The 57,671-nt window shown below is 47.0% G+C and carries 43 protein-coding genes (1 of these 43 running past the window's edge); 27 read left to right on the forward strand and 16 right to left on the reverse strand.

What is annotated here, in order from left to right:
• Positions 1 to 416 precede the first annotated feature (416 nt).
• Positions 417 to 788: a hypothetical protein gene (locus I6E38_RS02260; RefSeq protein ID WP_118163905.1), complete on the reverse strand. Its 372-nt coding sequence runs from the start codon at positions 786 to 788 to the stop codon at positions 417 to 419.
• The gene (locus I6E38_RS02265) at positions 785 to 2,008 is read right to left on the reverse strand and encodes a site-specific integrase (RefSeq protein WP_235392466.1); all 1,224 of its coding nucleotides are present in this window, start codon (positions 2,006 to 2,008) and stop codon (positions 785 to 787) included. Before I6E38_RS02265 ends, I6E38_RS02260 begins: the two co-directional genes overlap by 4 nt.
• A gap of 932 nt (positions 2,009 to 2,940) precedes the next feature.
• On the opposite strand from I6E38_RS02265, the gene nth reads away from it, so the two are divergent.
• Together nth and I6E38_RS02275 are read left to right on the forward strand one after the other, a co-directional pair.
• Entirely contained in the window at positions 2,941 to 3,591 is a 651-nt protein-coding gene (nth, locus tag I6E38_RS02270; RefSeq protein WP_235392467.1) for an endonuclease III, read from the forward strand.
• 21 nt (positions 3,592 to 3,612) lie between these two features.
• Positions 3,613 to 5,175, forward strand: coding sequence for a ComEC/Rec2 family competence protein (locus I6E38_RS02275; RefSeq protein ID WP_235392468.1), 1,563 nt, complete (start codon positions 3,613 to 3,615; stop codon positions 5,173 to 5,175).
• Here the strand turns inward: I6E38_RS02275 and I6E38_RS02280 are convergent.
• The 3 genes from I6E38_RS02280 to I6E38_RS02290 all read right to left on the reverse strand — a co-directional run bounded on the left by I6E38_RS02280 (position 5,118) and on the right by I6E38_RS02290 (position 9,790).
• Positions 5,118 to 6,881, reverse strand: a complete 1,764-nt coding sequence (locus tag I6E38_RS02280; protein WP_235392469.1) for a di-heme oxidoredictase family protein — start codon at positions 6,879 to 6,881, stop codon at positions 5,118 to 5,120. The genes I6E38_RS02275 and I6E38_RS02280 overlap by 58 nt on opposite strands.
• A gap of 90 nt (positions 6,882 to 6,971) precedes the next feature.
• Entirely contained in the window at positions 6,972 to 8,321 is a 1,350-nt protein-coding gene (locus tag I6E38_RS02285; RefSeq protein WP_235392470.1) for an imelysin family protein, read from the reverse strand.
• A gap of 173 nt (positions 8,322 to 8,494) precedes the next feature.
• On the reverse strand, positions 8,495 to 9,790 hold the full coding sequence (locus I6E38_RS02290) for a hypothetical protein (RefSeq protein ID WP_235392471.1): 1,296 nt from the start codon (positions 9,788 to 9,790) through the stop codon (positions 8,495 to 8,497).
• A 246-nt stretch (positions 9,791 to 10,036) separates the two neighbouring features.
• On the opposite strand from I6E38_RS02290, the gene I6E38_RS02295 reads away from it, so the two are divergent.
• The 4 genes from I6E38_RS02295 (at position 10,037) to I6E38_RS02310 (ending at position 14,505) form a co-directional block, all read left to right on the forward strand.
• Complete coding sequence (locus I6E38_RS02295) at positions 10,037 to 10,993, forward strand: LuxR C-terminal-related transcriptional regulator (RefSeq protein ID WP_235392472.1); 957 nt, start codon at positions 10,037 to 10,039, stop codon at positions 10,991 to 10,993.
• Positions 10,994 to 11,256: 263 nt separating this feature from the next.
• Complete coding sequence (gene nrdD / locus I6E38_RS02300; RefSeq protein WP_262912307.1) at positions 11,257 to 13,362, forward strand: anaerobic ribonucleoside-triphosphate reductase; 2,106 nt, start codon at positions 11,257 to 11,259, stop codon at positions 13,360 to 13,362.
• A 46-nt stretch (positions 13,363 to 13,408) separates the two neighbouring features.
• Entirely contained in the window at positions 13,409 to 13,876 is a 468-nt protein-coding gene (gene nrdG, locus I6E38_RS02305) for an anaerobic ribonucleoside-triphosphate reductase activating protein (protein ID WP_235392473.1), read from the forward strand.
• A complete protein-coding gene (locus I6E38_RS02310; RefSeq protein ID WP_235392474.1) occupies positions 13,876 to 14,505 on the forward strand; it encodes a helix-turn-helix transcriptional regulator in 630 nt (209 codons plus the stop codon). The genes nrdG and I6E38_RS02310 overlap by 1 nt, the downstream gene beginning before the upstream one ends.
• Here the strand turns inward: I6E38_RS02310 and I6E38_RS02315 are convergent.
• From I6E38_RS02315 to pheS, 3 genes are all read right to left on the reverse strand, one after another.
• The gene (locus tag I6E38_RS02315; protein ID WP_235392475.1) at positions 14,486 to 15,808 is read right to left on the reverse strand and encodes a DEAD/DEAH box helicase; all 1,323 of its coding nucleotides are present in this window, start codon (positions 15,806 to 15,808) and stop codon (positions 14,486 to 14,488) included. The two genes, I6E38_RS02310 and I6E38_RS02315, sit on opposite strands and share 20 nt — an antisense overlap.
• Before the next feature lie 54 nt (positions 15,809 to 15,862).
• Positions 15,863 to 17,134 carry a cardiolipin synthase gene (gene cls, locus I6E38_RS02320; RefSeq protein ID WP_235392476.1) on the reverse strand — a complete coding sequence of 424 codons (1,272 nt, stop codon included), beginning with the start codon at positions 17,132 to 17,134 and terminating at the stop codon, positions 15,863 to 15,865.
• A gap of 201 nt (positions 17,135 to 17,335) precedes the next feature.
• A complete protein-coding gene (pheS, locus tag I6E38_RS02325) occupies positions 17,336 to 18,373 on the reverse strand; it encodes a phenylalanine--tRNA ligase subunit alpha (RefSeq protein WP_235392477.1) in 1,038 nt (345 codons plus the stop codon).
• Positions 18,374 to 18,506: 133 nt separating this feature from the next.
• Here pheS and I6E38_RS02330 point away from each other — a divergent pair, with 133 nt between their 5' ends.
• The 11 genes from I6E38_RS02330 to I6E38_RS02380 all read left to right on the forward strand — a co-directional run bounded on the left by I6E38_RS02330 (position 18,507) and on the right by I6E38_RS02380 (position 32,154).
• On the forward strand, positions 18,507 to 19,358 hold the full coding sequence (locus I6E38_RS02330) for a DUF4348 domain-containing protein (protein ID WP_235392478.1): 852 nt from the start codon (positions 18,507 to 18,509) through the stop codon (positions 19,356 to 19,358).
• Entirely contained in the window at positions 19,358 to 20,389 is a 1,032-nt protein-coding gene (gene murB / locus I6E38_RS02335) for a UDP-N-acetylmuramate dehydrogenase (RefSeq protein WP_235392479.1), read from the forward strand. Before I6E38_RS02330 ends, murB begins: the two co-directional genes overlap by 1 nt.
• Positions 20,390 to 20,504: 115 nt before the next feature.
• Entirely contained in the window at positions 20,505 to 21,329 is an 825-nt protein-coding gene (locus I6E38_RS02340; RefSeq protein WP_235392480.1) for an MBL fold metallo-hydrolase, read from the forward strand.
• Positions 21,330 to 21,508: 179 nt separating this feature from the next.
• A complete protein-coding gene (locus tag I6E38_RS02345) occupies positions 21,509 to 21,994 on the forward strand; it encodes an SPOR domain-containing protein (RefSeq protein ID WP_235392481.1) in 486 nt (161 codons plus the stop codon).
• A 5-nt stretch (positions 21,995 to 21,999) separates the two neighbouring features.
• A complete protein-coding gene (gene ruvX, locus I6E38_RS02350; RefSeq protein WP_235392482.1) occupies positions 22,000 to 22,416 on the forward strand; it encodes a Holliday junction resolvase RuvX in 417 nt (138 codons plus the stop codon).
• A gap of 167 nt (positions 22,417 to 22,583) precedes the next feature.
• Positions 22,584 to 23,147: a peptide deformylase gene (gene def / locus I6E38_RS02355; RefSeq protein WP_235392483.1), complete on the forward strand. Its 564-nt coding sequence runs from the start codon at positions 22,584 to 22,586 to the stop codon at positions 23,145 to 23,147.
• A 127-nt stretch (positions 23,148 to 23,274) separates the two neighbouring features.
• Positions 23,275 to 25,254: a tetratricopeptide repeat protein gene (locus I6E38_RS02360; protein ID WP_235392537.1), complete on the forward strand. Its 1,980-nt coding sequence runs from the start codon at positions 23,275 to 23,277 to the stop codon at positions 25,252 to 25,254.
• 18 nt (positions 25,255 to 25,272) lie between these two features.
• On the forward strand, positions 25,273 to 26,760 hold the full coding sequence (locus I6E38_RS02365; RefSeq protein ID WP_455070381.1) for a glycoside hydrolase family 10-like protein: 1,488 nt from the start codon (positions 25,273 to 25,275) through the stop codon (positions 26,758 to 26,760).
• Positions 26,761 to 27,047: 287 nt separating this feature from the next.
• The gene (locus tag I6E38_RS02370) at positions 27,048 to 27,386 is read left to right on the forward strand and encodes a PadR family transcriptional regulator (RefSeq protein ID WP_235392484.1); all 339 of its coding nucleotides are present in this window, start codon (positions 27,048 to 27,050) and stop codon (positions 27,384 to 27,386) included.
• A gap of 21 nt (positions 27,387 to 27,407) precedes the next feature.
• Entirely contained in the window at positions 27,408 to 29,276 is a 1,869-nt protein-coding gene (locus I6E38_RS02375; protein WP_235392485.1) for a PspC domain-containing protein, read from the forward strand.
• Between the two features lie 25 nt (positions 29,277 to 29,301).
• On the forward strand, positions 29,302 to 32,154 hold the full coding sequence (locus tag I6E38_RS02380; protein WP_235392486.1) for an outer membrane beta-barrel protein: 2,853 nt from the start codon (positions 29,302 to 29,304) through the stop codon (positions 32,152 to 32,154).
• A gap of 69 nt (positions 32,155 to 32,223) precedes the next feature.
• Here I6E38_RS02380 and I6E38_RS02385 read toward each other — a convergent pair whose 3' ends face one another.
• The 3 genes from I6E38_RS02385 to I6E38_RS02395 all read right to left on the reverse strand — a co-directional run bounded on the left by I6E38_RS02385 (position 32,224) and on the right by I6E38_RS02395 (position 39,804).
• Positions 32,224 to 34,305, reverse strand: coding sequence for a DUF262 domain-containing protein (locus I6E38_RS02385; RefSeq protein WP_235392487.1), 2,082 nt, complete (start codon positions 34,303 to 34,305; stop codon positions 32,224 to 32,226).
• 56 nt (positions 34,306 to 34,361) lie between these two features.
• Positions 34,362 to 38,261: an N-6 DNA methylase gene (locus I6E38_RS02390; protein ID WP_235392488.1), complete on the reverse strand. Its 3,900-nt coding sequence runs from the start codon at positions 38,259 to 38,261 to the stop codon at positions 34,362 to 34,364.
• An 88-nt stretch (positions 38,262 to 38,349) separates the two neighbouring features.
• The gene (locus I6E38_RS02395) at positions 38,350 to 39,804 is read right to left on the reverse strand and encodes an ATP-binding protein (protein WP_235392489.1); all 1,455 of its coding nucleotides are present in this window, start codon (positions 39,802 to 39,804) and stop codon (positions 38,350 to 38,352) included.
• Positions 39,805 to 40,135: 331 nt separating this feature from the next.
• Between I6E38_RS02395 and I6E38_RS02400 the strand changes: the two genes are divergently transcribed.
• Together I6E38_RS02400 and I6E38_RS02405 are read left to right on the forward strand one after the other, a co-directional pair.
• Positions 40,136 to 41,275, forward strand: a complete 1,140-nt coding sequence (locus tag I6E38_RS02400; protein ID WP_235392490.1) for an MFS transporter — start codon at positions 40,136 to 40,138, stop codon at positions 41,273 to 41,275.
• A 542-nt stretch (positions 41,276 to 41,817) separates the two neighbouring features.
• On the forward strand, positions 41,818 to 42,999 hold the full coding sequence (locus I6E38_RS02405) for an ATP-binding protein (protein WP_235392491.1): 1,182 nt from the start codon (positions 41,818 to 41,820) through the stop codon (positions 42,997 to 42,999).
• Positions 43,000 to 43,083: 84 nt separating this feature from the next.
• Here the strand turns inward: I6E38_RS02405 and I6E38_RS02410 are convergent, their stop codons facing one another.
• The 3 genes from I6E38_RS02410 to I6E38_RS02420 all read right to left on the reverse strand — a co-directional run bounded on the left by I6E38_RS02410 (position 43,084) and on the right by I6E38_RS02420 (position 47,026).
• The gene (locus I6E38_RS02410) at positions 43,084 to 45,306 is read right to left on the reverse strand and encodes a GH92 family glycosyl hydrolase (RefSeq protein WP_235392492.1); all 2,223 of its coding nucleotides are present in this window, start codon (positions 45,304 to 45,306) and stop codon (positions 43,084 to 43,086) included.
• A gap of 136 nt (positions 45,307 to 45,442) precedes the next feature.
• A complete protein-coding gene (locus I6E38_RS02415; RefSeq protein ID WP_235392493.1) occupies positions 45,443 to 46,051 on the reverse strand; it encodes a phosphatase PAP2 family protein in 609 nt (202 codons plus the stop codon).
• Between the two features lie 117 nt (positions 46,052 to 46,168).
• Positions 46,169 to 47,026, reverse strand: a complete 858-nt coding sequence (locus I6E38_RS02420; protein WP_235392494.1) for a patatin-like phospholipase family protein — start codon at positions 47,024 to 47,026, stop codon at positions 46,169 to 46,171.
• A gap of 172 nt (positions 47,027 to 47,198) precedes the next feature.
• On the opposite strand from I6E38_RS02420, the gene I6E38_RS02425 reads away from it, so the two are divergent.
• Complete coding sequence (locus I6E38_RS02425) at positions 47,199 to 48,602, forward strand: aminopeptidase P family protein (RefSeq protein WP_235392495.1); 1,404 nt, start codon at positions 47,199 to 47,201, stop codon at positions 48,600 to 48,602.
• A 61-nt stretch (positions 48,603 to 48,663) separates the two neighbouring features.
• Complete coding sequence (locus tag I6E38_RS02430) at positions 48,664 to 49,893, forward strand: C1 family peptidase (protein ID WP_235392496.1); 1,230 nt, start codon at positions 48,664 to 48,666, stop codon at positions 49,891 to 49,893.
• A 205-nt stretch (positions 49,894 to 50,098) separates the two neighbouring features.
• Here the strand turns inward: I6E38_RS02430 and I6E38_RS02435 are convergent, their stop codons facing one another.
• The gene (locus I6E38_RS02435; RefSeq protein ID WP_235392497.1) at positions 50,099 to 50,809 is read right to left on the reverse strand and encodes an alpha/beta hydrolase-fold protein; all 711 of its coding nucleotides are present in this window, start codon (positions 50,807 to 50,809) and stop codon (positions 50,099 to 50,101) included.
• A gap of 188 nt (positions 50,810 to 50,997) precedes the next feature.
• On the opposite strand from I6E38_RS02435, the gene I6E38_RS02440 reads away from it, so the two are divergent.
• Genes I6E38_RS02440 through I6E38_RS02450 form a run of 3 tightly spaced genes read left to right on the forward strand, consistent with a single transcriptional unit; the run spans position 50,998 to position 52,725 of the window.
• Positions 50,998 to 51,732 (forward strand): DUF6249 domain-containing protein, encoded by a 735-nt coding sequence (locus I6E38_RS02440; protein WP_235392498.1) that lies wholly within the window; start codon positions 50,998 to 51,000, stop codon positions 51,730 to 51,732.
• Positions 51,733 to 52,272: an RNA polymerase sigma factor gene (locus tag I6E38_RS02445; RefSeq protein ID WP_235392499.1), complete on the forward strand. Its 540-nt coding sequence runs from the start codon at positions 51,733 to 51,735 to the stop codon at positions 52,270 to 52,272.
• A gap of 21 nt (positions 52,273 to 52,293) precedes the next feature.
• Entirely contained in the window at positions 52,294 to 52,725 is a 432-nt protein-coding gene (locus I6E38_RS02450; RefSeq protein WP_235392500.1) for a DUF5056 domain-containing protein, read from the forward strand.
• On the opposite strand, the gene porE is transcribed toward I6E38_RS02450, so the two are convergent.
• Positions 52,722 to 54,773, reverse strand: coding sequence for a PorE family type IX secretion system protein (porE, locus tag I6E38_RS02455; RefSeq protein ID WP_235392539.1), 2,052 nt, complete (start codon positions 54,771 to 54,773; stop codon positions 52,722 to 52,724). The two genes, I6E38_RS02450 and porE, sit on opposite strands and share 4 nt — an antisense overlap.
• A gap of 231 nt (positions 54,774 to 55,004) precedes the next feature.
• Between porE and I6E38_RS02460 the strand changes: the two genes are divergently transcribed.
• The 3 genes from I6E38_RS02460 to I6E38_RS02470 form a co-directional block, all read left to right on the forward strand.
• Positions 55,005 to 55,253, forward strand: a complete 249-nt coding sequence (locus I6E38_RS02460; RefSeq protein WP_235392501.1) for a hypothetical protein — start codon at positions 55,005 to 55,007, stop codon at positions 55,251 to 55,253.
• Positions 55,228 to 56,778, forward strand: coding sequence for a RapZ C-terminal domain-containing protein (locus I6E38_RS02465; RefSeq protein ID WP_235392502.1), 1,551 nt, complete (start codon positions 55,228 to 55,230; stop codon positions 56,776 to 56,778). The genes I6E38_RS02460 and I6E38_RS02465 overlap by 26 nt, the downstream gene beginning before the upstream one ends.
• 137 nt (positions 56,779 to 56,915) lie before the next feature.
• Positions 56,916 to 57,671 carry the 5' portion of a nucleotidyltransferase family protein gene (locus I6E38_RS02470; RefSeq protein ID WP_235392503.1) on the forward strand. It continues 57 nt past the right edge of the window, so the window shows 756 of its 813 coding nt (coding positions 1–756); the start codon lies at positions 56,916 to 56,918; the stop codon falls past the right edge of the window.

Consider the following 57,671-nt stretch of genomic DNA (forward strand, 5'->3'; position numbering starts at 1 on the left):
AAGAAAGATAGTTCACCTTAACACCCATTAACCAAATATCCTAACTTGATTCCTGGGTGCAAAGGTAAAAGAAAACACTGCGGTGGTTCGCCCAAGTGGCTGGAGGCGCAAAGCCTCCAAGGAACGACTCGTTTTTCGCTATGTCCAAAGGATGAAACAAATAAATCCCGAAGAATGGGGGACATAGAATACCATTCCTCGGGATGAACAAAAATGTATTCCTGCATGTCATACGTTTTTATATGTCATACGATAAATATGTAAAACGTATGACATCAATGTATATATGCTTACACTATTCTTTGCATGGATACTTCTTTATCAAATTACAAGCACATTTCTATACGACAGTGAATCAGTGCGTCAATAAGTCAATACGACAGCGAATCATCGAAGCGTCAAAAAAGCGACCATTCTCAACTAAAGGAATTAGTCCCTCCATAGAGTTGCAAGACAATGTTTGTTTTCTCTTTTGCTCCGTACAATCTCTTGATGATGGCATCACGAAGTTGTGCCGCACCATTAGAGTTTAGACGGAAGCAAATGGCAACAACCATAGGGAATCCATACAACGTTTGCCAAATACCCTTGGAAAGTTCTTCCCTTCGTTGGACTTCCGACATAGACAACATACCTTCTTTATATATAGCTCGTATCACAGCATTGAGTTTCGGGGCAGTGATATAAAGCATATCAATCAACTCACTCTCACTCATCCACAAGTCCTCCAAGTTGGACGGAATGGAAAGCCTTCCATTGCCATCCACGGTGATTACAGTCCGTTTCATGCCATCCCTCCCATTGCAGGCAAATACCCCTTGATTCGACTTTCAAAGACAGATATGTCATGGTCAAGTTTTGTGCTTGTCACCTTGGCGTATATCTGTGTTGTGGTGATATTCGTGTGACCAAGAATCTTGCTCACGCTCTCTATCGGCATACCATACTCCAAGGCTAAAACTGCCCAACTATGACGTGAGACATGAAATGATACATGCTTCTTTATACCACACATTGCAGCAACTTTCTTGATGCGCTTGTTAATGCTGTCAAGATTGCCGATATTGAACAAGTGGTTGTCTTTTCTGAAAGACTTGTATCTCTCAACAATCTGCATGGGAATATCCATCAGCTTGATTTGGAACGGTACGCCTGTCTTCTGACGCTTGGACACTATCCAAGGAGCACCGTTTACCATGCTGATGTTATCTTCCGTCAAGTTCTTGATGTCGATGAAAGCTATACCTGTCCAACTGCCAAAGATAAAAAGGTCTCTCGCAAATGCCATGTAGGGGTCTTCCAACTTTATCTCAGTCATGGCGGTAAGCTCGTCCAAGGTCAAGAACTCACGTTCCTTGTGGTCTGGATCAACGTGGTACATGGCAAACGGATTTCTCGGTATCTTGCCGTTGTAGTGTGCCGCCGTGACGATATGTTTCAGAGGTATGGAGTAAATCCAAATGGAGGACTGCGCAAGCCCTACCACATTTTTCAAGTAAAGGCAATAGTCACGGATAAACTCCTCGGTAAGCTCATTCATGGACATATCGCTGCGCTTGTACTGATACTTGATGAACTCGGCAACGTACTTTCTCACCACAAGATACTTGTTGTAAGTGTTCTTGGCTCTGTCCTTGCCTACACGTTTGGCAAAGGCTGCGTTCTCCTTGTCGAAAGCTCTGAGCAAGGTCTCGTATTCGGTGCCTATGCCTTGATAGGCGTTTCTCACCATTTCAGCAGTAACGAACGCCTCACGGTCGGAAAGTCGCTGGTAATGCTTGGCGATTTGAGCCTTGATGTTGTCAAGCGCAAAGTTCACCTCCTTGGCTTCCTTGCTCTTGCCTATGGCTCTGTTGCCCTTGGCATCCCATATAGCCTTGGTCACGCTCTGCTTGCAACTAAACTGTGCGATAGTTCCGTTGATAGTCACTCGTCCCATGATAGGGACAATTCCATTTCTCTCCTTGCTTCCATTTACATAGAAGACTGTCTTGAAAGTGCATCTCATAATCTTTACTTTTTTGTTCGGTGCAAAATTAAATTATGAGAGCTGCATGGCAAAATCTAAACTTACGCAGAATGTGGAAATTTGAACCGTCACCGTTAAAAATGCTTATTAGGGCGTTTCTGCGAGGTAATGATTTGAAAGCGTTTCTATTTCTCAAATCTGCGTTTTTCGCATTTCCTCGTCTGTGCCACTTAAAGCCAACGACTGCCACAATCACTTGAAACTCAAAACAAATGCTCTATTTTGCTATTTTTTGCCTTTTTAGGCGTTCTTTTTGCACAGAACCACATCTGTTTAAATTTTTACCTCATTCTCATTGTCCTCATCTGTTTTTTAATGCAGATGAGGACAATATCGTTTTGGGGATGTGTATATCCATATTGTGAGCAGTTCACGCTAGTAAGGTAGCAATAACGAAGCGGTAACGTTAGCAATGGTGAATCTGTGAATAGGTCAAGATGAAATTTGAGCCCAGCTCACTTGCTTTAAATCAATTAAAACGTAGAAAAATGAATGTTTTTGATTGATTGTTTGCGCAAACAGCGAAATCTTCATACCTTTGCATCGTCAAAAGGTTAATAGATTGTTTAGGTTAGTAGTAATAGATTTAGGTTTTTAGTTATTAGGTTTAAGGTAAATTGAACGATTGTTTAACAGGTAACTATGAGGGCTCGTGAGAATCTTCATTAATTACGAAAATTTTTTTAGTTAAACATAATGCTGCGGCACAACTCGTTGAGAGCTGTGCCGCAGTAGTTTTATATATCTGGCAATAAGTTGTATTATAGCTTCTTTAGGCTATGCTTGAACGTTGATGTTTGATTTTTTATCGTGTCTTTAATCCGACAGCTATCAGAAAACCATTTGACTTTTGTTGATTGTCGGTATTTTTGTTGTAACTTTGTTATTGGTATTAAACAATACATTAAGTTATGACAAAGAAGGAACTATATACGCGTGTACTCTCTTATTTTCGCGAACTTCATCCCGAGGTGACCACCGAGCTTGAGTTTGGTTCGGTGTTTCAGTTGCTTGTGGCTGTGGTGCTCAGTGCACAGTGTACTGACAAGCGTGTCAATCAGGTTACGCCCGAATTGTTTGCGCATTATCCTGATGCACAGGCTATGGCTGAGGCTGATGAGTCTGAAATTTATGAATATGTAAAGAGCGTGAGTTATCCCAATGCCAAGGCGCGCCACCTTGTTGAACTTGCGCGTATGCTTGTCAGCGAATATGGAGGTGAGGTGCCAAATGACTTTGATGCGTTGTTGCGCCTGCCGGGGGTGGGACGCAAGACTGCCAATGTGATGCAGGCTGTAGCTTTCGGTCAGTCGGCAATGCCTGTGGATACGCATGTGTATAGGGTAAGTCATCGTTTGGGACTGGTGCCGAGTACTGCCGATACTCCGCTGAAGGTAGAGAAGATGCTGGTAAAGCATATTCCTGCCAAAGACCTGGCACGTGCTCATCATTGGCTGTTGCTGCACGGACGCTATGTTTGCACATCGCGCAAGCCACATTGCGACAAATGTGAACTGAGCGACATCTGCCCTAAAAAGATAGAGAACTCGAAACTGCAATAATCCTAATACACTACCTAACCTATGAACACCCAGATGTATCCGTTTCTACGCATTGCCATAGTGCTGGTTGCCGGCATTATGACAGGAGATGTGCTGTATGGGCACGTGTCGGTAAGACTGGTGCTTTGGATACTTGTGGCATTGGTGTGCGCCACTGTTGTGGTGTATAAGAAGGCGGATGGTAAGAAGTTGACCACATTGCTGCTGATGCTTGACGTTTTTGTGCTGGGTATATGGAATGTAGGTAGGGTGGAGCAGCGGTTGGATGTGCCTATCAATAGGAGTGCGGAGATGTATGACGCTGTTGTTGCGGAACGGCCCGTTGTTGGGCAGCGTACTATAAGGTGTGTGCTGGCTGTGGCTGAAGGGCGACTTGCCGGACAACGTATAATTGCTTTCTTTCAAAAGGATAGTGCCATTGGCGATGTGCAGCGGCTGGCTGTGGGCGATGGTGTGCGGGTTGTGTCGCGGCTGAAGCCCATAACCAATAGTCGGCGACTGCAGAACGGTCATTTCGACTATGTGCGTTATCAGCATATACATGGTGTTGTAGCGCGTACATATATTAATAAAGACAGTTGGAAGAGAAGCAGAGTGAGTATGCGCAGGCTTGGCGTAATGCAGCGCGTGCTTATAGGGATGCGTTCGGCTCGTGACAGGTTGCTGTCGCATAATGAAAAGCATAATATGTCGGAATCGGCTTATGCTGTAGTTGCGGCAATGACAATGGGCGATCGCAGTGGGCTGACGCGAGAGTTGCGCCAATCGTATGCTGCTTCGGGCGCATCGCATGTGCTTGCCCTTTCTGGTTTACATCTTGGTGTGATATACGGTTTGCTCTCGCTGATATTTGTTCATCGGCGCATGCGTGTGTTGGGACAGGTGCTTGCCATGGTAGCAATTTGGGCTTACGCTGCTCTTGTCGGTATGCCGCCGAGTGTGTTACGTTCGGCAACAATGCTCACCATTTTTGCATTCGTTGTTTTGACGGGTCGCCGACAGGTGTCGCTCAATACACTTGCCTTTGCTGCTGTGGTGCAGTTGGTGGTCAGTCCGTTGAGTCTTTGGGATGTCGGATTCCAGATGTCGTTTCTTGCTGTGCTTGGCATCGTGATGCTCAATATGCGATTGGGCAATTTGGCAACTCCCGTATGGCTCAGTCGCTGGCGCGTGATAGGGTGGGTGTGGTCGCTTGTAAAGGTATCGTTGGCGGCACAGATAGCCGTAGCTCCGTTGTCGATGTACTACTTCGGTACATTTCCGTGTTATTTTCTGCTGACCAATCTTGTTGCTATACCGTTGGCAACGATTATTGTATATACCTCAATAGTGATGTATGCTTTAGGTTTTTGTGCGTGGATGCAAGGTGTGGTGGCAACATTTGTGGGATGGATGGCAACGCTGATGAACACGTCGCTTGGATTTATAGCCTCCCTGCCAGGCGCCTGTATGTATGGCATACATATAAACGCGAGGCAGGTGTGGCTGATGTATGCGCTACTGCTGGTAGCGTATTTAATGTCGTATTATATTGAACGCAGGAACATAACAACTGAGTCGCGGTCGGCTTTGGACAAGTTGTAGAACTTCAATGCAGCGTTGTAGGCATGCGAGTTCTTTGAGTAAGCGTGCCACATGATGGCTTCTATCTCGTTGCGAGCACGACAGTCGTGCAGACGTTCTGTACCCGAACCGTTGACACCGGCAAGTCCGCGACCCCACAATGGTGTAGTGCGGCACCATGAACCATGAATGTCGTTGATCATGTAGAGTTTGTGCTGCATCATGTCCGAGTAAGGATAGATAGTCTGGTTGGCGTAGCGTGGCAACTTCTTGTCGGCAATCATATTTGGAGTCCAGTAGTTGTCGGAGCCTGTCTTCCATGACGGGCGGTGGCAGCTGGCGCAACCAATCTCGTTAAACACCTTCTTGCCCTGCTGAACGCGAGCGTCGTTGAGGTTGCGTGCACGTGGAATGGCCAAGCCACGATGCCATACCATAAAGTCGTAGAACTTGTCAGCCGACATCTCCGGCTTAAAGTTGTGCCACTCGTTGTCAAACTGGTTAGTACTCGGCTTAAGTAGATTCTCAACCTTTGTAGCTATCTCATCGTCGCTGCTTGCCCAGAACGGCGACGTCGGGTCTTTCTTTATCTTCTCTATCACCTCCTTGTCGGCAGCCATTGCTGCTGCCCAAGCATTAGTAGTGTAAAGCTTTGGGCGGTCGGGGCGTGTCACGTTTGTAATGTTCCAGATGGCATTGGCTCCAGGTCCGTCCTGAAGTGTGGCACGTGTCAAGGCATATGTGAAACGCTTAACCATCTTCTTGCCTTCCTCGCCATTGGCATACTTACCTGCATCTATTGTTGCTGTATACCATGCGCCGGCGGCAAAGTCGTTGGCATTGGCATCCCAGAAGTTGGGGTTTACATATTCGCTTACATCTGATACTTTAGCAATGTTCTTGTAGTAGTTGGCTGTTGATGCATATTGTGCCTTGAGGTCGTCCTCGGTAATGGCATCGATCAGACCTGTTCCCATTATGCCGATTGTCGACTCCACACGCACAGCCACAGCCTTGTTGCCTGTGTCATAAGGATTAGGACTTGTGCGGAAGGCTGAGCGAGGTATTGTAATCTCAGGATAGATGAGCGAATACTTCTCACCATCGGGGAACTGCATAGGCAATCCGCTCTCCATTGCTGTCACCTCATGCCATTGCATATTTATCTGACTCTCATCTATTGGCGCCTTAAATGGTTCTGTAGCTTGTGTCTGTGGCATACCAGTCACTTCAGCCACAAAACCACCATCGTTGCTGTTGGCTCCGTCTGTAGGATGATATACGGCGAGCAGATAGCCGTTGCCGTTGCCATACTGTGTGGTGTAAGAGTCCATACGTCTGCCATGTCCGTAGTTAGGATGGCAGTCGAGACATGAACGGCGTACTGAAGCAGGACCAAGACCACCAAAGCCTGACGCTGCTGATGTAAACTGACGCTCGAAGAACTTCTCGCCAGCGTTGAAGTTGTCAATCAGTCCCTGCTGCTCTACGGCAGGAGTCTCGTCTTCATAACAACCAGAAGTTACATTGTCGGTTGTGCCAAGCTCACCGCCAGGATACCATTCCTCCTTAGAGAAGTTGCCTACTGCCTGACCTACATACTTAGCGTCAGACTCAATTGGGTCTTCGCCATTTCCGCCAGGTGTAGGATCATCGTCAGAACATGATACCATTGAAAGCGACAAGCACATAGCCAGCGATCCGAAGAGGTAAATTTTCTTATTCATAATGTATTTAGATAATTTTGTTGTTCAAACGTAATAGGTGGGTATGACATTACCTGCCATACCCACGCAAGTATTTAATACTGATGTGTGTTAGATAGCGTCCTGCAAGTTAATCCATGAACCGGCTTTGTTAATCTCCTCGTCGAGAGCAGATACTGCATCAATGCAATCCTTAACGCGCTGTGCACCCGGCTCCTCAACAAACGATTTGCCGCTGTTCTTGGCTGTTTCAAGAGCCTGGATGGCAGCATTGAGGGCATTGACAAGGTTGTTATAGCCTGAGTAGTTCATCTTCTTCAGAAGGCTCAACATAGAATTCTCTACAGGTGTTGTGGCTTTGATGTCGCGTGTGCCATAGAGAGAGTTCTTGATTGAATAGATGTTGTCCTGATAGTCGATGAACGAACGGTGGCTGTAGGGTGACTCGATATAGTCGATAGACTCCTTCTCGCCATCCTCTGTTGTGCCACCTTGACCGGTAGCAACACGATAAGCCTGACCCAACTTCTGGTCGGCTACCTCAGCACAGATGTTTGAGCAACCGCCTACGAAAATCTGATTCATAGTACCCTGCCATGAGGTATAGCCTGTTGTTGACGACGGAGAAAGCAAGTTTTGGCCAAAGCACATTGTACCATTTGAAGCAAGACCATTGTAGCGGAGTGTGCTGAACACGTAGCTACCCTCGCCGCTGAGGATTGCCTTTGTCTCGTTGCTTGCTGCGCTACCCATCCATGTGAACTCAAGAAGAGCTGTGATGTTGCGAACGTCGCCGGCAACAGCCTGAAGGAAGGCAAGCTCGTCTATACCCCTTACTGATGTCACGCCCTCGTCGGTATCATTAGCCTTGAGAGCCTCAACAGTACGATGTGCACCATTGCGGAAGAGCACGAACTCCATACCATGGAAACCAAGTACCGACTGGAACTCTGTGTTGTGCTCAGAAACAAACTTGGCAGGGTTCTCGCTCTTGAAACCTGCGATAAGGGTCTCGTTCTTGAGTGCTTTCTCAAGTTCGTCACGGTCGAGTGGCCATGAGTCGATATGTGGGTCAAGCTGGTTGTCTGTTGCCGAACCGAAGAGGAATGCCTCGCTGCGCTCCCACTCCTGACGTGTGTTCTTGAATGCCTCACATGCTGCATTAATTTCGTCCTGTGTCATGGTGCCTGCCTCAGCCGACTTGTAGAGGGTCTGTGCTGCACTATAGAGTGTGCGTGCGTTAGAGGCAAGAGCCTGGTATGTAGGATAAACAACTGCCTGCACGTAGTTCTTTGCCACCTTCTGCATCTCCTTGTCTGAGCTGCTTACTGATGTTGTAGCCTGACCAACCTCAGGAAGGTTGAACTCCTCGTCGCCACCATTGTCGCTGCTACAAGCTGTAAATCCAATTGTCATGGCTCCAAGCAGGAACGCCATCACGAAATTCTGAATCTTTTTCATCTTTTTTACTATTAAATTATTTGATTGGTTTATTTGTTTTCGTCCGTAATAGAAGATTTTTTGCGGATGTGTGTCAATTGATGCGGGCCCTCGTTTCATACGGTGCGAGCCTTCGTATCGTTTGGCGCGAGCCCTCGTATCAATTGTCATGTGTCGCCCAGAGGACTTGTCTGTTATAGAAATTGTCCTTGATAAGCCACGCCGATGTTAATAGCAGGCTCGTCGTTGTATTGCGATTTGAACTTGCGGTAGCTGTATTCAGCCTTTACGCAGACCTGCGGCAGGGGGTAATAGTTGAGGCCACCGGCGAAAATCTTCTTGCTTGTATATTCTTTCGAACTGCCAATGCATGAGTTGTAATACTCAAAATGACCGAACACATAAAGCTTCTGTCTGTCGGCGCGCAACTTTGCAATCTGCGAGAAGATGTCGTAGCCAACCTCAATGCTTGTGGCTATTGCATGTGAACCGAACACCTGGTTGCTTTCGTACGGCTTTACATACTGTGTGCCAGGTTTGCGTATTGCGCTGATGGTTTTAGCATCACTCACATATCCATAGTCGGCATTGCCACGTGCCACCCAATTGTGGGCATTGTAGGTGAAGTCGAATGCTCCAAGATAGATGTTGCCTTTGATGTTCTTGTTTTTGCCGGTCTCCATATCGTGAGGAACGGCGTTGTGCATAGACTGTCCGTAGTAGCCGCTAATGCCAAGTCGTAAGCCTGGTATGGTATAGTTGTCGATACGTGCCGAGAAGCCGTACTTGTTGGCTGTTTCAAATTCAAACGGCTTTGTTGTGCCCGGCTTTATCCACTGGTCGCGTGAGAACTGCCATGCATCCAGACCTGCAACCATCTGTGCTTCGTAACGGAAATCGCCTATATGACCCCACAACGACACACCGGTCTGATGCCATGTACATGGTAGGATGGTGTTCTCGCCCTCAGGACGGTAGACTGTGAAGAAGTTGAGTGGCTCGTGATAAGCGTTGGTAAGGCCGAACGGCACTACGATATGGCCGGCACGAACGTTGAGGAAACGTCCGAATGATTTCTGAATCCAGAACTGCTCAAGTTCTACTTCGCCACCGCGTTCCTGTTCCTGCTCAAACTCAATAGCCTCTTCTGCTTCGTATTCTATTGCCGAACCGGTACCGCCATGCTCGAATTCAATCTCAGTTCCGAGTGTCCAACCCTTGCCGAAGTTGTAACCGAGATATATAACGGCATGAGGTATATCGAAACGTCCGTGGCTTGGATCGTTCTTGCGACTGCTTGCCGAACTGTAGCGGTTGCCTGAGTCGCTATAGAAATTACGGCTGAATGCAGCTTCACCATAACCGCCGACGCTGAGGCGATTGCCCTTGGCATGCTGCATAACACTGTCGGCTGCTACTGTCTGTGCCTGAATGGCAAGCGGAGAACACATTGCTGCAGCGCAAGCCATAGTAACGATAGTCGTCTTCATAATTCTCTTGTTTTTTAATGATTTTTTGCGAATGCAAAGGTATTATGAATAAAAAAGGTGAGCAATACCTAAATTTTGGTAAATAAAAAATTCAAAATACCTACATATAGTGATTGTCTGTTTCGTCGTTTTTTTGTTATTTTGCACCTGTTATATAATATATAATGTATAGCATGGCTGTTTTACAATAATCGTACAGCCATAATTTTTAGGTAAAAAAGATACACAGGTAATAATCAGACAAACATGAAGCAACAGAAAATGTATGAGCCCGAGGACAAGATGATTTCTCTTATCAGGGACAACTACAACCTTCTGCAGAGCCTTGGCAGCTTCGGCATCAGCCTCGGTTTTGGCGATAAGACAGTAAGTCAGGTGTGCGAGGAACAGCATGTAGACACATATACATTCCTTGCGGTGGTGAACTTTACAATTAATGGTTACCGCGATTTTGATGATGCATCGCGATTGTCGATGCCAACTCTGTTGCAGTATCTTAAGGCGAGCCATGCCTATTATATTGACTTCCAGTTGCCGTTCATACGCAAGGAACTTGCAGAAGCGCTTGATGAGAATGACAATCTGGCACGTCTCATAATGAAACTGTATGACGAATATGCGCGTTCCATAACCACACACATGCGCCATGAGGAGCGAGTGGTCTATCCTTATGTTGAGGCTCTGCTTGAAGGCAAGCCGGTTGGCGACTTCGAGATTGACATGTATTCGAAGCATCATAGTCAGGAGGGCAACAAACTGCGTGAGTTGAAGAGCATCATCATCAAATATCTGCCCAGCGACGGATTGCACAACAACCAGCTTTCGGCCACATTATATGATATATATAATAATGAGGAATGGCTTGCGTTGCATGCCCAGGTAGAGGAACAGATATTCATTCCTGCTGTGCGACGTCTTGAGCATAAGTCGAAACAGAGTGATGTGACGGCTAAAATTTCAGATATGATCAGTCGAAACCAAGAAGGCTCGGAGGCTCTTGGCGAACGCGAGAAGGACGTAATCGTTGCCCTTGTGCAGGGAATGACCAACAAGGAAATAGCCGACCATCTGTGCATATCGGTGAATACGGTCATAACACATCGGCGTAACATTGCACGTAAGTTGCAGATACACAGCCCGGCAGGGCTGACCATTTATGCAATAGTTAATAACTTGGTAGATATCTCGTCGGTGAAGTTGTAAAATTGTGGGAAAATTAACAAGATTTAAGGCGGAAAATTTTTCCGCTTTTTTTATTGTTTGTGTATATAGGTATCGTTTTTTTGTAGTATCTTTGCAGTCGTTTCCAAGACATCAAACGAATAACTTTTGCATTTCAAAACTGAAGAAAGTTTTCTAAAACGGATAACTTTTAGCTTTCGAAAATCTCAAAAGTTTTCCAAAATGGTAAACATTTGCAATCACTGTGACTTGAAAAATTTGACTTTAAAAAACTAAATATAACAATGAAGGATTTTATAATAACCAAGCGCGACGGATCGCAAGACCGTTTCTCTTTAGACAAGATAATGAACGCTATAATCAAGGCGTTTCAGTCGGTGGATGAGCCAGTTGATTTGAGTGCTATCTCAAAGATACTCAGTCACTTAACTATAAGTGAGGGTATCACTGTAGAGGATATTCAGAATCAGGTGGAAGAGGCTCTTATGCGCGAGAATTATTATAAAGTCGCCAAGTCGTTTATGCTCTATCGTCAGCGTCACAATGAAGACCGCGAGACTCTCGAAAAGTTGAAATTCTTGACAGATTATTGCAAAGCTTCGAATGCCGCTACTGGTTCAAAGTTTGACGCAAATGCAAACGTTGAGCATAAAAACATTGCCACTCTTATCGGCGAATTGCCTAAGTCGGGCTTCATTCGTCTGAATCGTCGCATGCTTATCGACCGCATCAAACTGATGTACGGAAAAGACCTCGCCAATGAGTATATCGACAAGCTCACACATCACTTTATTTATAAGAACGACGAGACATCGCTGGCCAACTATTGTGCTTCAATTACGATGTATCCATGGCTTGTAAATGGTACGGGTCCTATCGGTGGCAACTCTACAGCGCCGACAAACATCAAGTCGTTCTGTGGCGGATTCGTCAATATGGTGTTCATGGTATCGAGCATGCTGAGTGGTGCTTGCGCTACACCTGAGTTCCTTATGTACTTCAACTACTTCATAGGTAAGGAGTATGGTCTTGACTACTGGAAGGAGCCGGACCGTGTTGTTGACCTCTCACTCAAGCAGCGTACTGTCGACAAGGTGATAACCGACTGCTTCGAGCAGATTGTTTACTCAATCAATCAGCCTACTGGTGCACGCAATTATCAAGCTGTGTTCTGGAATGTGGCTTATTATGACAAACCATACTTTGAAAGTCTCTTTGGCGAATTTGTATTCCCAGACGGCTCAAGACCTGATTGGGCAGGACTTTCATGGTTGCAGAAGCGCTTCATGAAGTGGTTTAACAAGGAGCGTACCAAGGCTGTGCTCACATTCCCGGTTGAGACAATGGCGTTGCTTACCAAGGATGGCGATGTGATTGATAAGGAGTGGGGCGACTTTACAGCCGAGATGTACTCTGAGGGACACTCGTTCTTCACATATATGAGTGACAATGCTGACTCGCTGAGCTCATGCTGCCGCTTGCGCAACGAGATTCAGGACAACGGCTTCAGCTACACACTCGGTGCCGGTGGCGTGTCTACTGGTTCGAAGAGCGTGCTCACCATCAACCTCAACCGTTGCATACAGTATGCTGTAAAGAACGGTCTTGACTATGCCGAATACCTTTCGGAGGTTATCGATCTCTGCCATAAGGTGCAGCTGGCATACAACGAGAACCTCAAGGATTTGCAGAAGCAGGGTATGTTGCCGCTGTTTGATGCCGGCTACATCAATATGAGCCGTCAGTATCTCACAATCGGTGTGAACGGACTTGTTGAAGCCGCAGAGTTCATGGGACTTAAGATCAACGACAATCCCGACTATCTGCACTTTGTACAGAAGGTGTTGGGACTCGTAGAGAAGTACAATAAGCAGTATCGTTCGAAGGAGGTTATGTTCAACTGCGAGATGATTCCAGCCGAGAATGTGGGCGTTAAGCATGCCAAGTGGGACCGTGAGGACGGCTATTTCGTACCGCGCGACTGCTACAACAGCTACTTCTATGTAGTAGAGGACGACTCGCTCAACATCGTTGACAAGTTCAAGTTGCACGGAGCTCCATACATCGAGCACCTCACAGGTGGTTCGGCTCTGCATATGAACCTTGAGGAGCATCTCTCGCAGCCGCAGTATCGTCAGCTGCTGCGTATCGCTGCCAAGGAAGGATGCAACTACTTTACATTCAACATTCCTAACACTATCTGCAACGATTGCGGACATATTGACAAGCGATATCTCAAGGAGTGCCCCGTTTGCCACAGCAAGAACATCGACTACATGACACGTATCATCGGCTATCTGAAGCGTGTGAGCAACTTCTCACAGGCTCGCCAGGAAGAGGCAAAGCGTCGCTATTATGCCGAGGTGGACAAGGAGTTGAGTGAGGCTTAAATTTTGAAGTAAATAAAAAAACATCCCTTTAAAAAATATATAGACAATGCTGAATTATCTGAATACTGGAATTGTTTTCCAGGAGATACCCGATGAGGTGACGTTATCAATCAACATCACCGGGTGTCCGTGCCGCTGTCCCGGGTGTCACAGTCAATATCTGTGGGAGAATATCGGTCAACCGCTTACGCCGATGGTTCTCGACCAGTTTATGAAGCAGTATGGTGGCGAGATAACTTGCGTCTGCTTCATGGGCGGCGATGCCGACCCTAAATATGTAAGCCAGCTTGCTCAGTATCTGCATCGTGAGCATGATAATCTGAAGGTGGCGTGGTATAGCGGCCGACAGCAGTTTCCGAAGAGCATACGCAAGCGCGACTTCGACTACATCAAGCTCGGTCCGTACATCGAGCATCTTGGCTGTCTGAAGGAACGTACCACCAATCAGCGTCTATACAAGCGTGCTGTGGGCGATGATTTCACTGATATTACATCACGTTTTTGGAAGAAATAATGACAAACGAAATCTGTAAAAAGCCAAGTATAGCAATCGTCGACCCCAACACACTCGCTGTGTTGGGGTTGACTCATTTATTGCAGTCGGTAATGCCTGTGATTGAAATCGACGCGTACGCATCGTTTGCCGAACTTGAGGCAAACCATCCCGAACGCTATTTTCATTACTTTGCCGATATGCGCATAGTGCTTGCCCATATGGCTTTCTTTCAGACGATGCGCCATAAGACTATCGTTCTTGCAAGCTCTGCTGTCGACGATGCGTCGGCTCTCGGTTCGTTCCATACAATCTGTACCAATCAGCCCGAGAAGCAATTGCTTCGCTCCATCCTGATGCTCGAACAGCATGCTCATGCCAATGGACGTAATCTGCCGCCAGTGGCACATGTTCATAATGAGAACACTACGTTGTTGTCGTCGCGCGAGATAGAGGTGATGTCGCTTGTGGTGAAGGGGTATATAAACAAAGAAATCGCCGACCTACTCAATTTGAGTCTGCCGACGATTGTGTCGCATCGTAAGAACCTTATGTCGAAGCTTGGCCTTCGCAGTGTTTCTGCTCTTACGATTTATGCCGTTATGCACGGATATGTTGATGTGAATGACATCAAAACGCTTTCTCTATAATAGTGCGCACTCCCTTGATTTTGGCGCCTTTTGATATCTTTACTATGCGGTCGGCCGTCTTGCGTTCTACGGCCACATAGGCATAGCGCTCGTAAACGTCGATGCGTCCTATATCACTGCCTTCCACTCCGCATGTCTTGCACAGATAGCCAAGGATATCGCCCTTCGATATCTTGTCTTTCTTTCCTTTGCCTATATATATAGTAGCCATGCGCGGCAACGGCACGCGTTTCTTGCTGTTGTCGTCGAGCTTGTATTCCTCGGTCTTCTCTTTTACGTATTCGGGCAGATGCTCCTCAGGACCGATTAGCATGAATGCACGTCCGGTGGCGTCCCAGCGTCCGGTACGTCCTACACGGTGGATGTATTCGTCTTCGCCCACGGGCAGGTTGTAATGGACAACGTTTGCTATGTCCGGAATGTCGAGTCCGCGTGCTGCGAGGTCGGTGCCGACGAGAATGTTGGCTGAGCCGTTGGCAAAGCGGTATATGGCTTCTTCACGTTCGCGTTGCTCCTTGCCTCCATGGAAGTCGCTGACAACGTATCCATCGTTGCGCAGGAACTGGCTTACGCGTTCCACTCCGTCACGATAGTTCATGAATACGATAGTCTGCTGATTGCCGAAGCTGCGCAGCAATGTATCGAGAGTGCCGAGCTTGTCGCGTTCAGGACATTGCACGGTGTACAGACCTATGCGGTCGGGTGTCTGCTCTTCGTCGGTGAGGTGGTTGATGTTGATGGTGCGCTGCATGCGAACGAACGAAGGCATCTCATCGGAGTCGGTAGCTGAGAGCAGTATTCGGCGCTCAATGTTGGGCAGGCTTTCCAGAGCTTTCTGCATTTCGGCACGGAATCCCATGCGCAGACACTTGTCAAACTCGTCGAGTACGAGCCAGCGCACGCTGTCGGCATTGATGTTGAGCTTGTCGATATGGTCGTTGAGTCGACCCGGAGTGGCGAACACTATCTGTGGCTTGGTGCGCATTATCAGTCGATGCTCGTCCATTGTGGCACGACCGCCGTACAGGCAAGCCGAGCGCAGACCGCTGCCCATGCTCTGGAAAACCTCGTGCGACTGCAGAGCCAACTCTCTGCCCGGCACAATCACTACCGCCTGCACCTCGTCGCTGCTTGCATTGAGGCGCGAAGCGATGGGCAACAGATAGGCAAGAGTCTTGCCGCTGCCGGTAGGTGCCAGCACCACAACGTCTTTGTCGGAGTGTAGAATGGCGTCGGATGTTTCTTCCTGCATCGCATTAAGGCTGTCGATGCGTAGCTTTTGAAGTATGTTTTCTATGTTCATTGTCTTGTTTTAAGTTGTTATTGAATGTTAGTATGCCACCGCTGAAGGGTGGATTTACAGCACCGGTGCCAACAGGTGGGCAAACCATCCTACGAATTTCTGCCACGGTGTGCGGAACTTCTTCCACTTGTTTGGAGTGAGCAGGAAGCTCTTCGTCTTGTCGCGGTCGAACATCTTGGACAGTTGTGCGGTGGTGCAGCGGTCGATAATAACGGCATTCTCTTCGTAGTCGAAGCGCAGGCTGCGTGAGTTGAGGTTGGCGCTGCCCACGGTGCAGAAGCGTCCGTCCACCATGATAATCTTTGTGTGATGAAAGCCAGGTTCGTATATGTATACGTTTACGCCATGTTTCATCAGCTTGTGAACGTTGTAGAACACGCAGTCGGGCGTGAGCGGGATGTCGCTGTGTGCCGAAACCATCACTTCTACCTTCACGCCTCGCTTTACAGCCTGTCGAAGGGCCTTCTTCAGCTTGTGGTTGAGGGTGAGATATGGGTTGACAAGCTTTATGCTGTCCTGGGCATCGTTGATGGCATTGGTGTAGAACGTTCGTATAATCTTGTTCGACGTACGCGGTTCACGATTGATAATGCCAACGGTCTTATGACCAGCTGTGCAGCAAGTGTCGGGCTTAAGGCCTTTGAAGTAATCCCCGCCATGTGTGCCACGGAAATATTTTGCGCCATGTATGTTCTGTTTGGCAGTTTTGTTCCAGATTCTGAGGAATATGGCTTGCAGTGTGTTGACTTCGTCGCCATCAATGCGGCAGTGCATATCGCGCCATTCGCCCACCTGCTTAGTGCCGTTGATGTAGTAGTCGGCCACATTCATTCCGCCCGTATAGGCTATCTGTCCGTCGATGACCACAATCTTGCGGTGGTCGCGGTGTAACACGTGGTTGACCCACGGGAAGCGTACTGGGTCGAATTCGAATATCTCGATACCGCGCGAGCGTATGCTCTTGAGGTGACGTTTGAGCAGCGGTTGGTTGTTGGAGTCGTTGCCGAATCCGTCGAACAGTGCGCGCACTTCAACTCCTTCCTTTGCCTTCTCGGCGAGGATGTCGAACAGGAGCGATGCTATTGAGTCGTTGCGAAAGTTGAAGTATTCCAGATGGACGCTGCTACGCGCCTGACGTATGGCCTGAAACATATCGTCAAATTTCTCCTGGCCGCTCATCAGTAGTGTGACGCTGTTGTTGTGTGAGAACTTCACGCCCTCTTCTTCCAACTGGTTTACTATGAGCGAATCGCTTGTCTGGGCCGACACCTCAGCAATTATGCACAGGCAAGCGATAAAAGCAATTATAATTGATTTAACTCTCATTACTTATATATAATATTTTTACAAAGGTACTATAATTTTTTTGTACCTATGTGTTGGTAGTCCATAAAACATATAATATTGGAGATTTGAAACACTTTTTTACAGCTTGTCTGTGATTTATAATAAACAAAAACGTCCTACCCGGATTCGGGCAGGACGTTTGGTTCTCTCTCAAATAATTTGAATCTTTTATGCTGAATATTATTCGGCTGATACGAATTCATCGAGGAATCGTGTGTCGTTCTCCGAGAACATACGGAGGTCGGCAACGCGATACTTCAAGTTGGTGATGCGCTCGATGCCAAGACCGAATGCATAGCCGGTGTAAACCTTGCTGTCGATGCCGCAAGCCTCAAGTACGTTGGGGTCTACCATACCGCAACCGAGGATTTCAACCCATCCTGTGTGCTTGCAGAATCCGCAACCCTTGCCGCCACAGATGTGGCATGATATGTCCATTTCGGCACTTGGCTCGGTGAAGGGGAAGTAGCTGGGGCGCAGACGAATCTTGGTGTCCGGACCGAAAAGCTCGCGGGCGAAGGTGAGGAGCACCTGTTTGAGGTCGGTGAACGAAACGTTCTTGTCGACATACAGACCCTCCAACTGGTGGAAGAAGCAGTGAGCGCGTGCCGAGATTGCCTCGTTGCGATATACACGACCCGGGCAGATAACGCGGATAGGTGGCTGCTGATGCTCCATGATGCGGCTCTGGTCGTTGGAAGTGTGCGAGCGCAGAAGGATGTTCTTTGTTACGTCGTTGGGGCTCTGCTCGATGAAGAATGTATCCTGCATATCGCGAGCGGGATGGTCGGCAGCGAAGTTGAGCTTGGTGAACACGTGCAAGTCATCGTCAATCTCAGGTCCTTCGGCCAGTGTGAAGCCCATGCGCTGGAATATGTCGATAATCTGGTTCTTTACGATGTTGAGCGGGTGGCGTGTACCGAGCTGTATGGGGTAAGCCGAACGGGTAAGGTCGAAGTCGTCGGCCGACTCTTCTGCCACTTCGTTCTGCTCTTTCAGCTCGTTGATTTTTTGCATTGCGAGCTGCTTGAGCTCGTTGATTTTCATTCCGACAGCCTTTTTCTGGTCGGCAGCTACGTTGCGGAAGTTAGCCATGAGGGCTGTAATCTCGCCTTTTTTGCTTAGATATTTCAGTCTGAGCTGTTCAATCTCCTCGGCATTGTTAGCCTGAAGATTGCCCACTTCCTTAAGAAGTTGGTCTATCTTTTCTAAAATCATATATTTGTATTTTGTATTTTGCTTTGAAATTCAGTGCAAAGGTAATATTTTTTGACATAATAAAGAACTATATCGAAATAAAGTTGTACTTTTGCCGAAAATTTGAGGGATATAATTAAGTCCACAATGTAGTATGAAAAAAGGTGTTTTGATTATTGTGTGTGCCATTGGGGCATGCATGATTTGTTTTTCTTCGGCAGGTTGTTCAGACAAAAAGCCTGCGGTAGTGGCTGATTCGGACAGTGTTCAGACGGACAGTCTTGAAGCGATAACCGACACTCTGGATCAGATTATAGCCGAGGCTCCAATGCCCAAGGCAGCCGACGAGCTGTTCGACGACTTCTTCTTCAACTTTGCGGCCAATCGTAAGTTGCAGATGAAGCGTATAGTGTTCCCGTTGCCTGTTGTCAATGGTTCTGACACCACATTTGTGCCAAAGAAGCGTTGGAAGATGGAGCATTTCTTTATGCATCAGGATTTTTATACGCTTATTTTTGATAATCTGCGTCAGATGAATGTAGTTAAGGACACTACCATTGGCCATGTAGTTGTAGAGCGCATCAATCTGCCGCGCCGTCATGTGCGTCAGTATGTGTTTGATCGAATGAGCGGCCAATGGATGATGACAACAGTAGTCAACACAACTATGCACAATAATCAGAATGCATCGTTCCTGTCGTTCTATCATAAGTTTGTCAACGACACGACATTCCAGGTGGCAAGTATAAACGACCCGCTTGAGTTCACAGGTCCTAATCCCGACGACGACTTCGGAAGCATGGAAGGTATTCTGGCGCCCGAGCAGTGGTTGTCGTTTGCTCCTGAACTACCTAATTCCACAATATATAACATTCTGTACGGTCAGAAATATTCTGAAAGCAACCAGAAGATATTTGTCATTCGCGGCATAGCCAACGGTCTGGAAACAGAACTGACATTCCGCCGCAAAGGTGGACATTGGAAACTAATGAAACTAATAATGTAATGAAGGATATACTTGATTGCAGCCTTTTGGCGCACAACACGTTTGGCATTGATGCTCGATGCCGTCGCTTTCTTGAGTTTGAAACCGTTGACGAGGCTCGTCAGGTGGCTGGTATACTCGCCCAATCGGATATGCCGTTTATTATCGTGGGCGAGGGTAGTAATCTGCTTCTCACTCGCGACTATGAAGGCATTGTGGTTCATTCGGCTATATGCGACAAGGCTATGGTTATGGCTGACGCTTGCGCTGAATCGGCAGACGACGTGTTTGTAAGCTATGGTTCGGGCGTGACGTGGGATGATGTTGTGGCTGAGAGTGTGTCAAACGGATGGCATGGAGCCGAGAATCTGTCGCTCATTCCGGGCGAGGTGGGAGCCAGTGCCGTTCAGAACATAGGTGCTTATGGAGCCGAGGCCAAGGATTTGATATTCGATGTGGAGGCAGTGGAGATAGCTACAGGCAATGTGGTGCGTATGTTCAATGCCGACTGTCAGTATGCTTATCGTCAGAGCCGCTTCAAGCACGAGTGGAAGAATAAGTATCTCATTACGCATGTTACATATCGCTTCTCACGCACATTTACTCCCGATCTTGACTATGGCAACATTCGCCATTCGCTTGAAGCCAAGGGCATAGTAACGCCTACAGCCGAAGAGTTGCGCCATACCATCATTGAGATACGCCAGGCCAAACTGCCCGACCCGAAGGTGATGGGCAATGCCGGCAGTTTCTTTATGAACCCCGTTGTTGGCCGTGACGTATACGAGCGTCTTGCCGCACAATACGAGGGAATGCCGCATTATGTAGTTGACAACGAGCATATCAAGATACCAGCAGGATGGATGATAGAACAGTGCGGATGGAAGGGCCGCTCGCTCGGTAGGGCAGGTGTGCACGACCGTCAGGCTCTTGTACTGGTGAATCGTGGTGGGGCTACAGGCAGCGAAGTGGTGACGCTTTACGAGCAGATAATAAAGGACGTGAAGGCAAAGTTCGGTATTGAAATACACCCTGAAGTGAACGTCATATAAAGGAATGGTGAAAAGGGAAAAGTGAAAAATCAATGTGCCTGCATGCGCTGTGCTTTTCCCTTTTTCCCTTTGTGTTGCAATAGGATTTCTAATTCTTCATTCTTTAGTTATTTTCATGGATACTTCCCTTTCTTCCCTTCATTCTTCACTCTTTACTCTTCACTCTTCACTCAAGGTCACTCTCTTGGGTACGGGTACTTCGGGTGGTGTTCCGTCGCTGGGCTGTCAGTGTGACGTATGTCGCAGCAGCGACCCTCGCGACCGTCGTCTGCGTTGCGTGGCCCTTGTTGAATCGGCTACCACACGTGTGCTCGTTGATTGCGGTCCCGACATACGCCAGCAGCTAATGCCGTTGCCATTCAAGCCGTTCGACGCAATCCTGCTGACCCATATCCATTATGATCATGTTGGTGGCATCGACGATTTGCGCCCGTTCTCGGTTTTCGGTCCAATCCGACTGTATGGAGACCAAAAGACATGTCAGCATGTGCGCAACATCATGCCTTATTGCTTCGGCGAACATCTTTATCCTGGTGTGCCAAAGCTCGAACTGCACGAGATAGCGCCTCATGAGCCGCTGCATGTGGGCGACCTGACCATTGTGCCTATACAGGTGATGCACGGCAAGATGCCCATACTCGGTTTTCGTATAGGCTCGTTTGCATATATCACCGACATGAAGACCATTGCCGATACCGAATTGCCGTATCTCGAAGGAGTGGAAACTCTTGTTGTCAACGCTCTGCGATTTGAAAAAGACCACCACTCACACCAGTTGGTTGACGATGCCGTACGGTTTGCACATCGCATCGGTGCTAAGCAAACATACATTACACATGTGTGCCATCATATCGGACTCTATACCGATGCTCAGAAGCGTATGCCTGAAGGGGTGACACTGGCTTACGACGGAGAAGTGATAACAGTGGATGCAGAATAACGAGAGCACCTTTAGGCAAAAGGACACTTTTAACAATCTTTATGTGCCATTCGGAACGTATATTATAATATATTTTGTAATTTCGCAGCTAAATGGCATGGAACACCATTTAAAATGGTGGCAAAATATGGTGCTGTAATATAGAACATTAAAAACAAAATTCTAATAACTACATTGGTATGAAGAAATCATTGGTTTTGTGCGTAGGTATCTGCGTGGCATTGTCTTTCACAAGTTGCAAGTCGAATGAGAGTGCCTATAAGAAAATGTACGATAAGGCTCAGGCCAAGCATGAGCAGCCTGCAGCTCCGGTTCAGGAGCAGGCTCCGGTAGTAGCTCCTCTCGTTGAGAAACCTGCTACTCAGACTACAGTTCTTGACAACTCAGACAATGTGTCTGTACGTTCAGAGGACTTCACTCTTATTAGCGGTTCGGGTTTGAGCAATTTCAGTGTGGTTGTAGGTTCGTTCTCAGTTAAGGCTAACGCTGAGGGACTTCAGAGCCAGCTCAAGAATGCAGGCAAGAACGCCCAGATTGTGTACAACGCAGAGCGCGGACTCTATCGTGTTGTTGCTGCAACATTCGCTACAAAGACTGAAGCTGCAAGCTCACGCGACCAGCTCATCGGTCAGTATCCTGGCGCTTGGTTGCTATATAAGAAATAAAAAAAGTGTCTCGAATACTTTCCATTGACTACGGCAAGAAGCGTACAGGCTTGGCCGTTACCGACCCGTTGCAGATAGTGCCGGGTGGATTGGCCACAGTGGCAACGTCCGACCTTATGAAATATCTTAAGGACTATGTGTCGCGTGAGCCGGTAGAGCGTATTGTCATAGGCGAACCACGCCAACTTAATGGCGAGCCAAGCGAGAACTTGGCGCGTGTCAAGCAGTTTGTGGCGCAGTGGCGCAAGCAGATGCCCAATATTCCCATCGAGTTTTTCGATGAGCGTTTCACATCTGTGCTTGCCCATAAAGCCATAATCGATAGCGGCATAGGCCGAAAGGCACGCCAGAACAAGGCGTTGGTAGACGAGATAAGTGCGACGATAATTCTGCAGGACTATCTGCGGTCGAAAGGATTATAAATCCTTACAATAAAAGCATAAAAAAGGAGGCTATGACTTTTCGCCATGGTCTCCTTTTTTGTGCTTTAATTTTTCAATGGTATCAATTTTTTTATAATTATGTCACCTAATCTAAAATATTTCTTAAATAAATTTTTCGGTTAGTTTATAATTAGTACTTTTGCATTATGATACTACCAATATACACTTACGGTCAGCCTGTGCTTCGCAAGGAGGCTCAGGACATTACCCCCGAATATCCCGAGCTTTCAGCTCTCGTGGACAATATGTTTGAAACACTCACAGCCAGCGACGGCATCGGTTTGGCAGCTCCGCAGATAGGTCTCGACATTCGTCTTGTCGTCATCGACCTTGATGTTCTGAGCGATGACATGCCAGAGTATAAGGACTTCCGCCATGTCTATATCAATCCATACATCCTCGAATACGACGAGGATTCGAAGAAGGAGACAATGGAGGAGGGTTGCCTCTCTTTGCCCGGAATTCACGAGAGTGTGACACGTCCTACACGTATACATGTGAAATATCAGGACGAGAACTTTGTAGAGCACGACGAGTGGGTGGAAGGTTATCTTGCCCGCGTAATGCAGCATGAGTTTGATCATCTTGGCGGCAAGATGTTCATCGACCGCATCTCGCCCATGCGCCGACAGATGGTGCGAGGCAAGTTGAAGAATCTGCTGCTCGGACGCTTCCGCTGTGCTTACCGCACCAAGGCCCCTAAGAAATAAAAAGGCCCCAACGATACATATGGGGCATACCAACAATAATCGTATGACCATTTCACAAATAATGAAATATCTGTTGCATCAATGCAATGTCCGCTCCATAACGCCATACCCTTGGCGCTATGGAGTGATGCTTGTTGCAATAATGGTGTTAGTGCTCACGCCCCAGCGCACCTCAGCCCAATATAATACCGACCGCCTTATGGTGTCGGGACGCAGTGCGCTGTACTATGAAGACTACGTGCTGTCGATACAGTATTTCAATCAGGTGCTCACGGCAAAGCCATATCTCTACGAGCCTTGGTTTTTTCGAGGCCTTGCCAAGTTCTATCTCGACGATTTCGGAGGTGCCGAGTCGGACGTGACGCACGCCATCGGACTCAACCCTTATATATATAATATGTATGAGCTGCGCGGACTATGTCGCATTCGACAGAAGCACTATGCGCAGGCCATAACCGACTACGATGCAGCCATACGCCTCAATCCGCAGAACCAAAGCGCATGGTACAACCGTGCACTATGCCGTGTGGAAGACAAGGACTACAGTCGTGCCCAGCTCGACCTCGACACCGTCATCGTGAAGTGGAAGAAGTTTGCACCAGCCTATTCGCTCAAGGCGCAGGTGTATCTAGCGCAAAAGGATACTACCAAAGCCGACCACTGGCTCGACCGCAGTCTGGAAGTTGACCCCTACGATGCTGACGCATGGAACACACGTGCCATGATATCGCTGTCGAGAAGCAAGTGGCGTGATGCCGATACGTATCTGAGCAAGTCGATACATCTGAAGCCTAAGAATGCAGGCAACTACGTCAATCGAGCCTTGGCACGTTACAACGTTAACAATCTGCGTGGTGCTATGGCCGACTATGATACGGCGCTCGATCTCGACCCTGACAATTTCCTTGCTCATTATAATCGTGGACTGCTGCGTATGCAGCTGGGCGACGACAACCGAGCCATCACCGACTTCGACTACGTGATACGTATGGAGCCCGACAACGTTCTGGCTATATACAACCGTGCCATACTGCTCGACAAGACGGGCAATCTGCGTGCTGCCATTCGCGACTATACACGCATGATCGACGAATATCCCAACTTCTGGACGGGTCTGTCGGCACGCGCCAACTGCTATCGCCGCCTCGGCATGACAGCTAAGGCAGAGATGGACGAGTTCCGTATCATGAAGGCGCAGATGGACAAGCGTCTTGGCATTCAGCCACGATGGAGCAACAGCAAGCGTAAGCAGATGCGCCGACGCAGCGAAATCGACCCCAACAAGTACAACCAGATTGTCGTTGCCGACGAGAACAACGCCGAGCATGAATACAAGAGCGAGTATCGCGGACGTGTGCAGAACCGTGCAACGGGTCTCGACGCCCAGCCGATGTATCATCTGTCGTTTGCTCCGATGGCCAACGATGTGCACACATATCATGCCTTCGCGCAAAAGGTGGAATCCTTCAACAGTGCTCATCCGCAGCCACGTCTATATGTAGTGTGTGGTACGGTGCCGATGGACGAAGTGGCTTCACGACGCATGCTGCAACGTGTCGATTCGCTCACAACTGTTGTTGGCACAACGAAAGGTCAGCAGAAGCTTGCCGCTGCACTTGTGCAGAGAGCTGTGGCAGAGACGGTAGTACAGAACTACGAGGGTGCCATCTCCGACCTTGAGGCCAGTCTGGATCTTGACTCTACATCTGTCGTTGCGCTTTGGCAGCGAGCCTATTGCCAGACAATGATGAACGAGTTTGACACGCAGTCACGTAATGCTAAGGCCGACGCTACATCAGCATCGCTGAAGTCTGCACGTATAATGTCAGATCTTGGTTTGGCAATACAGGCCGACAAGGACAATCAGTATCTGTACTACAACCGTGGTTGTGTATATATGGCCGAACGCGACTATACGCATGCCATCGACGATTTCACACGAGCCATAAACATCGACCACAGTCTGGCTGAGGCCTACTACAATCGTGGATTGGCACGTGTCCAGAACGGACTGAAGAGCGAGGGAATTGCCGACCTTAGCAAGGCTGGCGAACTCGGACTATACAAAGCATACAGCGTAATCAAAAAAATATCTAAATCAATCTAAATGAGAACAAAAATCCTTATGATGGTGCTGATGATAATCGGTACCGCAATTTATGCTAATGCCGACACGTACAATCCACGCAAACGAGAGTTTCGCGGAGCTTGGATTCAGTGTGTAAATGGTCAGTTCATCGGTATGTCGACGCAGAAGATGCAGCAGACGCTCAGCTATCAGCTCGACGAGTTGCAGAAGGATGGTGTCAATGCCATTTTCTTCCAAGTGCGCGCCGAGTGCGACGCGCTGTACAAGAGCGACATCGAACCGTGGAGCCGATTCCTCACCGGCAAGCAGGGACAGGCCCCTTCGCCTATGTGGGACCCCCTGCAGTGGATGATTGACGAGTGTCATCGCCGTGGTATGGAACTGCACGCATGGATCAATCCCTATCGTGCCAAGACCAAGACGACAAGAGCATTGCACCTTAGCCATAGATTGATGAAGTTCCCGAGCAGCGTGTTTGCCTACGAAGGACAGTTCATTCTCAATCCCGGACAGCCGCGCAACCGCGAGTATATCATTAGCGTTGTCAATGACATCGTGACCCGATATGACATCGACGGCATCCATATGGACGACTATTTCTATCCGTATCCGGTGGCAGGAAAAGAGATACCTGACGACCGCGACTTCAAGCAGTACAACAATGGCATTACCGACCGTGCCGAATGGCGTCGCGACAATGTGAATATGTTTGTCAAGGAGTGTAGCGAGAGCATACACAAAATCAAGCCTTGGGTAAAGTTCGGCATATCACCGTTTGGCATCTACCGCAACAAGCGTGCTGGTGTTGAGGTAGGTAGTAATACCAATGGTACGCAGAACTACGACGACCTTTATGCCGACATACTGCTGTGGGTCAACAACGGATGGGTTGACTATACCGTGCCACAGCTCTACTGGGAAATAGGTCACAAGGCAGCCGACTATCAGACACTCATCGGTTGGTGGAACCGCTACGCATCTAAGCGTCCGTTGTTCATTGGCGAGGATGTGGAGCGTACTGTAAAGGCTGCTGATTTGAACAATCCTAACATCAATCAGATGCCTGCCAAGTTTGCACTGCATCAGCAGCAGCAGAATGTTCAGGGCACAGTATTGTGGTATGCCAAGGCAGCTGTTGACAATATAGGCAACTATGGCACAATGCTGCGCACCAACTATTGGCGCTATCCGGCCTTGCAGCCGCGTATGCCGTTCATCGACTCTAAGGCTCCTAAGAAGCCAAAGAAGCTTGCTGTTATATGGACAGCCGACGGTCCGGTATTGTTCTGGACCAATCCTAAGGCAAAGAAGTGGGGCGATGAGGTTAAGAAATCTGTAGTCTATCGTTTTAAGAAGGGCGAAAAGATAAATCTTGAAGACCCGTCGAAGATCGTAGGCATCACACCCGAAACGATGCTCCGTCTGCCATACGAAGGCGGCAAGCAGAAGTATACTTACATCGTTACGTCGCTCGACCGTTTAAGCAACGAAAGTAAGGGTGCGAAAAAGAAAATCAGCCTTTAACAATTAAGAGAAGAATTTTTATAGCATAGCATAGCGCTATGAAAAGTGCAAAAGTATTTTATTATGTTGCTTTTGCCCTTTTCATAGCGCTTTTTTTGTATGTAATTAAAGTAAGTTCGCTATCTTTTTTGTTTTTTCTTAAGTCTATTACTAATGTAAAACTGCAAACAAAGGTTAAATACAGGCTTAATATTGTTAGTTTTACAGTACTATGTATTGCATAGTACTTAGATTATGCATACATTTGCAATCGGAAACATATACTAACGCATTTAAAACCGAAAGCAATGAATATAGACAACGCTAAATCACAGATGCGTAAGGGAATGCTTGAGTATTGCATAATGCTATTGCTGCGCCATCGTGCAGCCTATGCCAGCGATATCATAGCCAACCTGAAGGAGGCGGAGCTGATAGTGGTGGAGGGAACGCTCTATCCGCTTCTGACACGTCTTAAGAAGGACGGCTTGCTTGGCTATGAGTGGCAGGAGTCAACTCAAGGTCCTCCGCGCAAATACTATTCCCTTACACCCGAAGGTGAGGCTACGCTTAGCGAACTCGACAAGGCGTGGCTGGAAATAGCCCACACCGTAAACGTATTAAAGAACATAAAACCGAATGAATAACCCTGAAATCTGAATGAAATTATGAAGAAGAACATCAACATAAACCTCTTCGGTACGCTCTATGCCATCGACGAGGACGCTTGCACACTTCTTGAGAACTATCTCGACAACATGCGCAGCTATTTTGCCAAGCGCGATGGAGGCGACGAGATATTCGACGACATTGAGCATCGTGTGGCAGAACATCTGTGGAGCTTGAAGGAGAATGGCATGACTGCCATCGACATCGACACCGTGAAGCAGATTATCAGCAGCATAGGCAATCCCGACGAAATGGAGAGTGAGGTGGAAGAAGTTGCTGATTCTAAGATAGAAGAAACTTCTGACGCAGAAGCTGATAGCGAGGACAAGGAGCAAAGCGAAGGAGAAGACCAAGGCGAAGGAGAATGCAAAGACAACGGCCAAAGCGAAGGCAAAGCTCAAAGCGAAAGCAATTCCAATGCTTCCAACGATACCTACACCAATGCCAAGGCAGAAGCCATTGGCGGAAAATGGACTGACCGTGTTCTGCATCACGTGAGCACCCATCGTTTCTATCGTGACGGTAAGGACAAGATAGGTGGAGGAGTTATCTCCGGATTGTGTCATTATTGTGGTGGTGGCGACATCGTTGTATGGCGAGTAGGCATAGTACTCTTTCTTATGGCGGCATTTGCCCTCAATCAGACATTGCCCTATTGTTTCATCAGTCCTTTGTTAGTTTTTCTTTTCTTTGTGCCAATAATCATCTATATAGTGCTGTGGCTTGTGGCTCCCGTGGCACGAACAACCGAGGAGCGACTAAGCATGACGGGCAAGGAGGTTACTCCCGAGTCGATAAGCAAGGCTATTATTGCTGAGGCAGAGGAGCAGGTGAAGCCAACCATAAAACGTGGCAAGGGTGGCGGCATATTGTCTGGAATATCAGAGATTGTGAAGTTTAGCATAAAGGCAGTTGCTCTTATTAGCTTCTCTGTGTTGATAGCCTTTGCCTTGGCTTATTTCATCTTCTCGATAGCCTATGTCGTGATAGGTGAGCCCTTCATACGACTCTTCACCAACGACAACATTACCCTGAGCGTTATGGCCTCTATACCTTACATGAAGTTCTATATAGTAGTGTCGGCGTTGTGTTGTTTCATAGCAGCTTTGTTTCCGTTGCTCCTTATCGTACGTTCCTTTAAGTCGGAACCCAAGCCAACGCGGACAGGCATTATAGCTATGCTTTCGGGCATTTGGGTTGTGGCTGTGACGTTAGGCTTCATTATGTTTGTGATGATAGGCATACAGATGCAAAAAAAAAGTAGAGAATACAATAGGTTAGAAAACACGCACAATGGCATCTATATGAACCGCAACAACTGGGAATTGACTTCGCAGAATGGCTGGGACATAGAAGTAGCCAAGAACTTTGGTGAGACCATTTATGGTTGGTCGGATGCTGACCCTTTGTGTATGGATATGAATCCTATTCGCATCAGGGCAGACAAGAGCAACCTGCCTATAGAGTTTGCCATGAGCCGCAAGGAGGCAAAGGAAGAGGGTGACTATATGCTTGAGTGTCTTTCGAGCTGTTCGGTTGTTGATGCCACGCTGAGCGTGTGGAGCGAGGGCAAGTGTCTCTCGGTATTGCGTCTCGACGGTTATGGCTCTGCCTCTAATATTCCACTCAAAGGATTGTTGTGGGAGGAAAGCCGCAAGATACCATTATTATGCCAGCAAAACGACAGTACCACATGGGTTGACGATGTTGTACGCAATGACGCATGGCGTTATCTCTCAACCGCTCCATTCCGTCATAAAGGTGGAATACTGGAGTATCGTCTGCGCATAGGTCAGCACGATGTCAAGGACATTGTGACCAATGGAGGATATGTGAAGATGGTGCATGAGGGCTTAAGAAAACAATAGAAACATCATCTAATCTTTCTTCCGTATGAAGACAAAGCGTATTTTACCGTTATTGCTTCTCCTCCTCTTCAATGTGATAGGGGGAGCGGCACAAAACACCAAAACCGACAAGCCCAAGCGTACTGTAATGTTGTTGCAGTATGTCAAGGACTCGTTCACGGGTGTTGAGCTTAAGGCTCACGTCACATTGATGCGCCAGGACAGTACGGTGGTCGACACAATCACCTGCAAAGGATGGCAACGCGACTATAGAGCGCGCTTCGAGGTTGAGGCTAAGCCTGCAAAATATATTGTCAAGGCAGAGTGTGAGGGTTATGCCACCAACTGTCAAGACTACGAGGTTAAGCGCATAGCACGCAACCGCGGCTTCAGAATGCCCGACCTAAACCTGAAGAAACTCGCCCAGAGCGATATACATAAAGAGGTGGACTTGGATGGAGTGGTAGTGACTGGCACCAAGGTGAAGTTCACCTATCGTGGCGACACACTCGTGTATAATGCCAGCGCATTCAATGTGCCCGACGGTTCTATGCTCGACGCCCTCGTACGGCAGTTGCCTGGAGCCGAGATTAAGAGCAATGGCGACATCTATGTTAACGGCAAGAAGATAGACTACCTCACGCTCAACGGCAAGGACTTCTTCAAGGGCAACAACAAGATAATGCTCGACAATCTGCCTCACTATACGGTGCAGAACCTTAAGGTATACAACAAGTCGACAGAGAAAAGCCGACTTGTAGGCAAGGAAGTGGAGAAGAAAGACTACGTTATGGACGTGGAGCTGAAGCGTGAGTACAACCGTGGATACATATCGAATGCCGAAGTGGCAGGAGGCACACGCCAACGCTACATGGCGCGTCTCTTCGGACTTTACTACGACGACCACACCCGTTTCTCCGTCTTTGGCAATGTAAACAACGTCAATGAGAATCGCAGTCCAGGAAGAGAAGGCGACTGGAGTCCGTCGAACAGTCCGCAAGGTCAGACCGTCACCAAGCAGGTGGGCACGAGTCTTAGCACACAGAACAAGGCAGGCAGCTTGCGCGAGCAATTCGATGCCATAGCTTCATGGAACGATGTTACAGACATCACACGCTCTTCAAGTGAACAGTTTGCCTCGGCAGGCAACATCTTCAACCGTTCCAGCTCAACCTCCGTGCAGAAGGAGTTTCGCCTGAATGCCAACAACAAGATAACTTACACCGATGAGAGTACGTTTTATCTACAGTCGTCAACATCGTTCAACTATGGCGACGGTACCAACAACTCCTCTTCAGAGCGTGCCATATTCGATTCGGAAGGCAATATGGCTGCGGATTCTCCCACCAACCGCTCGCAGACAATAAGTCTCACAAAGTTCCGCACAACATCAGTCAACGAGAGCTTTATGTTTGGATTTAATTTGCCCTGGGGCGACAGGCTCGGCTTCAATCTGAACGGCAGCTACACATCCAACAAGCCTCAGGACCGTTTCAGCCTTTCTAACAACGAGTATCTGCGCGAGAACAAGAACGATCTGCGTCGTGTCTATGCCGACAGCCACAACAAATCCTACAACTATGGTGCATCAGCCAATTACTCCGTTGAGCTGAACAATTGGACGGTAAGTTTGAGCCAGAAATATAACCAGAACATGATTTCTACCAACCTGCTCAACTATCGTCTTGAGCGTCTTGGCGGCTTATACAACCGTTTCGACCAGCAGCAGCTCGACCGCTTGCCATCAACTCGCGACTCCCTGCTCCTTGCTCTCGACATGCAGAATAGCAAGACATACCGCTTGCTGACACGTCAGTATAAAGGTGAGCCTACTCTGCTGTACAACCATAGCAACACTTACTTCTCGTTGAGTCTGCCCTACCGTCTTGTGCGCGAGCGCATCAACTACAGCTGTGCCTCGGTCGACACAACGGCTGTTCGCCGCAAGTGGCTTGTGGAGCCTTCGCTGTTTTTCAACAAATGGAACGATAAGCTTGAATTAAATGCCAGCTATAGCCTTAACTGTAGCCAACCCAGCATGGAGTCGCTTATGCCTATCGATAACGACATCAATCCGCTTGCACGCCGCGTCAACAACCCTAATCTGAAGACATCCGTCACGCATAACATCAATAGTTATGTTAACTTCATCTTCAAGAACAAGAGCATTCTGTCAATTGCGCTCAACGGCTCGGTATATACCGACATGATAGGCACGCGCACCACCTATAATACGCAAACAGGTGCTTACGCCTATATGAGCGACAACGTGCATTCGGGCAACTGGACCCTCAATCCCTATGTTGTCTATTCTGGCAAACTCGACAAGAAGGGACTGTTCGCTATAGAGACACGTCTCTCGCTCGACTACACCAAGAGTACCGACTTCGACATAGCCTACGATGTCGACATCAACAAAGCAGCCTCCGTATTAAGCCGTGTCTACACTTCAACACTTCGCGACTATCTGAAGCTGTCGTTCCAAAAGGGCGACTTGAGCCTGGCTCTCGTTGCCGATGCACAATGGCGCAACTCTACAAGCAACCGCGACAACTTCCAGACGCTTAACGCCTACGACTACAACTACGGCATGACGCTTTCCTATAAGTTGCCGCTCGGCATACAGCTTGCCACCGACCTCAAGCAATACTCTCGCCGCGGCTATGGCGATAAGTCGATGAACACCGACGATCTCGTATGGAACGCTTCGCTCACACGCTCCTTCTGCAAGGGCCGTCTCACCCTTACAGCCGAAGGCTTCGACATCCTCCACCAATTGTCCAACACCACATATACGGTGAATGCACAGGGACGCACAGAAGTATGGCGTAACACTATACCTAATTATGTGATGATGCACGTGGCGTATAAACTGACGAAAACCCCTAAGAAGAAATAGCCATAAAAAATGCGGCACAACTCTTAATGAGCTGTGCCGCAGTAAACAATATCTACTTTCTATAAAAAATCATTCCTCGTCTTCTCCTTCCAGTTCTGAACGAAATTCAAAAATGAGTTCTGAGGCAGAAATATTGCATTCTTCGAACATTCCACGAAGTATGCTTATCTTGCTAGCTGTGCTATTATCAGTCCATGCATACATTCCTTGTGCAAGTTCGCGTTTCCAACCATCTTGTGTAGTTGAGAAACCGTATTTTTCGTTTGCACAAAGCCATTCTATGGTTGAACGTTTTTCTATCAGTATATGTCCGCATACTTGAATGAGCATTTCCTTCCATGTATTGACTGTATATCTAATTCCATGAAGTATATACGCCTGAAGCTTCTTGCCTGTGAATTCATAATCCTCATCGTCAAGTGATGCAGATTCCGCCTCACGGCTCAACGGTTCAAATGATGTTGTAGGCATAGGCCAAAGCCGCATAAACACATCCTGTAGCTCTTTCTGACGTGCTTTTAGTTCCGTTTCAGTCCATTGTTCGCACGATTTCACAGAGTTGTTCAACCGAAACGCACTGTCTTTGAAACCTTTCTCCATGTCTCTTTTCTCAATAAAGGTAAGATTGCTATATTGAGAATTATATCCAGTGAGGGTAAGGTTTGCCAGCGTATGCAGATATTGCTCATGAATTCTTTCCCAATCATCGCCCAACGCGGTTTTCCACTTGTCAGACAATGTTTGTGGCATGATATGCTCAATCGTGATATTCTTCTCGGTCAGTTCTTTCACCACATCATGACGTTCGTTATTGTCTTGGTTCTCCATGCGCTCAAGTATAAACATACGAGCATTGACAGGCATCTTATATACTTGGCGTGTCTTGAAATCGCCCTTCACCTCCTCGTCTGATGGAAACACCGAAGAACGCCCCTTCTTTAGCAGAACGTATTTCAGCACGTCAATATATGAAGGTGCAGTCTCGTCACTCGATCTGTTGACGTGATTCAACACATCTCTGTGAAGTGTGGCAAAAACCTTATTCAAAGCATTAGATGGAAGATTGCAAATGATTCTGCGAGCCCAGTAGGCTTCAATGACATCAAGAACTTGGTAGATTTCTGTTTCTGCCAATCCTACTTTAGTTGCATAGTCGAAGAATGCCATAAAGAAAGGATAAGCAATAGTAGAATCCAACGTCCGAAGCTGATTCAACTTTCTATTTAGCTTGGCTGTACCTACTTCAGCATTGTCTACTTGGCTGTAAATCTTGGCATAGTGATGCATATCTTCCAAGAGTGTAGCCCTATCAATGTTTGCAGTCTCTGCATACTCTTTGAATATGAAGTAGATTTTATCAATACGACCTATTTTACCTTGCTTCATGGTCAGGTAATCACGCACAAAAGATGATGGGTCGTATTTGGTAAATTCTTCTATTGGATTCCAGAATCGAGTATAAAGATTATCCTGCTCTGCAGGTGCGAGTGACATCAAGAGATAGTTGCGTATCTTGTCTGCTTCGCTTAGGTCAAGACCTGTAGAGTTCAGACTCTCGAATATCAACTGTGGGTCATCATCTTCGTCAAGACGAATGTTGATGACTTCGAGTTTCTTTATTGTCTCAAAGAGCTCGTCGAGGGTTAAACCAGCACGAATTATCTTGTCATAGAAGAAATCATAATTGCGAGTCACGTTCGACTCCTTGATATATTGTTCTTTTGGTTTATACAGTAACGCATCAAATGCCTGCATATCTTTCTTGATGGGCTTAAGTTTCACCTTACGCTCATCCTCCTGATATTCATCCACAAGATAGCGCTTGAAGATTTTCTCAACAAGTTTTGCATCAGTAGCCTCTATCTGTCCTGCCTTCTTTGCGTTGACCATAGCTATCAGCAGCAACGAAACGGTTGTGATTCGCTGCTGACCATCAATGATGAATCTGTCTTCTGTTCCCGACTGAATGCTTGATACGATACTGCCAAAGAAGTGACTCTTACGGTCACTGTTATGTAGCTTCATCAAATCTTGGAACAACTGCTCACAGTTTTCCTCCTTCCAGTCATAGTTGCGCTGATACAGAGGTATGATGAATCGCTTGTCCGATCCATCAAAGAATTTTATTAGGGGTTGTGCATCGCCTTTCATAAAAATCTAATTTAATCATTCGAACACTAACAGCATATCATGTTTTGCTAATATTGCTATTTTAAGTACTTATCCAATATTGCCTGCTTGTGTTCTTTACATTCTTCCATTTGAATCTTCAATTTTTCTATCTTATCTTCAATCTCAATGATTTTTGAAACAGTTGCTTTCTGAATATCAATTGACGGTACTCGAATAGATAGCGCTTTAATGCGCTCTGTTGAAGCACGGTTAGCACGTGAGAATCGTTCATGCTCACCAGCTTTTAGTAGAGGATAGACAAGATATTTAGATAGAACTATTGTTTCATCAAGCACTTTTATTACACCACAATGGTCTGTTGGGTGGAAAGGTCTGTTTGCTGACAAATAGTTTACCATCCAATCTCCATCTATTCCCCATAGGACAGAAGGTTTAGAGAAATCCGTCAGCAACGACGAGTCTGTCTTTCCAAACGGCTCGAATACATTAGCACTGAAAACCTCGAATTTACCATCCTTCTTTAACTCGCTTCTAAGGACACGACGACCTATTTGAAGATCGAATACCTGCTCATTGTCGAGACGAAGGTCGATAGTTGCTTTAGAATCTGCCTCAACGAGAATTTTTCTTAACTTTTCTTTCAACCTATTCATCTCATCAATACTATTCTGATATAGTTCTTCAACTTTAGAGCACTCTGAAACGATACTATTAATAACATTAACAGGTGCATCAGGTATTGGCAATTGCTGATAAAAGTATTCAGGAACTCTGCGATGTCCACTTGCTCCAGTCATATTTGACGCCGCAATTTTTCTGATTTCATTGCGATTAATCCATTCAAGCAGATATTTTGCTCTTATCTCATCCGTTGTTCTAAGAACATGAAATTCTGTACTTCCAAGCCCTAATCCATTTGTAAGTCCATGTGCCAATGCACACTTTCCATTCTCCATGCAAGGGGTGATTTTTGCAATTAGTACGTCGTTTTCCTTAAAGTTCGTGTATCCACCTGATAGTTCTCCTATAGTTTTGTCAACCATATTTTCAATACAACCTAATCCGAGTGAAGACATCTCTATAAAGGAAACAATTTTGTCATGAGGTAATTTCGAAAACTCCTCCCTAGACGGATTGATTTCTTTACAGAATTTCTTCAATGGAATGACTTCGTATTTACTCTCAACTGCAACCTTCAATGAAATACTTGTTTTTAATTCTTTATTAAAAGCTGTTCTTGAAAATTCTATCATATCTACCAACTTTGCAGTTGTTGCGAAATCTGCAATACTATCTGGTATTCCGTATTCTTCACCCAAGAAATTCTGTCTGATTAAATAATTGATCTTTTCAGGATCATCATAATCTCCAGGTTTGAAAAGACAGGTATTTATAGACTCAATTCCCGAGATTTGTTGCATAGTATCATCCTCTGCCTCATTTCCTTCATCATCTTCAGAGTCGGATGTGGTAGCTACATTTAAATACTTGATGCCTTCACTACCTTTACGATTCACCCATTCGTAACCCAAGAACTTTTTCATTTCTGTATTAGACGATGGAGACTTAACAATCAGAACAGGATTGTTTGTCTGTACAGCCAACATAAAGAAATACATCTTTTCTTGCTCTATAGCCTTTACAAATGCATAGAACGCCTTATCTGCCTCTTTTTTCTTATCCTCTGAAGATAAAGATCTAAAAGTGGCAGTTCTTGTTTTTGCTACATATTTTGTGCGAATGATTTTTGCTTCATCACACACGTCCTTCATTGCATTACGTGAAGTTCCGAAAAACGAATTATGGTAAGTCTGTATTACCTCTGAGTCAAGGAAAGATTCTGATATTGTACCCTTCAAGAACTCCTGATAATCCTCTAAAGAATAACCAAGATGTTCACAGTATTTCTCCATCAATTCTGTATCCTGATAAACCTCATCTCCGTTCTCACTCAGATTGAACCAGCACTCTACACGACTTGCGAAATGTTCTGCGTCAGGAGTATTTGTCTCCTTGCGACGAAGAAACATAACGACGGTGTTTGTACCTGTCTTGCCAAATGTTCCAGAACCCAACTCGACAAGAGATACAATATGGAAATTTTCAAGGATTATTTCGCGTGCTTTGGCATAAATACCGCCTTTGTTCAAGACAGATACAGGCAACACAATACCTGCAACACCTCCTGCTTTCATTAACTGGGCTGCACGTTCCATAAAGAATGTCTCAATCGCCTTGTTCTTGGCCAAATTGATATTGTTGTTGAAAAGTTTATATCTCTTTCTGTCTTTCTCGTTAAGCGTTTCGAGAAATCCAGATACTGAATATGGCGGATTGGCAATAAGTACACTATATTTGCCTTCTTCAACATTTTGATGTGTTTGTAATGCGTCAGAATAGACTATCTGAGTTTCATCGTGACCATACATAAACGCTGAAACCTTTGACACTTTCGACAGACGATATTCTTTTTCAATACCCGTTATACGCGAATAGTAGTCCTGTAATGGCAAATCAGGACGGTGTTTCTTCACAAATTCCTTGATACGGTCGGCATATTCTGTAAGGAAATGGCCCGCACCACATGCGTAATCTATGGCGTAGGGTACGTCTTGACTATCCTTTACTAACTGTTCCAATGGTAGAGATGTTACGATAAAACGCACAATAGGCATAGGAGTGAAGAATTGTCCTTCACTCTGCTTTACACCTTTTGTGAGAAACCCTTCAAACAAATCACCAAGGAATTGGTGTGTATCAGAATCTTTCAGACGAATATCTTGTAGCATAAGAATAACCTTTCTGAGAATGGCGGCATTCTGCTGGAAAAGTTTCCTGTTGTGAACGCTAATAAAGGAAAAATCGTTGTCAGAGAAGAACTTTAATGCACGAAAATAATCTTTGATTGTTTTACGTGTCGCATCTGGGTCATTCTTGAAACGACGGAAAGCTTTGTCTATCTCAGCATCTTCAATATAAGTAACCTCTTCTCCGAGGAACTTTTTCATACCATCACGATAAAGACGCTGAAGGCGATCCTGCAATTGAAAATCGTCATCGTATGCTGCACCTTTCCAATAGAAATGAAGATTGTCTGGATTATTTGTCTCGTCAACGACCTTGGCAAGGAACAGATTTACCAATTTATCAAAGGCGTTCTCATGTGCTCCAACATTATGCTGACGCAATATGTTGGAAAACTCGCTATACTTCTTTTTAATTGTATCGTTATTAACTTTCCTCAAATCAGCAATCGTATATTTATCTTTGCCAATATGGTAAGGTTGCACAGCATCCTCAAATAATCCAATACGAGCATAGTCGCACTGGTAAGTCTCATGCCATACGCGATATAACTGCTTGTTGTTTGAAGCCTTCTCGTACGAAAGGGCTTCTTCATCGTTCTCAAGCATTTTCTTGTTGTCCTGAACATTCAGTAAGTAATAATCAGGCTCAACCTTGTCATCAACAAGATCAGATGTATAGAGGCAAAGGAATTTTGTGGATTTTTCTTGCTGGAAGTAACTGAATAACTGAGCACCATCTTCAAGAGTATCATTCCATGCTCCTTGGAATTCATCTGCTTTTTTGCACTCAATAATAAGCAGAGAGTCTTTATCTTCGTCAGTACCAATAACTTTGCCTTCGCCGTATGTTCGCACCCAAATATCGGCATAGCCGCTTTTGCTACTATGTCCTAATTTCCATCGTGGCTCAAGTTCTATGTGTTCTGCACGATATCCTTTAGTTAATAAGCGATCTACACACTCTAGAACAACGAAATTCTCTGGTTCTGCGAAGTTGCTCGTTGTTTCTCGCCCTACGGTAATATTTGCCTCATTATAAAATATGTGTTCGTGAGCAACATCTATCTTCAATGTCACACCAACTTCATATTGTTTTGTATATATATTCTCTTCTTGTGAAAAGCCAAGAAGAGTGAGCAGTTTTTTTATGTCAGATTTTTGAATCATATTGTAAGATTTCTCAAAGTTTTAAAATAAAGAATGACGGTAAGAATGTTGAGTGTTTGTCTCAGCTTTCATGTGGCATCAATAAATATTATTGATACTTCTTCCAATTCTTTGCCTTCTCCGTTAATCGGTACATCTGTTTTGGATGATTAGGCTGTTCTGGATATTTCCGTTCAATACTGCCATCTGCCAGTGCAGGAGCGATATAACTATCATGCATTGTTTTGCGTCTGACTATTGAACATAGCTTCATCATCTCAGCAACATCAACGTAATCATCGTTCATTACTGCCACTAACTTTTCTACTTGGGCGGTACTTGGGCAGTACTTGGGCGGTACTTGGGCGGTACTTAGGCGGTCAAACTCCTTTTCTGTTGTCCACTCCGCCATCAATGTTGCTTTCAAAATGAATGCATCAATGTGGAATGATGGAATGGCGCATCCTTTTGTTTCCAGTTCATTGCAGATACGGTCAATACCCTCACCAAACTCCTTGACATACTTGTATGCCTTGAGGTATTGGGCTATCTTGGGATTTCGAGAGAAATGAGTGTGGCGAATGTTGTCTGGGCGCACCAATCCTGGTAAATCTCCTGGAGACTCGAAGACAACACGGTCGTCGAACATCTTTATCTGAATCTCGGTTCCCTTGATGTTATATGCTCTGTGACAGCAACTATTGACCACCATCTCTTGTATAGCATATTTTGAGTAGTTGCGACGGGTAACAAAACGCCCGTCTTCTCCAAGGAAAGAGTGCTCACGAACCTGTGTTTCCAGATACTCTATCGTACGGCGTACCTGCTGAAGGATGGTTCCCCCGAATGTCACGTCCTTGACAACATTCATCTCTGTACCAACCTTTTCCTCTGTACCCTCATAGCGGATGAAGCGAGTGCGGGCACGTGGGAAGAAACGCTGAGGATTCTTTCCGAAAAGAAGAATGCAAGCTGTACTAACCTTCTGCTGACCATCTTTTTCAGTAACAAAGTCGTTGTTCTCTCTAAGATACTCCATGCCAGACTTTCCATAGCCAATGACATTCGTATAGTCACTCACAAGATTCATGTCAACATCATCGATTGTGGCACCATAAACATCTTTGTCTTCGTAGTAGCGTTCGCCCTTGTCGTAGAGAAGTTGCATACGCTCGTCAAAGTTAAGTTTCTTGCTTTTGTCACCTACACGCATGAAACATTCATCAGCCTGGTTGGTGTGAAGTTGAACGCTTGCAGGAATATGCATAAGCAAGATGCGGTTCTCTCGACCTTCATAATCGATACATGACAGATATTCGCATCTGACTCTTACAGACGGATTACAGAAGTCGAAAGGAACTCTAAGCAACTCATTCAGTCGCTCTTCGTTTCCATCAATTCCCTCTATTCTACGAGTTTTGTCAGAAACACCAATGGCAAGCACACCACCATCGGCATTAGCCATAGCCACAATGGGTACAGCTAACGCTTTCGGGTCAATCTGTATGCTCTTGCAATCGAATGTCTGACATTCTTTGTGAGCCTGTATTTCTTCTATTGTCATATTCTATAGATTATTCTTCTTACTGTTCTGCGCCGATTTTGCTCAACGCTTACCCTCCATAATGATACATTATTAATAATAGATAAATGCAAAAATACGAAAAGATATTGTAAAATGTGCAAGATTATCTCCAAAGAGTATACATTAATTTGTTTTTCCCACTTTTGGCAGTTATTGGGAAATTATAAATTTAGCCAACGACTAAAATATAAATAATATGACTGCTTGCAAAAAAATGTAGTAACTTTGCACTCACTTAATCTTTAATAAGGTGGAAGCACACAGCCACCAATAATTGTTTTTAGGATATTATCATACACACACACGCAAAATGAAAAAAGGACTTTTTGCCCTTGCCTTAGGTACATTCACATTGGGCATGACTGAATTTATTATTGAAGGTATTCTTACCGATGTTGCTCACGACATGAACGTCTCTATTCCACAAGTGGGACATCTCATTTCGATTTATGCTTTGGGCGTATGTGCAGGAGCCTTCTCGTTGATACTGATGCATAAGTATCGACCTAAGAATATATTAATGTTCCTCACCTCGCTTATCACCATTGGTGCAGTCATAGCATCTATAGCTCCAAGCTTCTGGCTGTTGCTCTGTGCCAGATTCATTCAAGGTCTGCCTCATGGAGCCTACTTCGGAACGGGTGCCATTGTTGCAGTCAAGATTGCCAAAGAGGGCAAGGGTACAAGTGCGGTTGCTATGATGTGTGCCGGTATGCCCTTTGCCAATTTGATGGGCGTGCCATTGGGAACATTCTTGAGTCATAACATTTCATGGCGAGTACCATTTATGATGTCTATAGTGTTGGGACTCACCACTCTCTATATGATATATCGTTGGGTGCCCAATGTGGCAGCCCTTGCCAACAATGGAATGAAAGCGCAGTTTCGTTTCTTGCGCAATCTTGCTCCATGGCTAATCATCTTTGCCACATTCTTGGGTAGTGCCGGCATGCTTTGTTGGTTTAGCTATATATCCCCATTGCTCCAGATGGAAGGAGGATTCAGTGCCTCAAGCATATCGCTTCTGATGATTCTTGCAGGATTGGGCATGGTGGTAGGCAATCTTAGTAGTGGTCCGTTGGCTGACAGATTCAAGCCAGGACGCATCACCAGTTGCTATCTTCTGACTTCAGCCATATCCCTGTTGCTCACCTTCTTCTTCTCCGCCACTCCATGGGCAGTAGCCTTATTGATGTTCTGCACCTGCATCTGTCTATTTGGTGTCGGTTCGCCTGAGCAATATCTTATAGTGAAACATTCCGAAGGAGGCGAGATGCTTGGTGGCTGCTGCATTCAGGCTGCATTCAATTCGGGCAATGCACTTGGTGCTTTGCTTGGTGGTATCCCCGTGTCTTTGAACTTAGGTTTCAACTATCCAGCCCTTATCGGCGTGCCATTGGTATTGGCAGGTGCCATCTGTCTGTGGATGTTCCACAAAAAGTACGAATAGAGACAAATATCGTACAAGCAGTAAAAAAGTGTTACAAAATAAAAATCGATTCTAGAGATTTCGGATGGCGTTTTTAGTGGTTTTGATGGTGCCATCTTCGTGTTTTTTTTCAATAAGGGCTTTGTTGCACTTCAAAAGGACTACTTTTGGAGTGCAACGAAGCCCTTATTGCATTGCAAAACGACTACAGTTGCAATGCAATAGTTGTCCTTTTGAAATCAAAAGGAGCATTTTTGTGGGGAGAGACATTGCACACTTGCACCGCTACATTACTTAACTGTCTGTATCTGAGTGATATATCGCTGCACGCTCAAAACTCGCGAATTTCGCATCAAAGATTTCTTTGTGCGTTCAGTTCGCAGTTTTGAGCGGTTAGAAATGCAAATATAGGAGCGAAGCGCTGCTCGCTCCGGTTGATAAGGTGAGGTGTTGAGGTGGTGTAGTTTGTTTGTATGCCCCCGTATGGACACTACTTTTTAACTAATAAGTTTGGCGGTTCCGATAATTCGGCGTATCTTTACAAAAAATAGGAGAATCGAGATATGACAGACATCAATAATAGGAAACTACCTGCTGGTATTCAGTCGTTTAAAACAATCAGAGAAGAAGACTATCTCTATGTTGACAAAAGCGACATTGTTTGGAAATTGGTGAACAACGGCAAAAAATACAGTTACTTGAGCCGTCCTCGCCGATTCGGCAAGTCGGTGCTTGTTGACACATTACAGACATATCTTGAAGGAAGAAAAGACTTGTTTGATGGGCTGAAAATCATGCAACTGGAAAAAGACTGGAAACAGTATCCTGTGATTCGTCTTGACATGAGCTGTGGTGGTGCTAATGCCGAGACTATACGCTCATATCTTGATATCCGATTTGGTGAATACGAAGAGTTGTACGGCATCACTCCAAAAACAACCGCTATGCTTGCCGACAGATTTGATGGTATCATCAAAACAGCATACAAGAAGACAGGATTGAAGGTTGCCATACTTGTTGACGAATACGATTCTCCATTACAACACTCATGGCACACCCCTGAACATGAAGCATGTACTGAAGTGTACCGCGAGGTGTTTGCTATACTAAAAGCCGATGATGAGTACGAAAAAATAGTCTTCATAACGGGTATCACCAAGTTTACACAAATATCACTATTCTCGGTTCTTAACAATCTCACAAATATAAGTTTCCTGCCTGAATATGCAGCAATATGCGGAATAACCGAACAAGAGATTGCCGAAAATTTCAAGCCAGAATTGGCGAGGATGGCAGAGGTGAACGGATGGACATTACAAGAAACTCATGACAAACTGAAAAATTATTACGATGGCTATCATTTCAGTCGTCGTAACATGATAGACATATACAATCCATTCAGCCTCATCAATGCTCTCGACACTCAGGAACTTGGCAATTTCTGGGCTGCCTCTGGAGCCACATCTATGATTGCAAAGTTTGTTGACAATATCGAACTACGCCTTAGCCTTTTTGAGAATTGTCCTATCATGCGTAACATATTAGAGTTGTCGGACGTTACTGGGGGCGGTGCCGAGTTGTTTCTTTATCAGTCGGGGTATCTTACGATAAAGAAAAGTGATGAGTTTGGCTACATATTAGGATTTCCCAATGAAGAAGTGAAGCAAGCGCTGTATGAAATGGTTCTGCCCGCTCTCACTATGCGGGCTGAAAGCGACATCCAAACATTGCAGTCATGCGTGTAAACAATTCAAGCTAACAGACTCAAATCGGTGTTTTTTATATAAAAAATATAGCCCACCGCTGAATCAGACGGTGGGCTATATTTTTTAATTTTTATCGTGCAGTTTCTTCGATGTCATTTTGTATACCAATGTACCGCCATTCATAATGGCAGCGTGGTCGATATAGTTCTTCGAGAGCTTCTTGCCGTTGAGCGTGATGTTTGCAACATATTTGTTTGTCTCAGAGAGTCCGTCGGCTATGACAGTGAAGGTCTTGCCGTTAAGCAAGTGAACGGTTATCTTCTTCATCTGCGGAGCGCCGAACACGTATTGACCGCTCACTGGGTTGACAGGATAGAATCCCATAGCCGAGAGCATGTACCATGCCGACATCTGACCGCAGTCGTCGTTGCCGCAAAGACCGTCTACTGTAGGACGATACTGAGTGTCGAATATCTCGCGTATCAACTCCTGAGTGCGTGAGGGTCGACCTGCCAAAGCATACAGGTAAGCCACATGGTGGCTCGGCTCGTTGCCGTGGGCATACTGGCCGATAAGACCCGTAACGTCCGACAGTTTGCTGTCAAGTTTCAGTGTGAAGAACTGGTCGAGCTTCTTGAGGAACGGTTTCGGTCCGCCAAACAGCTTGATGAGTCCCGGTATGTCGTGCTGCACCTGCCATGTATATTGCCATGCGTTGCCTTCGGTGTAATCGCCGCCAATGCTTTCGGCATGAGCGAGGTCGCTCGGGTTGAACGGTGTCTTCCATGTTCCGTCTGAAAGGCGCGGACGCATAAACTGTGTCGACTTGTCGAAGAGGTTCTTGTAGAACTGTGAACGGCGAGCAAAGTATTGCTCATCCTGCTTCTTGCCCATAAGGCGTGCCATGTCGTATGCGCAATAGTCGTCGTACATCGACTCCAATGACGATGATACCGACTCCGACTCGGTAAGGTCGGTGGGCAGATAGCCGTATTTCATATAGTTCTCCCAATTGCTCTTGAGCTTGTGCGAAACGGTCTGGGTCTTCTTGATGGCTTGGAAAGCACGCTCGGCATCAAATCCACGGAAGCCCTTATGGTAAGCTTCGGCAACAATAGACACTGCGTGGTTGCCAATCATGCAATAGTTCTCCTTGCCCCACAATCCCCAAATAGGAAGGAATCCCTGCACCTCAGCCTGCTCAACGAGCGAGTTGACCATACCGTCGACGCGGTCGGGCATCACTATTGTATAGAAAGGATGAGCAGCGCGATAGGTGTCCCAGCATGAGAAGGTGGAGTAGAACTTGCCACCCTCGGCCTTAACGATTTTGTCGTCGGCGTTGCGATACATGCCGTCGACATCGGCTATCTGGTTAGGCTGTATCAATGCGTGATAGAACGAAGTGTAGTAGTTCTGCTTCTGTTCCTCGGTACCGTCAATGTCAATGCGCTTCAAGTAGGCGTTCCAGTCGTCGTGGGCAGCAGTCTTTATGGCAGCAAAGTCCCAACCCGGCAATTCTGCCTGCAGATTCTTCTTGGCTCCGTCGATGCTTGTGGTAGACATGGCTATCTTCATGAGCAGCTGTTCGCCCTGGTCGATGCCGTCGAATGTAGCCACGATGCGTTCGCCCTTCTCCGTATCGGCAGCCTTGGCAAGTGTGATGTGGCTTGCAACGGGGCGGTTGAACTTGATTACGAAGAAGTAGTCTTGCTCTACCCATACGGTATTCTGCACATGTCCTACAAGAGTGTTGGCGTCTTCCCATTTGGTTTCGCACAGATTCACCTGCGAGTGATACTGCTTGTCGTTCCATGCCGGACCGTGTTGCAGGTCGATAAGCACAGATGTGGAGTCGGCTGAGTCGTAGGTGTAGCGATGAAAAGCAATATGCGGTGTGGCGGTAAGTTCAGCCTTCACCTTGGCATCAGAAAGATATACCGAGTAATAACCCGGTGTGGCAAACTCCTGTGTCTTCACATAATGCGAGCGGTACTGGTCCCACTGTCGTGTACGGCTGCCAGTAGACGGCATAACGAGAATGTCGCCAAGATCCATACATCCGGTTCCGTTGAGATGGTCTTGTGTGAAACCCCATATCAGCGAGTCGCTGTATACATACTCGGCACAGTAGCGCCATCCCACACCGCCGGTTACGGGGCTGGTCTGTATCATTCCGAAAGGTCGGCATGCTCCGGGGAACGTGTGTCCGTTGTCGGCATTGCCCACGAATGGGTTGACATACTTGGTGTAGTCAGTCTGTTTGTCGGCAGCATGCATGCCGGTCGATAACAGGCACAATGCAGCAATAGGCAGACTGAATAATAACCCTTTTGTTTTGTTCATTGTTTATGATTTATTTAATATAGTTTTTATTTAGGTTGAATGTGATGATGCAAAGTTAGTGTTTTTTGCTGAAATGACATAAAAATAGGGTATGCCATTTGTGGCATACCCTATCATAATTTTATATAATAAAGTTTTAAATTCTTTGTGCTCTTAGCATCGGATTGAACATTGCGAAGCGCGTATGGATGTATTTGAACAACATATACATAAGGTATCCTACACACATTCCTGTAATGGCTCCGCACACCACGTCGCCCAGATAGTGCACGCCAAGGTATATGCGCGAGTAGCTTACTATCAGAGCGAGTGAGAAGATGAATATTGTGAAGTAGCGTTTCTTTATGATCTTCGAGCCGAATACAGCAGCTCCGAATGCGTTGGCAGCATGGCTTGACATAAATCCGTATGGTCCGCCATGATAGTTGTTGACATAGTGCAGCAAATCGGCTATCTGCAAACTGTGCGACGGACGCAAACGTGCTATCCATGGCTTGAACAGTGATGAAGCAATCTGGTCGCACATTGCTATCGTGATGGCGAGTGTAATCACAGCCAGGACTGTCATTCGCCAGTTGCGGTTGTTGTTTTTGAAGATACAATAGATAAAAAACAAAGCCACAGGCACCCAAATCAGGCGCGACGAAAAAGTCCAAAATGTATTATCTGCAATGCTACCCATGTCATTGTTGAGATACACAGTAGCCGACTTGTCGACCGAATCGATAGTTTGAATGATGTCCATATTTGCGCAAAAAAAGTTCTATAGGTTCTTTTCGGGCGCAAAGGTATAACATTTTTCGTGAAATGTGTATGTTCTCGGAAGTGATTTTTGCTTTTACGGGAGCATTTTTCATTATTTTTAGAATAAATAATCATCCTTGTGCTCAATACAGAACTTTTCGCCCAGTGCAAAGCCCTCTTCATAGAGTCGTTCGAGTTTGGCGGTGTCCTTCTCCATGCGGGTCACCTCCATCGGACGTTCGGGGCGGATGCAAATCACTTTGCCCTCATCCTCAAGCTGTTCCACCATTTCCAGTTGCTGGCGGTAAGCCTCAATACGTCGGCTCAGCGCCACGCGTAGACGTGGATATTTCTTATATATAAAATGTGGAATCTTATGGTCGTGTCCTGAAGGGCGATAACCACGGTTGCGTGTCAGTACAAGTATGTTTTTGGGGTGTCCAGTTTCTATGGCGCGCATTACGGGTATTGAGTCTACTATGCCACCGTCGAGCATAGGTGTTCCGTCTATGTTGACTATCTTGCTGACATAGGGTAGCGAACTTGATGCACGTACTACGTCAAGCAATCGTTGGCGGTCGCTATGTTCCTGAAGATATTCGGCGCGACCCGTAAGGCAGTTGGTGGTGACCATTTCGAATGTGGCGTCGCTGCCAAAGAATGTGTCATAGTCGTAGGGGATGTACTCGTTAGGGAATTTGTCGTACAGCAGTTTTGTGTCTAAAATACATCCATGTGTTACAAGATGCCTTATGCCGATATAGTCGTAGCGCGCCAGATAGTCGATGTTCGACACACGGGCGCGTCGCGGCTGGTGGCTCATATACGACAGGCCGTTGCAAGCGCCAGCCGATACCGCCACCACATATTTGAAGTAAAGGTTGTGTTTCATAAAGCCGTCGAGCACTCCGCTTGTGAAGACTCCACGCATGCCTCCGCCCTCGAGCACCAGTCCTGTATTACTGTCAATAGTCATAATCTCTCTCCCTTTAGTTGATGTTTTTCGGCTGCAAAAGTAGTCATTTTATGTCATATTGCCAATTCATCTCATAATAAAACATAAAATGCCAGTTGCATTTTGGTTATTCTTTCGAATTTATTAACTTTGCAATGCTTTATTATCATATTTGAAACCTAATTGTATAATTATGTTTGACAAGGCTACCTACGTGAACCGCCGCGCCAAGCTTAAGGAGCTTGTAAAGAGTGGCATTATCATACTGTTTGGCAATAATGAGTCGCCGTGTAATTTCCCAGCCAATGGCTACTATCCGTTCCGTCAGGATTCTTCGTTCCTGTACTATTTCGGATTGAACCGTGATGGACTTGTTGGTGTTATCGACATCGACAACGACATCGAGACACTTGTGGGCAACGACATCGATATAGAAGACATTGTGTGGTATGGCAGTGTTGACAGCGTGCATGATATGGCTGAGAGTGTTGGCGTGAAGAATACTGTGCCAATGAAGAGCCTCAAGACCATCTGCAACGATGCTATGCGCCAGAAGCGCCGCATCCACTTCCTGCCGCCTTACCGCCACGACATCAAGATACAGATATTCGACCTGCTTGGCATCCATCCCGTACAGCAGAAGGAAGCTGCCAGCATGGATTTTATCAAGGCTATCGTCAAGATGCGCTCTACAAAGGAGGCTCAGGAGATAGAGGAGCTGGAGCGTGCTTCGGTGATTGGCTATAAGATGCATACTACTGCAATGCGTCTTGTCAAGCCGGGACTCACCGAGAAGTTTGTTGCAGGACAGGTTGACGGTACAGCCAACTCGTATGGCGCTATGGTCAGCTTCCCGACCATCTTCAGCCAGCATGGTGAGATTATGCACGGCAGTCCGTCGATGGCAGAACTTGAGAGCGGCCGTCTCGTATTGTGCGATTGCGGTGGCGAGACTATCAACAACTACTGTTCTGACCATACACGTACATTCCCCGTCAATGGCAAGTTCACACAGCGTCAGCTTGAGATATACAGCATCGTTGAGGCTTGTCACGACTACGCGCTTGACGTAGCCAAGCCTGGTGTGAAGTATATGGACGTACACTTCGCTGTATGCCGCCTCATGACCGAGCGCCTGAAGGAACTCGGACTGATGAAGGGCGATACCGACGAGGCTGTTGCAGCCGGTGCTCATGCCATGTTCCTGCCTCACGGACTTGGCCATATGATGGGTATGGATGTGCACGATATGGAGAACTTCGACCAGATAAACGTCGGATTCGACGAAGAGACACGTCCGCGTCTCGACCAGTTTGGCACCAACTGTCTGCGTATGGGACGCCGCCTTGAGGAAGGTTTCGTCGTAACAGACGAACCCGGTATCTACTTCATTCCGGCACTTATCGATGACTGGAAGGCTTCAGGACACTGCGCCGAATTCCTCAACTTCGACAAGATTGAGACCTACAAGGACTTCGGAGGCATACGTATAGAGGACGATATCCTCATCACAAAGGACGGATGCCGATTCCTAGGTGAGCACCGCATTCCTTATCATCCCAAGGATGTAGAGGAGTTTATGGCGCAGAACAAATAATAAGTAAGTACTGAACTATAATACAGTAAAATAACAATAATAAAACCAACAACTCAGAGAAATGAAGAAAATCTTTACTCTCGCCCTTCTCGCTCTCGTAGCAGTAGGCGCAAGTGCAGACACCAAGAAGGATGCTGCACAGAGCAACAAGCCGGTCTTCACGACAATCAAGGCCAATCCTATCACAAGTATCAAGAACCAGAACCGTAGCGGTACATGCTGGGACTACTCAACAATCTCGTTCTTTGAGGCTGAAATTCTCAAGGCTACAGGCAAGACTTACGACCTCTGCGAGTCTTTCGTAGCTAACAAGAACTATATGGACCGTGCCGTTCAGGTGGTACGTCTGCATGGCGACTGCCAGTTTGCACAGGGTGGTTCGGCTTACGACGTGCTCTATGTACTTAAGAACTATGGTATCTGTCCTGAAAATGCTATGCCGTTCCCGGGTTCATTGACAGGCGACTCGCTCTACAACTTCAACGAGTTCTTCTCAATGCTCGAACCATATGTAGCTGCTATCTCAAAGAACAAGGCTAAGAAGATTTCTGGCCAGTGGAAGGTTGGACTCCAGGGCATCCTCGACGCTTATCTCGGCAAGTGCCCAGAGAAGTTCACATACAATGGCAAGGAGTACACTCCGAAGTCGTTTGCAGCAAGCCTCGGCCTCAACTTCGACGACTATGTATCTATCACAAGCTTCTCACACAAGCCTTACTACACACAGTATCCGGTAGAGGTACAGGACAACTGGCGCAACCCATTGTCATGGAACCTTCCAGTAGAGGATATGGCTCGCATCATCGAGAACGCTGTTAAGACTGGTTACACAGTAGCTTGGGGTGGCGACGTTAGCGAGGACGGCTTCACACGCGACGGTCTGGCTTACTTCTACGACAACAAGGCTATGGAGAGCATGGCTGGTAGCGATATGGCTCACTGGCTCAAGCTGACTCCTGGCAAGCGTATCAGCCTCATCGACTCACTCGGTTGCAAGGTTCCTGAGCTTGCTCCTACAGCAGAGCAGCGCCAGCAGCGTTTCGACAACTGGGAGCTCACCGACGACCACGGTATGCTTATCTACGGTCTCGCTAAGGACCAGTTTGGCAAGGAATACTATATGGTGAAGAACTCTTGGGGTGAGACTGGCAAGTACAAGGGTATCTGGTACATGACCAAGAACTACATCGTAGCCAACACAATGGACTACTTGGTTAACAAGAAGGCTATCCCTGCCGACATTCTCAAGAAGATGGAGAATGCTAAGAAGAAGCAGACTATCGCCGACTAATAAATATAAAAGTCAAAGCAGCACGCCCCAAAGGGGCATAAGCACATAGCCCAGGGCACCGCCCTGGGTAAAAGTATCGCAAATAACAATGCGCCCTGTAAGGGCAAAAGCGTTAATTATCAATGCTTTTGCACTTACAGGGCGTTTTGCTTTTATCTATCTGTACACCCAGGACGCTGCCCTGGGCTATGTGCTTATTGGGCTTTCAGCCCGCTTTGTTTATATTCTCGATGCACCACGCGAATGCCTTAGCCGTGCGTTCTGCTTCTTCGCCGAAGTGTCCGCCATTGTTCCATTCGAGTGTTGTAGCGGTTGTTCCTATCTGTCCGGCAAGCGTAAGGTGTTCATGGCGCACGCAGTCGCCTATGCGAGCCATGCGCTGGTTGCGGCAATGCTCTTCGCGGTCGCCCAGACTGACGTATGCCAACTGTGCGTTGAGGCTGTTTTGGTCGGCATAATCCGCCCATCCCTTTATCCATAGCGATGGCGATGCTGCTGCCACTGCGCTGAAAGCCGTTGACTGTCGGGCTGCCCAAAGTGCAAACAATCCGCCCAGTGAGTAGCCGCCAATCATACATGGCAGTTGACCGAAACGCTCGTGCAGCCATGGCACAAGACTCTCGGTGATATACTTCAGAGTGTCCTGCGCATGTCTGCCCACTTCATCATCGCGTGACACGGCTTCGTCATGCCAAGGCATCAGCGCCTTTGCCCATTCCACGGTGTCGAAGAAGGCTATGGCAAAGCCCTTTGTAGCGTTTGTAGCCAATGTTTCAATTTCACGATTGATGCCGTCGTTCTTGTTCTCATGGCGTGCTGATGGCTGTATAAGCAGCACTTCGGGGCGCTCAGTAGCGAAGACGTTGCATTTAAGACCGTCTATAGTCGCGTTTTCGTTTTGTATGATTGTGGTCATAATGATGTGGTCATAATATTATTGTGGATTATCAGCGGCAAAATTACTTCATTTGCTGATGATGAGAAAATATAGCCAACGGTTTTTCTGTGTTTTTGTTAATTTGTAGTATTTTTGCTATGCTGTGCAACTTATTCAGTTTGCATTGCGTCAAACCATTGTAATCAAAATAGAAAAAACTACAGAATATGAAAAAGATATTATTATCACTTGTAGCAGTTATGCTTTTGGGCAGCGCGGTGCCCATGGAGGCACAGCGCCACCGACATACTCCGCGCACCGCAGTAGTAGACGACACGAAGGCCGACAATGGCATTGAGGCTTACTCCGACACTTCGTCGACGGTACAGCCCATTGATACCACTGCTTATGACGCTACAACCGATGCCGACGACATAAACGACAGCAACCGGTTTGATCCGAGCAGATTCTCCGACCCGTTCTCATGGTTTGCCTTTCTTGGCACATCGGGTTTTGTTGGCATAGTGATAACCATACTCTTGCTTGGTGTCGTACTCCTGTTCCTCTTCATGCCGCTCATCATCGTATTGCTCATCCTACGATATATGGTGCGTCGCCACAACGACCGTGTGCGTCTGGCTGAGAAGGCTATGGAGCATGGACAACCAATCGGCGAAGGCGAGATGCCACTCAGCAAGAAGTCGCCCGACTATCTGTGGCGTCGCGGAGTGCGCAACGTTTCAATCGGTGCAGGTCTGGCTTTGTTCTTATGGCTTCTCGGTGCCGACTCTCTTGTTGGCATAGGATTGCTTGTGGCATGTCTTGGTTTGGGACAGATGTTCATGGTACGCTATAACTATAATAGTAAGTTCGGACGCAAAAAGGAAGAACAAAACGACGATTTTGACAATATTGACAGTGACATCACCGATATAGATTTCGGTGGCAAGGATAATAAATAAATGAAGCAAAACAACGATCTCTCTCTCGTCTCTCAGGTGGCTGAGTTTCACGACCGTACGGCTTTCGACCGTTTGGTTGTGAAATATCAGTCATCTATAAGGCGCTTCTTCTTGCACCAGACGTTGGGAGACGTGCAGTTGAGCGACGACCTTGCACAGGACACCTTCGTCAAGGCGTACGTCAACATATCGAAGTTTCGCGGACAGGCTGCGTTCTCCACGTGGCTCTATCGTATAGCCTGCAATGTGCTCTACGACTATCACCGCCGACTGCGTCCTACTGCCGACATCGACTCCACTGATGCCATACGCACCAATTCGGTCAATACCGACGACAATATGCGGCTCGACGTGTATGATGCGTTAAGGCGTTTGGGCGACAAGGAGCGCACCTGTGTCACCTTGCAGCTCATCGATGGATATCCCATCGATCAGATTGCCGAGATAACGGGCATGGCTGTAGGCACGGTGAAGTCGCATCTGTTTAGAGGCAAGGAGAAACTTACAATGTTTCTCAAAAAGAATGGATATAATAGATAATAACTAAATGAACATAACCTTATGAATGACGATAAGAATTTGATAAGCAATAATGGTAATGTCGACGAGGAGCTTCTGCGTGGGTTCTTCGCCGACAGTGCGCATATGTATATAGCCGACAACGGCTTCTCGCTTCGTGTCATGCGTCGTGTGCAGGAGGAGATGCCGGCACGTGGCCGTTTCTGGTATAATCTGTGGACGGCTGTGTGGATGGTTGTTTGCGTAGTGTCGTTCTTTGTATGCGGTGGAGTAGGCGTGGTGCGTCGATGTCTTGGCAATGTTGCCGACTGTCTATCTACGCTTGTTGCCGAAAACATGCCACGCTTCTCGCTCGACTCGCTACTGCCACAAACAAACACAGTGGGCACAACCTTACTGATGGTAGTGCTCACTGTGTGGGTGCTGAGTTGCTTTATGATTTACGGTTTCTGGGAATCGCAGAAAACCGCTTAATTTATGTAGAAGTCTTCCTTCTGGTCTTTATTGGCAGAGGAAGGCTTTTTTGTTTTTGTGGGTTGCTTGCTTAGCTTGCCCTCTTTGTCAAACAGGCCGTAGGTAGTGCGCAGCACAGAGAATTCGGTGCGGCGGTTGAGCTGGTTGCAAATCTCCTGCTTTGCCTTGTCAAGTTTTTGTATGAATTCTTCAGTCAGCACGTCGCCCTCCTTCAGCCAGTCGTATTTCTCGGTAAGCTTCTTGCGTATCGTCTTGGGCTTCTCCTTGCCATAGCCTACGGGTGTAAGGCGTTCGCGTGCTATGCCTTTGCCCACTAAGTATTGCACCACCGATTCGGCTCGGCGTTGCGACAGCGCCTTGTTGTAGACAGCCGAGCCCTTGTAGTCGCAATGGGCAGACAGTTCGATGGTTACGTTGGGGTTCTCATCCAGTATTTTTACGAGTGTGTCGAGAGCCTGCGCTGATTCGGGACGCAGCGTAGCCTTGTCGAAATCGTAGAATATATTGCTTATCAGCACAGGTGCTGTTATCGATGCGAGCGGAAATTGCAGCACGTATTCGTGCGACTCGCTGCGTTGCGCCACTGCCACCTCTTCCTTATGATTCAGAAAACCCTTGCATGTGGCAAGGAATATATAGTCGGTGCCGGGCTTCAGAACGCGCTCAAACGAGCCGTCGCCGCCCACACTCAGCTTCTCGTTGGTGCCGTCGCTGCCCACCATATACACCAGTGCAGAGGGCAGTTCGTAGCCGTCCTTCTCGTACACCCATCCCTTTACACTCTGTATAATCTCGGGATTTTCAAAACTATATATATGGTCCCATCCGCGACCGTCGTTGCGGTTGGACGCAAAGAATCCGCGATTGTGTACACCCTCGAACGTCATACCGAAGTCGTCGGCTTGCGAATTGAGCGGATAGCCTGGATGTTCTATGTGGTATTTGCCGTCCTTGCCAAGGGTGGCAATGAATATGTCGAGTCCGCCCATGCCCGGATGGCCATCGCTTGAGAAGTAAAGGTCGCCGTTGGGTCGGAACGTCGGAAACATCTCGTTGCCCGGAGTGTTGATAGGTTCGCCAAGATTTTCCACGCCACCCAGTCCGTTCGACGTCAACCGCACGCGCCAGATGTCCATGCCTCCCATTCCGCCAGGCATGTCGCTGACGAAGTACAGCCACTGTCCGTCGGGCGAAATGGCAGGGTGGGCATAGCTCGACAGAGTGTCGCCCGTAAGTTTCAGTTCGCTCGCCTTGCCCCAGGCCGCATCCGCACGTGTAGAGGTGACAATCTGCGCAAACCGTGGATAGTCGGGATTGCTGGTGCATTGCGTCAGATACATAGTGCCTTGGTCGGGCGTAAGGGCGCATGCACCTTCGTCGTAGTCGGTATTCAGTCCGCCATCTACGGCTTCGGGTTTGGTCCAATGTCCGCGGTCGTCCTTCTGCGATACGAATATGTCGCCCGCCTTGGTGCCTGTGATGCCGCTGAGTTCTGAGCCTTGTGCCTCGTTGCGAGTCGAAGTGAAGTACAGACGGTCGTGCTGGTCGCCGGCGAGAACGGGCGAGTAGTCGGCGCGTCGCGAATTGAATATGTCCATACGTTTCACCTTATAGCGCGAGCCTTCCTTCTTCCATGCGGGTGCTTTCTGTGCCGAAATGAGTCCGTTCTTTGCCAGAATGTCGTCGGGCATCGAGTCGAACACAATCTTAAACTGCTGTTCCGCCTGACGGTACTGTCCGTTTTTCAGCAACTGGCGGGCGTAAGCCAACTGGTGTTGAGGCGTGGCTTGCTTGTAGCGTATGGCATTGGCATAGGCAGCTGCAGCCTTCTGCGAGGCGTTGATGCGCTCGTTGCACAGCGCCACCTTCAGTGCTATCTGTCCACGCTGGGTGCGTTCCTTAGGCGGAGTCTTGGTGTAAGCCTGTTTGAATTGGTTGGCAGCGTCGTAGTATTCGCCTATGGCAAGATACTTCTCGCCACGCTTCATGTTCTTGTCGGCTCCGCATCCCGTCAGCACAAAAGTCATGACTGCTATGCAGGCTGCCATGGCAATGGCGGTGTATCTGGTTGATGATTTGTGTAATGGTGTGTTCACTTGTATATGTAATAATGTGTGTGATAGTGCATAAACAATAAGTATAACGCAAGTTCAATGTCTTTATTGCTTAAAAAATATAGTGTTTTTGTGGCGTATGCAGTCTTGTTTCAAGAAATAATTAGTACATTTGCAGTTACCAATAACATAAAGAAAAAGTAAATTTACTCGAAATAGAATATAATGAGACTGAAAATAATCGTACTTTTCGTGATTATCTGCGGTGGAACTTACGCCCTTACCAAGTCGTTGAGCATTACGGCTGGTGTGGCAATACTTCTGTATGTGGCAGATAGCTTGCTGGCTGTCTGGGCCGACCGCAAGAACCGCGAGTATTTCTCTGGCGATAAAGCCACTACTAACAAATCTGCCGACGACACGGAAGGTAGCAATAACAACGACAAGAATGGAGAAACTGACCGAACTATATAATCAGTGGCATGGCTCTATGCCAGAATCGGTTGAACGTCTGGCTGGTGCTGGCAGCAACCGACAGTATTATCGCTTCACAGCCGAAGACGGCTCTACCGTAATAGGCGTTGTTGGCACAAGCCGCGACGAGAATCACGCTTTTGTTTATCTGGCACAGCATTTCGAGCAACGTCAGTTGCCCGTGCCGCAGGTGCTGGCTGTCAGCGACGACGGACTGCGCTATCTGCAGACCGACCTCGGCTCGGTGTCGCTCTTTGATGCCGTGCGTGGCGGACGTGAAGCGGGCGGACGCTACAATCTTGAGGAACAGGAACTGTTGAAGCGCACCATACGCCAGTTGCCCAACATACAGATACGCGGAGCACGCGGACTCGACTGGCAGAACTGCTATCCGCAGCCCGAGTTTGATGAGGACAGCGTTCTGTTCGATCTCAACTACTTCAAGTACTGCTTCCTCAAACCTTCAGGACTCGATTTCCATGAACTGAAGCTTGAGGCAAACTTCCGCCTAATGGCTAAGGATCTCACTTCGGAGCAGGTCGACTCGTTCCTTTATCGCGATTTCCAGGCTCGCAACGTAATGCTCGATGCCGAGGGCAATCCTTACTTCATCGACTTCCAGGGCGGACGTAAGGGTCCTTACTATTACGACCTTGCCTCGTTCCTATGGCAGGCGTCTGCACGCTACAGCAACAAGTTGCGTCGCGAACTCGTATTGGAATATTACGAAGCGCTGAAGCTGTACACTGAGGTGCCAAGTGTGCGCCACTTCGTTACTCGCTTGAGTCTGTTCGTGTTGTTCCGTACTCTGCAGGTGCTCGGCACCTACGGATTCCGTGGCTACTTTGAGCGCAAGAAGCATTTCATCGAGTCTATTCCGCCAGCCATGGACAATCTGCGTGAGCTGCTGAAGATGGGCGAAGACGTGTTCCCCTATCCGTATATGATGGACATGTTGCGCCGACTGACCGAGCTGCCGCAGTATGCGCATATCGAACAGCCTGCCGCATCGCGTGCCGACGGCTACAAGACAGCCGACAGCAACGTGTATGTAGCACATCCGCAAGATGGTCCGGCTACTTTCTCCAAGTACGACGGCAAGGGACCTTTGCGAGTGCGTGTGTTCAGCTTCTCTTACCGTAAGGGTATACCGGAGGACACTTCGGGCAATGGCGGAGGCTATGTGTTCGATTGCCGCTCTACTCATAATCCCGGACGCTACGAACCCTACAAGAAACTCACCGGACTCGACGAACCCGTAATACGATTCCTTGAGGATGACGGCGAGATCTTGACCTTCCTCGAAAGCGTGTACAAGTTGGCTGATGCTCATGTGAGGCGTTATATCGACCGCGGATTTACCGACCTTATGTTCTCGTTCGGATGCACCGGCGGACAGCATCGCAGCGTCTACTCGGCACAGCATCTGGCTGAGCATATTCATAGCAAATTCGGCATCGAGGTACACGTGTGCCATAGAGAACAAGGCATAGAACAGACGCTGCCGAGCATGTCGAAAGACTGAGTTTATACTACAATACGAAGACAAAAGCTATATTAATAGCTACAATTATACACAATCCCGTTAAAAAGTTGAGGCAAGCTTTACTTTTTAACGGGATTTTCAGTAACTTTGCATCATAACTTTACATCCTTAAATATATGATGCAAGCAATGATTTTCGCGGCTGGACTGGGCACACGCCTTAAACCGCTCACCGACACTATGCCTAAAGCTCTGGTGAGGGTAGGGGGTGAGCCGCTCATTAAGCGCGTCATCATGAATCTTGCTGCGGCTGGCGTTGACCGTATTGTAGTCAACGTGCATCACTTTGCCGAGCAGATAATCGACTATCTTAAAGACAATGATAACTTCGGGCTCGATATCCGCATATCTGACGAAACTGCCGGACTGCTCGAAACCGGAGGCGGCATCAAGAAGGCTACACCATTGTTCGACCCCGCTGCTCCTATTCTTATTCACAATGTAGATATTCTTAGCAATGTCAATCTGAGCGAGTTCTACCAGATTGCTTCGCGAAGTGAAGAATCCGAAGGAGGAAGTGAAAATGGAAAAGTGAAAAGTGAAAAATCCAATTGTTGTGATGCTGTCGATGCTGTATTGCTTGTCAGTTGGCGTAAGACTAAGCGCTATTTGCTTTTCAATGACGACATGAAGCTTGTGGGATGGACCAACATCGAAACGGGTGAAGTGCGAAGCCCTTATCCCGACCTCGACCCCAAGAAGTGCCGTATGTATGCTTTCGCCGGAATACACGCATTGTCGCCACGACTGCTTAAGATGATGGATGAATTCCCCGACCGATTCGGAATAATCGACTTCTACCTTAAGGCGTGTGCCACACATAACATAAAAGGTTATGTCAAGGACGACTTGAAGCTGATGGATATTGGCAAA

The organism is Leyella stercorea, assembly GCF_021531355.1.
Taxonomy (GTDB): domain Bacteria; phylum Bacteroidota; class Bacteroidia; order Bacteroidales; family Bacteroidaceae; genus Prevotella.

Coding starts and splice junctions, on each gene's coding strand:
- I6E38_RS02260 (WP_118163905.1), bottom strand. CDS start 788: ATGAAACGGACTGTAATCACCGTGGATGGCAATGGAAGGCTTTCCATT.
- I6E38_RS02265 (WP_235392466.1), bottom strand. CDS start 2,008: ATGAGATGCACTTTCAAGACAGTCTTCTATGTAAATGGAAGCAAGGAG.
- nth (WP_235392467.1), top strand. CDS start 2,941: ATGACAAAGAAGGAACTATATACGCGTGTACTCTCTTATTTTCGCGAA.
- I6E38_RS02275 (WP_235392468.1), top strand. CDS start 3,613: ATGAACACCCAGATGTATCCGTTTCTACGCATTGCCATAGTGCTGGTT.
- I6E38_RS02280 (WP_235392469.1), bottom strand. CDS start 6,881: ATGAATAAGAAAATTTACCTCTTCGGATCGCTGGCTATGTGCTTGTCG.
- I6E38_RS02285 (WP_235392470.1), bottom strand. CDS start 8,321: ATGAAAAAGATTCAGAATTTCGTGATGGCGTTCCTGCTTGGAGCCATG.
- I6E38_RS02290 (WP_235392471.1), bottom strand. CDS start 9,790: ATGAAGACGACTATCGTTACTATGGCTTGCGCTGCAGCAATGTGTTCT.
- I6E38_RS02295 (WP_235392472.1), top strand. CDS start 10,037: ATGAAGCAACAGAAAATGTATGAGCCCGAGGACAAGATGATTTCTCTT.
- nrdD (WP_262912307.1), top strand. CDS start 11,257: ATGAAGGATTTTATAATAACCAAGCGCGACGGATCGCAAGACCGTTTC.
- nrdG (WP_235392473.1), top strand. CDS start 13,409: ATGCTGAATTATCTGAATACTGGAATTGTTTTCCAGGAGATACCCGAT.
- I6E38_RS02310 (WP_235392474.1), top strand. CDS start 13,876: ATGACAAACGAAATCTGTAAAAAGCCAAGTATAGCAATCGTCGACCCC.
- I6E38_RS02315 (WP_235392475.1), bottom strand. CDS start 15,808: ATGAACATAGAAAACATACTTCAAAAGCTACGCATCGACAGCCTTAAT.
- cls (WP_235392476.1), bottom strand. CDS start 17,134: ATGAGAGTTAAATCAATTATAATTGCTTTTATCGCTTGCCTGTGCATA.
- pheS (WP_235392477.1), bottom strand. CDS start 18,373: ATGATTTTAGAAAAGATAGACCAACTTCTTAAGGAAGTGGGCAATCTT.
- I6E38_RS02330 (WP_235392478.1), top strand. CDS start 18,507: ATGAAAAAAGGTGTTTTGATTATTGTGTGTGCCATTGGGGCATGCATG.
- murB (WP_235392479.1), top strand. CDS start 19,358: ATGAAGGATATACTTGATTGCAGCCTTTTGGCGCACAACACGTTTGGC.
- I6E38_RS02340 (WP_235392480.1), top strand. CDS start 20,505: ATGGATACTTCCCTTTCTTCCCTTCATTCTTCACTCTTTACTCTTCAC.
- I6E38_RS02345 (WP_235392481.1), top strand. CDS start 21,509: ATGAAGAAATCATTGGTTTTGTGCGTAGGTATCTGCGTGGCATTGTCT.
- def (WP_235392483.1), top strand. CDS start 22,584: ATGATACTACCAATATACACTTACGGTCAGCCTGTGCTTCGCAAGGAG.
- I6E38_RS02360 (WP_235392537.1), top strand. CDS start 23,275: ATGCTTGTTGCAATAATGGTGTTAGTGCTCACGCCCCAGCGCACCTCA.
- I6E38_RS02365 (WP_455070381.1), top strand. CDS start 25,273: ATGATGGTGCTGATGATAATCGGTACCGCAATTTATGCTAATGCCGAC.
- I6E38_RS02370 (WP_235392484.1), top strand. CDS start 27,048: ATGAATATAGACAACGCTAAATCACAGATGCGTAAGGGAATGCTTGAG.
- I6E38_RS02375 (WP_235392485.1), top strand. CDS start 27,408: ATGAAGAAGAACATCAACATAAACCTCTTCGGTACGCTCTATGCCATC.
- I6E38_RS02380 (WP_235392486.1), top strand. CDS start 29,302: ATGAAGACAAAGCGTATTTTACCGTTATTGCTTCTCCTCCTCTTCAAT.
- I6E38_RS02385 (WP_235392487.1), bottom strand. CDS start 34,305: ATGAAAGGCGATGCACAACCCCTAATAAAATTCTTTGATGGATCGGAC.
- I6E38_RS02390 (WP_235392488.1), bottom strand. CDS start 38,261: ATGATTCAAAAATCTGACATAAAAAAACTGCTCACTCTTCTTGGCTTT.
- I6E38_RS02395 (WP_235392489.1), bottom strand. CDS start 39,804: ATGACAATAGAAGAAATACAGGCTCACAAAGAATGTCAGACATTCGAT.
- I6E38_RS02400 (WP_235392490.1), top strand. CDS start 40,136: ATGAAAAAAGGACTTTTTGCCCTTGCCTTAGGTACATTCACATTGGGC.
- I6E38_RS02405 (WP_235392491.1), top strand. CDS start 41,818: ATGACAGACATCAATAATAGGAAACTACCTGCTGGTATTCAGTCGTTT.
- I6E38_RS02410 (WP_235392492.1), bottom strand. CDS start 45,306: ATGAACAAAACAAAAGGGTTATTATTCAGTCTGCCTATTGCTGCATTG.
- I6E38_RS02415 (WP_235392493.1), bottom strand. CDS start 46,051: ATGGACATCATTCAAACTATCGATTCGGTCGACAAGTCGGCTACTGTG.
- I6E38_RS02420 (WP_235392494.1), bottom strand. CDS start 47,026: ATGACTATTGACAGTAATACAGGACTGGTGCTCGAGGGCGGAGGCATG.
- I6E38_RS02425 (WP_235392495.1), top strand. CDS start 47,199: ATGTTTGACAAGGCTACCTACGTGAACCGCCGCGCCAAGCTTAAGGAG.
- I6E38_RS02430 (WP_235392496.1), top strand. CDS start 48,664: ATGAAGAAAATCTTTACTCTCGCCCTTCTCGCTCTCGTAGCAGTAGGC.
- I6E38_RS02435 (WP_235392497.1), bottom strand. CDS start 50,809: ATGACCACAATCATACAAAACGAAAACGCGACTATAGACGGTCTTAAA.
- I6E38_RS02440 (WP_235392498.1), top strand. CDS start 50,998: ATGAAAAAGATATTATTATCACTTGTAGCAGTTATGCTTTTGGGCAGC.
- I6E38_RS02445 (WP_235392499.1), top strand. CDS start 51,733: ATGAAGCAAAACAACGATCTCTCTCTCGTCTCTCAGGTGGCTGAGTTT.
- I6E38_RS02450 (WP_235392500.1), top strand. CDS start 52,294: ATGAATGACGATAAGAATTTGATAAGCAATAATGGTAATGTCGACGAG.
- porE (WP_235392539.1), bottom strand. CDS start 54,773: ATGGCAGCCTGCATAGCAGTCATGACTTTTGTGCTGACGGGATGCGGA.
- I6E38_RS02460 (WP_235392501.1), top strand. CDS start 55,005: ATGAGACTGAAAATAATCGTACTTTTCGTGATTATCTGCGGTGGAACT.
- I6E38_RS02465 (WP_235392502.1), top strand. CDS start 55,228: ATGGAGAAACTGACCGAACTATATAATCAGTGGCATGGCTCTATGCCA.